Below are 56,332 nucleotides of genomic sequence, written 5' to 3'. Positions count from 1 at the left end.
GCGCATAGGGGCCGAGTTCCGCGCGCGGCACGCCGGCCGAGCGGTCCACGCGGATGATCAGGTCGGTATCGACATTCGCCATCGGCACCGGCGCGGCGGGCCCGGTGAGCACGGTGAAACGTTCCATGGATCAACCTCTCGGATCGACGATGGCGCCGGCCACCGCGGCGCGCGCGGCCATGGCGGGGCTGGCCAGATGCGTGCGCGATCCCGGTCCCTGCCGCCCAGCGAAGTTACGGTTCGAGGTTGAGATGCAGCGCGCGCCCGCCGGCACGAACTCCCCATTCGCGCCGACGCAGAGCGAACAGCCGGGCTCGCGCCATTCAAAGCCGGCGTCACGGAAGATGGCGTCCAGCCCTTCGGCCTCTGCGGCGCGCTTCACGCCCTGCGATCCTGCCACCACCCAGGCCGTCACCCCCGGCGCCACCTTGCCGCCGGCCAGCGCCGTCGCGGCCTCTCGCAGATCGGACAACCGCGCATTGGTGCAGGATCCGATGAAGACCTGATCGACCTTCTGGCCAAGCAGCGCTTCGCCGGGCGTCAGCCCCATATAGTCCAGCGCCGCGGCCCAGGCCTTACCACGCGTCGCATCCGGCGCGGCGGCGGGATCGGGAATGCGTCCGTCGATGGGCATCACATGCTCTGGGCTGGTACCCCAGGTGATCTGCGGTGCAAGACCTGCAACGGGTACGACCACGTCGCGGTCGAACGCCGCATCCTCATCCGTGTGCAGGGTTCGCCAATCCGCCACCGCCGCTTCCCAGAACTCGGGCGAAGGCGCGTGACGCCGGCCGTGTAGCCAAGCGAAGGTGACCTCATCCGGCGCCACCATGCCGATCTTCGCGCCCAGCTCCACCGCCATGTTGCACAGAGTCATGCGGCCCTCCACGCCCAGGGCGCGGATAGCTGGTCCCGCGAACTCGATGGCGTGCCCCACGCCGCCGCCTGCACCGACAATGGCAAGTGCGGCGAGTGCCAGATCTTTCGCCGTGACCCCCGGTGGCGGCGCGCCTTCGAAGCGGATGCGCATGCGCGCAGGCTTGCGCTGCACGATGGTGGAGGTGGCCAGCACATGCGCCACTTCCGAGAAGCCTATCCCCCAGGCCAGTGCGCCGAGCGCGCCATGCGTGCTGGTATGGCTGTCCGGGCAGACGACAAGCATGCCCGGATGCGTCAGTCCCAGCTCGGGCCCCGCGACATGCGCAATGCCCTGGTCCGGATGATCCACATCCAGCAGCATCACGCCGTGACGCGCACAGCCCGCGCGCATTGCCGCCAGATGCTTCGCCGTCCAGGGTGCACCGCCGGCGCGGCCGGGTGCGGAGGAAACGACGTGATCGACCACGCCCACCGTGCGGTGGGGGTCACGCACTTTCAGCCCACGTTCCTCCAGCACGCCGAAGGCGCCGGCACGCATCTCCAGCAGGTAGTGGCGATCGACGTTCAGCAGATCCACCCCGGGTGCCAGCGTGTCGACGACATGCCGGTCCCAAAGCTTGTCCAGCAGTGTTCGGCCCATTCCGTTTCCTCCATTCCCACTTTGCCGTGGGTTCGTCAGTCCTCGCGGAAGCCCGCGCGATCGCCGTCCAGCTCGGCCGTCAGCGCCTCTGCTTCCCGTCGCAACACGGCGACGATGTCGGCGCGATGATTCTCGTCACGGAAGCGCGTGCAGGTGCCGCTGACAGTCAATGCTCCGGCCAGCAACGGGCCGCTGCGGAACACCGGCGCGCTGATCGCGGCGACCTCGGGCGTTCGCTCCCCGAAGGAGCCGTGGATCAGCGGCAGGCCGGGCCGGTAACCGCTCTCGAAAGCGCGCAGCACATGGCCGGCGGCGCCCTGAAGGGGCAGCACCGTGCCCACTGTGACCCAGTCCCGCACTTCCTGCCGCCCCTCGACGCGGGCAAGGCAGAGGCGCCCGTTGCCTTCGCGTACGAAGAAGGAGGCCGCCTCCCGCGTCGCCGCGGCCAGGCGGGTGAGGGAGGGTTCGAGCGCCGCACGGAGATCGAAACCGCTGGAATAGGCATGCCCGAGCTGCAGCAGCACCGGCCCCAGCCGGTAGCGCCCATCCGCCTGGCGCACGGCGTAGCGGCAGCGTTCCAGCGAGGCGAGCAGGCGCAGCAGAGTGCTCTTATAGAGCCCGGTCCGCTTCGACAGATCCGCCAACCCAATCGGTGCTCCGGCCGAGCCGAGCGCGTCCAGCACCGACAACCCGCGTTCAAGCGCGGAGACACCGGCCGAGGCCCAACTCGCGGCCGGCGGCTCAATCGTGCTTTGCACGGGTTGCTTGACGTCCATGACGCAAGACTGCCACCCTCGCCAAAACAGAACAACAGTTCTGCACAGAAGAACGCCAGCGCCGCCGCAGCAGCGCGGGCTTGGGCTTGGGCAGGATGGAGGAACAAGTGATGCACAGCGCCGCGCCCATGCGCCGCCGCGCGACCCTGGCCCTGCCAGGGCTGCTTCTGCTTCCCGCCGCCGCGCGCGCTCAGGACAATTGGCCGGACCGGCCCGTGCGGATCATCGTCAGCTACGCGGCAGGCGGCGCAGCCGATACCATCGCCCGCCTCCTCCAGCCCGGCATGTCCGAGGCGCTGGGCCAGCAGGTCGTGATCGAGAACCGCGCGGGTGCCGGAGGCACGGTCGGCGCCGTCTCGGCCGCGCGCTCGCCCGCCGATGGTTACACCTTGCTGTTCGACGCGGCGGCGCATGTCGTTGCGCCGCTGCTCTTCCGCAATCTGCCGGTCAATTACGAAACGGCCTTCTCCTATATCGGCCGTGCCACCAACCAGCCTTATGCCTGGCTCGTCTCCAGCCGATTCCCCGCCCGTTCCGCGGCGGAGTTCATGTCCGTGGCGCGCTCGCGGCGCGAGCCGGTCAGCTACGGCTCTCCCGGCGCCGGAAGCAGCGGGCACATCCCCGGGGAGGCCTTCGCCCAGGCTGCCGGCCTGCGCTTTGAGCATGTGCCCTATCGCGGCGGGGCGGAGGCGGCGAATGACCTCGCCGCAGGCAATCTGGAGGCGGCCTGCATCACGCTTTCCTCCGCCGCGCCCATCGTGGAAGCGGGGCGGGCCCGGCTTCTGGCGGTCACGAGCGCACAGCGCGCCGCCGCCCATCCCGATGTGCCCACGCTGGCCGAAAGCGGGCTGCCGGGCTTCGATGTTTCCAGCTGGGTTGGCCTGTTCGGCCCCGCCGGCCTGCCGCCCGCCATCGTCCGGAAGGCCAGCGCCGCGCTTGGCGCGGCCGGCCGCGATCCGGCCACGCGCCAGCGCCTTGAGGCCGGCGGCTTCGAGGCTGCCCCGACATCACCCGAGGATTTCGCGGCACAGGTGCGGCGCGATCGCGAAGTTTTCGGCGCTGTTGTCCGCCGCGCAGGCTTGCTGCAGGGCTGACGCAGCTCTGCCATCCGCCACCACTCCAGGGATTACAAGCTGTGACCGACCTGCCCTGCCGCATCTCTACCAGCGGGAAAGGCCCGCGCATTGTCCGCGCGGAGGGAACGGCATGAGCGCTCGCCCGCTGGAGGGGCTGCGCGTCCTCGAATTCAGCCACACCATCATGGGGCCCTGCGCCGGCCTCATCCTGGCGGATCTCGGCGCCGATGTGGTGAAGGTGGAGCCCGCACCCTCGGGTGATCACACGCGCCGCCTGCCTGGCTTTGCCGCGGGCTTCTTCGCCACTTTCAACCGCAACAAGCGTTCTCTCGCCATCGACCTGAAGAGGCCGGAGGGCAGGGAGGCGATCCACCGCCTGGCCGCGCAGGCCGATGTGGTGCTGGAGAATTACGGCCCTGGCACCATGGAGCGCCTGGGTTGCGGCTGGGACGACCTCTCGAAGCTGAATCCGCGCCTCGTCTATCTCGCCCTCAAGGGCTTCCTCGCCGGCCCTTATGAGAACCGCCCGGCATTGGACGAGGTCGTGCAGTTCCAGGCCGGCCTCGCCTACATGACCGGCCCGCCCGGCCAGCCGTTGCGCGCGGGCGCCTCGGTGATCGATATCCTCGGCGCCGTGTTCGGCGTGACCGCCACCCTGGCCGCCTTGCGGGAGCGCGACGCCACCGGGCGCGGCCAACGCGTTGGAAGCGCCCTGTTCGAATCCACAGTCTTCCTGATGGGCTCCCATATGGCCGGCATCGCGGCCACCGGGGAGCCCGTGCCGCCCATGCCCGCCCGGAAGGGCGCCTGGGGCGTCTATGAGCCCTTCACCACCGGCGATGGCGACCAGGTTTTCATCGGCGTGACAAGCGATGCCCAATGGGTGCGCTTTTGCGATGCCTTCGGACTCACGGATCTCGCAGCCGATGAGCGCCTGCGCACCAATGCTGACCGCGCCCGCGCTCGGTCCTGGCTCACCCCGCGCCTGCGTGAGGAGATCGCGAAGCTGCCGCGTGAGACCGTGGTGTCGCGCTGCGAGGCGGCGGCCATCTCCTGGGCGCCAGTGGGCAAGCCCGCTGATCTCTTCACAGACCCGCATCTCCTCGCCAGCAACGGGCTGCTGGCCACGGCCATCTCGGCCCTCGGCGGCGGCCCGGCGGACACGCTGTTGCCGGCGCTACCCCTGGAGATGGGAGAGGGAAGGGAGCGCCCCGGCCTGCGGCGCCAGCCGCCCCGCATGGGTGAGCACAATGCCGAGGTGCTGTCGGAAGCTGGCTTTTTGTCGGCCGAGATCGAAACGCTGGCGCTGCACGGCATCCTTGCCGAGGCAGCCAGCCAAGAAGGCCCTGATAGCGGGCCCACGGCAATCAACGGAGGAGTCCAGGAATCATGCAGCAGGGAAGGCAAAGCCGCCGGGGACTGATCGGGGGCGCCCTGACCGGGGCGGTACTGCTCGCCGCCCGTCCCGTCCGGGCGGCGGAGGAGTTTCCGAAACGCCCCATCACGCTGGTTGTCAGTGGCCCTGCCGGCGGCACCACGGACTATTCCGCGCGGCTGGTCGCACAGCCCCTGTCGGAACGGCTGGGCGTGCCGGTCGTGGTGGAGAACAAGGCCGGCGGCAACGGCCTGATCGCCCTTCAAGCTGTGATCCGGGCCAGGCCGGACGGGTACACGCTGCTGATCGGCTATTCCGGCACCGTCACCGGCAAACCAGCCGTGGAAGGATTCGGCGATTTCGATCCTCGCCGGGATCTGGCCGCAGTGTCGCTGATCCTGCAGGCGCCGCAGGTGATGATGGTACATCCCAGTATCCCCGCACGGACCCTCTCCGAGTTCATCGAATATGTGCGGGCCCGGCCGGGGCAACTGAACTACGCCTCCTCCGGCGCGGGCTCCGTTCAGCATCTGGGGACCGAACTGCTGAAGCAGCGGACCGGAATCGACATGGTGCACGTGCCCTATCGTGGCACGGGCGAGACGGTGAAAGATGTGCTGGCAGGCCGCATCCAGTTCTACATGACGACACCGCCGCCCGTGGCCCCCTTCATCCGCGACGGAAGGCTGCGCGCCCTGGCCATGGCATCGGCGGAGCGCCATCCCGCCCTGCCGGATGTGCCCACGGCCGCCGAGGCCGGCCTGCCCGGCTACGCGGCGGAAAGCTGGTTCGGCCTGCTCGCGCCCAAGACCACGCCGCGCCCGGTGGTGGACCGCCTTTCCCAAGACATGCGGGCCATTCTGGCCGATGAGGGGCTGCGCCGCCGCGCGCTCGAGGCCGGTGGTGTCGTGCATTACGAGGATCCCGCCACGCTGGAACGCCGCGTGTCGGATGAACTGGCGATGTGGACGAAGCTGGTCCAGGAGACAGGCATCCGCCCGGACTGAGGGGCGGGCGATATTGGGGCGAGGGGCTTAGCGTGGATTGGGGATGACAGCCTGGTGCTGGGCGGCAGGCTCGAAAGCCTCAACCTGCAACGGCGTCGGCCCTCCCTCCCGAGGTCCCAGGTCGCCGGGCTGGAACCGGGTCGAGCTGGTCCGCGTCTCCGGCATGAAAACCCAGAACAGCACGGCCCCGATCGCCGCGAAGCCAGCAAGCGTGAGGAAGGCCGCGTGATATCCAGCCATCACCACGATGGAGCCGCCCAGGGCACCGCTGATCACGCCGCCCACGGCATGCACGGTCCCCACCGCACCCTGGGCGGCGTTGAAATGTCCGCTTCCCCGGGTCAGGTCAGCCACAACCACCGGGAACAAGGCCCCGATCAGCCCCGCGCCCACGCCGTCCAGCAACTGGACGGTGATGAGCCAGCCCGGATGGTCCCAAACCGTGTAGAGCACGCCGCGCAAGGCGAGTGCCACGAAGGCCGCAAGCAGCAGCGGCTTCCGGCCCCAGTCATCTGCCCGCCGCGCAGCCAGCATGGCGGCGGGCACCATCACGGATTGGGCCGCGATGGCACAGGCGGCGGTCAGGGCAATGGTCTGGCCGGGGAAGGCCAGCGCCAGCTTCTGCGCCACCAGGCCGAGCATGGAGCCGTTGGCCAGGTGGAAGAAGGCTCCACACACGGCGAAGACGAGCAGCGGCCGGCTGGAGATGAGCGTGCTCCAGAGCGAGGGGCGCGTCAGATGGCCATCGGCATCGGGCAACAAGCCCCGCGCCAGCTCATGGTTGATGGCGGCAGATGGCACTGCCCGGACCGCCAGCACACTGGCAATGGCTGTCAGTCCCATCATCCAGAACACCACCGGCGTGCCCAGGAAGGGCGCGGTGAGCAGGATTACGACGTTGATCGCGCCATTGCCGAGATGGAACAGTGCTTCGTTGCGGCCGGCCCGGTAGGCAAAGCAGCGCGGGCCGACAATGCCAAGCGAGATTGCCGCCAGGGCTGGGCTTATGGTCGTGCCTGCGAGACCACCGATAACCCCCGCCACGGCCACTGACCAGAAATGCGGCGAAAGCGGGATCACGAGGCAGGTCGCAGTAACGATGATGACGGCGAAGCCGAGCAGAGCGCGCTTCCTCTGCACCGCATCCACCATCGCGCCCAAGGGCGTTTGCGACGCCAGCCCGACCAGCCCACCGAAGGACAGGGCGAGACCGATGCTGGCTTCGTCCCAGTGATGCACGGTGAGCAGATAGACGGACAGATAGGCGCCGAGCCCGTAGCGCACGTCAGAGAGAACGAAGCTCAACACGTCCAGGGTGCGCTCTGCTCGGCCCTTTCCAGGCGCGGCGATTGCTACGCCAGGGTCAGCCTCATGCATCACCTATTTTTCTCGGAGCAGGCCGGGCGTGGCATTGACGGGAGCTATCTGAATCCACCGGGGCCTCGCCCCGGCGCCACAGGAGCCGACGCGCCTCAACGCGCAGCCTGCTTCAACGCAGGCCGATCCGGCGTGGCGAGCTCGCCGCGTGCCCATTCCGCGTCGAACAGCCGTTGCTGCTCGCCGAGTTCGGCGGCCAGCGGTCCATCGACGGGCCGCCGGTCTCCGTCGGACCGTAGTTCGAACAAGCCGTTTGGGCAGTAGCGGTCGTCGTCCCAGCCCGGATGCGACAGGACCGGATAAAGGCAGATCCCCTCGATCGGAACGCCCGCACGCATTGCGGCCCGCACCTCCTCGCAGACATAGCGGAGCCAGGGCGCGCGCTCCTCCCCCTCGATGCTTGTCTCGGCCACGAAGAGAGGCCGGCCGTAGCGAGCGTGAACATCACGCAGAAGATCGCGCAGCTGCCGATGTCCGGGGGCGCCGGGCAATACGGCTTCGCGCTCGCCCCCGTGTAGCCACTGGTTGTTCCAGTAGTAGTTCACGCCGACGACATCAAGCATCTCAGGACTGCCGCCCAGCTCCGGGCACAGCCGGCCAGCGAGCATGTCCCATGCCTGGAACTGCTCCTCATTGCGCTCCGCAGCCTCCGCCGGATCCTGGTCGGGGCGGGGCACGATGTTCACGATCGGGTCGATTGCCAGCACGCGTGCGCCAGGCGCCGCCTCCCGGACTGCACGCGTGCCCGCCAGCGCGGCGCGGATAAGCTGCCGCTTCAGCTCATCGGCGCGCTCCCGGTCGCGCAGGCAGGGGTTGATCAGGCCAGCTTCTCCACCAGCCCAGGTGAGAAATGAGATCTCATTGACCGGACAGACCATGGGAGGCTGCCCGGTCTCCTCCAGATGCAGCGCCGCGAAGGCACGCGCATAAGCCGCGAATCGCTCGACGAACTCCACAGAGAACACGTCCAGCCCATCGGGCCAGCCGTAGTGGCAGAGATCCCAGGCCACCTGCGTGCCTTCCGCCTTAGCGGCCCGCAGCATCGGCAGCACCGACGACCAGTCGTATCGCCCCGGCGATGTTTCCACGATATGCCAGCGAACACCGTCACGTGCCGAGCGAATGCCGTGCTCCGAAAGCTGCCTGTAATCCGCGGCCGCCAAGCTGTCATGCCGCGTCGAATGGAGCAGGTCGAGCCGCCGGCCGTCACGCCGGCGATGCGTGGAGCACTCAAAACCGCCAAGGAAGAAGCTTCTGAACAGGCTGGGCCTGAAGAAACGGAGGCTGGTCTCCGCGTGCTGGAGAGGATGGAAATCAGCCGTCATCTGGGTGCCCGCATATCTGTCCTGCCCGAAGCAGAGGGAACGGCTGCCGCCTCATCAGCTCTCTTGCATTAACACAGTTAAACTTCCTGCTGTGATTGAATTTCCCGAAATTTTCTACGGTTCTGTAGGAAACAAACTCCAGAGGCTGGCGCTAGTGCCCTGAGGACCGTTTGGACAGAGGTCCCTTCAGACTGTCGGAGAGACTAGTCCATGAGCAGATTGGAACTTTGGGGCGGCATCGAGTGCACCGTCCTGCGCGCCGGAGGCGAATGGCGCGATCAGTTGCGCGATACAGGCCACCACGACCGCGAAGCAGATCTCGATCTCGTTCGCAACCTTGGTATCCGTAAATTGCGTTACCCCGTGCTTTGGGAGAGAGTGGCGCCGCAGGATCTCGATACACTGGACTGGGATTGGTCGGACAGGCGCCTTACCCGGCTGAGGGAACTGGGAATCGATCCGATCGTTGGCCTCGTGCATCATGGTTCCGGGCCGGCCTATACGAGCCTTCTTGATCCCCTTTTTCCGGAGAAGCTGGCCCGCTATGCCGCCCTCGTCGCGGCGCGCTATCCCTGGGTGCGCGACTGGACTCCGGTCAACGAGCCGCTGACGACCGCGCGCTTCTCCGCGCTTTATGGACACTGGTACCCGCATGCGCGGGATCACAGCAGCTTTCTGATCGCGCTGATGAACGAGTGCCGTGGTGTGGCTCTCGCTATGCGCGCCATCCGCCAGATCCGCCCGGATGCGCGTCTGATCCAGACCGAGGATCTCGGTCGCGTCTTCTCCACCGGCCCGCTCGCCGATCAGGCGGCCTATGAGAATGAGCGGCGCTGGCTCAGCCTGGACCTCCTCTGCGGTCGGGTGGACCGTCACCATCCCTGGTACCAGCGCATGCTCGACGAGGGCGTGCCGGAGGAGCATCTGGCCGAGTTGGCGGCCGAACCCTGCGAGCCCGACATCATCGGCATCAACCACTATGTGACGAGTGACCGCTTCCTGGACCACCGTGTCAACTTCTATCCACCTCAGACAGTGGGCGGCAGCGGCGGGCGGGTCTATGCCGATATCGAGGCGGTTCGCGTGCCCTTACCGCCAGATTTCCACACTGGCCCCGAAGCGCGCCTGCGAGAGGCCTGGGAGCGGTACCGCCTGCCAGTCGCGGTGACTGAGGCCCATCTCGGCTGCAAGGAGCCGGAGGAATGCGTGCGTTGGCTCATGGAGGTCTGGAACGCTGCCAGCCGCCTGCGTCAGCAGGGAGCCGATCTGCGCGCCGTGACGGTCTGGTCGATGTTTGGTGCTGTCGATTGGTGCTCGCTGCTCTGTCGGCGTGAGGGGGCCTACGAGCCGGGCGTCTTCGATGCGCGCCACTATCCGCCGCGGCCGACGCTCCTTGCTCCTGCTGTCCGTGCCCTCGCGACCGAGGGGCGCTACGAGCATCCCTCCGTGGCAGAGCCGGGCTGGTGGCGACGCGAGGACCGGTACGTGGTCGAGCTGCAGGACGCCTGATCCGGCGGTGCCGCGCATCGGCGTGCGGCCACCAGCTCTGTCACGGGAACTTTTGGAAAGGCGCGGGCCCCATGGTCCGCGCCAAAGCACGGCGGCAGCGCCTGCCACAGCCATTATGGCTGCTGCGCAGCAATCAGCAGGGCGATCCACCCCTCGGTAAGCGGTCTGGACGGTGCGTCGCCAGGTGGCATCATGTTGACTGGCGATATGCCTGCTGGCCCGTCTTCGGTCGGCAGAGTGAGCAGTCCTTCAGCCATGTTCGACCGGTTGCACCGGGCCGAGTTCCAAGCCGAATGCTCCGGCAGCAGGGCAGGAAAACTGGATTTCTAGTCTATGGGTGTCCTGGCTGCAGGACCGCAAACAAGACAGTACATGGCCGGATGCGGAACCCGCATCCGGCCATGTATCCGTTCAGACCCGACGCAGCTCCGTCGTGCCAGGCTGGCGTTCCCCGTCCTGGATCAGCGTCTGCATATCCGTCCAGGTCCGATCCCAGGAGGTGGTGGCGAGCATCTGATCCACTCGCGCCAGCCAGGGGGCTTTGGGGCGTGCCATGACGCGCTCAAGCGCATCGACGGCGTCCTCAGCGCTGCGCGAGATCTCCACCAATCCCTCCTCGCCCCAGGGTCGCACCACGTCGGTGATGGCTGTGGAAACGACCGGCACGCCTGCTGCCAGGTATTCCGGTGTCTTGGTGGGGCTGATGAAGCGCGTCGCCTCGTTCAGCGCGAACACCATGAAGCCCGCGTCCCAGTGCGCAAGATAAGCCGGCAGATCGGCATAGGAGCGCCCGCCGAGCCAATGGATGTTCGGGCGGCGGGGCAGGTCCGCCGGATCCACCTTCACCACCGGGCCGATCATCACGAAGGACCAGTCAGGCCGAAGATCCGCACAGGCGGCGAGCAGCTCCAGGTCCATGCGCTCGTCCACCACGCCGAACCAGCCGACCCGCGGATGCGGGATGTTCGCCAGATCGGATGGTTCTGCCAGGCCGGGCGATCGCGCCACGGCGAAGTGCTTCGCATCGATGGAGGAGGGGAAGCAGTGAATCTCGGGATGAAGACCGCGCTTCGCCTCATACAGGCAACGGCCACCGGTAAAGACAAGGTCGGCGCGCCGCAACAGCCGCCGCTCTTCCAGTAGCAGCTGCGGCGAGGCGCCCTTGAATGCGGACAACTCGTCCATGCAGTCATAGACCGTCACGCGCGGCGTCAGATGTCCGGCGATGGCCTGCGCCAGCGGCGTGTAGTACCAGATCACGTCCGGCTGGCCGGTTTCGGTGAGCAGCGTGTCGAGCAGCGGCCGCTGCATGCGCTCCACACTGCCCGGCACGCCATCCCAGTACGGCAGCACCGGCACCACCACCTCGACCCCCGGGGCCACGTCGCGGCGCTCCAGTCGCGGCAGATCGGCGGCGGGCGGCTCGAAGCGCGGTTCCTCAAAATAGAGGACGTGCCAGTCCTGAGCAGCGCGGGTCAGCAGATGTTGTGGTCGCTGCAGGACCAGGTCCCAGCGGAGGTGGGACAGGCAGAGCAGCAGGGGGTTTCTCAAGGTCGAATCACCACGGTCGGGTACAGCATCCCGGTAAGCTATACGACACGAAGTCGCATTAACCGGTGATGCTGTGGTTGCGGAAACAGGAGCATGTCCATGCTCATGCTGAAGTCGAATTTGTGGCCCGATTATGGCCTGTCCGGTCACAGCTTCGTATCCGCCCGGATCGCCCGCCAACGACGATGTGCGGCGTCGGTAGCCAGGCTTGCTCACCGGAGCAGCATGTGAGGTCTGCTCGGTGCTCGCGGCAGGCTCGCCTCCTTTCGGCTAACGCCTCATCATTGACCAACATCAGGACAGCGACACGGCGGCCGCGCTCTCCGCTATTCTGGACAGTGCGCCGACGGTCGCCCCCACGACCAAGAAGCCAGCCACGAGCTGGCGAGTCCGCAATGAGAGGTCGCATCGTGCTTACGGAAGCCGTGTGAATGGACACATGACGTGCTGTCCGAACGGGGGCGGCGTGCTGCCGTTCGGTCGTCATGACGTCAAATGTCACGGTCGTTCAGTCCTCAGATTGGCGAAGCAGCCGATGGCGAGCTGGATGGCGTGCCGTATGGTCCGGGATGGCCGGACCGATCAGGTCGTACGCGGCGCATGATGCGCGACGCGCGGTGTGGCGAACTCCACTAGCTCATCCGGGTTGGGCTCCTCGCCAAGGCTGGATCATGGGGTGGCAAAGCCCGAGGCAGCGCTACCGCCATTTCCTGCGCCAGCGATGTGCGGCGTATCGTTGAAACGCTCGACAGAGATCCTGGGCGGCACGAAACGGGATCACATCACCGCCAGCGCCGGCGAACGTGCAGTGCCGTGAGCGTGGCGCGGCGGTTCTGGCACCGAGTCGGGCAACTCGCTCGCTGGCTGGCGTTTACAGGGTTAGCCCTGGCCGATGTACCCCCAGGCTGACCCGGCCCGCTTGTTCAGCATGCAGGCAAGAGCCTGACGAGCGTATCGGCGCCGCCCGGCCGGGCGCTGCAGGGAAGCGGGGCAGGCTGGGTGAAGAACCCCGGCTCATTGGCCGGCATGCCGGAGGAGGATCAGATGACGACGGAAAAGAAGGCGAACAAGCGAGCAGCTGAGACCGGCTCCGGCCAGGGCAGCGTCAGCAATGCCGACGGTCCGGCTACGGGCGCGGGCAGCGCGCCCTCTGCGGAGCCGCGGCACGACAACCAGCGCACAGACGCCGGCGCCGGCTCGGCCAAGACCGCACATAATCGCCCAGGCCACAAAACTTAGGGCCGACGAACGCGCCGGACCGCTTCCGGTCCGGCGCCCTCCTGACGGCTGCGTGTCCGCAGACAGGAAACAGTGCTGGGCCGCCTCATTTCCCGGCGCTGCTTTCTGCGATTCTGATCCGCTCCAGCGCACGGCGCAGATTGGCGCGGGCGGCTGCCTCCAGCATGTCGTGAAAATGCGCCGTGTTGAACAGGCGGGGGCGGGCAAGCATGTCCCGCAGGAAGGCCGCTCGCCCGTGTTGATAGGCCTTCCGGCCGTGGACCGGTTCGAACTCGGCCGCGATCCCTTGCTCATAGGCGTCGTATGCGTCGGGCGGGGCGCCGAGGATGGAAAGGTCCAGGTCGAGAAAGAGAGCCACGTCCTCGCGCCAGTTATCCGGCAGATCAGGTGGCAGGGTGTGGGTGGCGGTAAGGCGGATCATCTCCATGGCGACGCCAAGCACCTGTGGATGGACGAGGCCGGTCAGGTGGGCGCGGAGCAGGGCGGCGCTGCGTTCCTCGTTGTCCCGCGCGGCAGGGTCATGGACCGCGTCATGGTACCAGATCGCCAGTTCCATCGCGGCCGGATGAAGGAGCGGGCCCGGCAGATCCTGCATCCCCCGCAGCATGGCATCGACATGGGGCTGGCGGTGATAGACGCGGTGCGGCTCCGCGAGGCGGACACGCAAGGCGGCGAGGCGGGATTCGAGGATCGAGAACATGCGGGCGGTCTGGGTCAACCGATGGGCGGCGGCAAGCGGGGCAGCCAGGTGATGACATAGCCCGTCCCGGGGCCGGGAGGGTGCTCGATCGTGGCGTCGATCCCGCGTAGCAGGCTGTCCACGACGGTCATGCCGAGGCCGCGGCGGTGATCCGTCGGCAAACCGGCCCCGTTATCGGTGACGCAGAGGGTGAAGCCGCCCTGCGATCCGTTCGGGCGCAGAGTGATGCGGACTACACCGGGCGCGCGGCCGACAAAGGCGTATTTCATCGCGTTGGTCGCCAGTTCGTTCACGACCAGCGCGATCCTCATTGCCACATCGGCCGGAACCGTCAGCGGATGAAGGTCGGCCTCGACCTGGGCCGCGCTGCCCGCCGAGGCGTCACGGGCCGCCAGCGCGCGGCAGAAGCGGTCAAGCATCTTGTCCAACGGCACATATTGGCCGCCGTCATGCAACAACTCGTAGGTCATCCCGATCGCGACCAGGCGGTCCTGGGCGGCACGTAGCGCCTGGAGCGCCGCATGGTCGGAGATCTGGCGTTCCTGAAGCCGCAGGAAGGAAGCGACCAGGGCGAGATGGTTCCTGATGCGGTGATGCGCCTCCCGCAGCAGCGTGTCGCGCAGCCGCACGGCCTCGTCCCGCGCCACGCGGGTGGCGCCGAGCCGGCGGATGAGGTTTTCCACATCCGAGGGCGCGTGGCCCTCCGGTTCGCTCGGTGGAAGAAGCTCGTCGGCGGATTCGAGGCGGCAGGTCGCGGCTTCCAGCGGACCGACAAGAAAGCGCTGAATCGACCAGAACAGGGCGCCCAGCCCGGCCAGGAGCACGAAGGCGAGGAGCAGCGGCGGCAGCGCCACCTCCAGCGGCGCGCTGGCACGGATGGTCCGCTCCGGCAGGGCGACGACGACGGAGAGGTCGTCCGTCGCGCGCGCCTCGATCAGGAACTGGCCTTTGGATCGGGCGGTTCCCGCATCCGGCGGAAGTGGGGGCATGTAGGAGGCATGGACGATTGCGGGCAGGTCCGGCAGGGGCGAGTCAGGGCCGATCAGGCTCGCGCTCGCCCCCGAGGCGTCCTGGAGCCAGGCGCGCAGGCCCTCGAAATCCGGCCGGCTGCGGGCTGCGGTCTCCCGCAGGGTCTCCACCGCCACAATGGCGACCAGTACGCCCTCATGCCGGCCGTTCGGCCGAAGCGGGTAGGCAACACAGAGCACGTCGCCGAGACCAGGCGCCGAGCTCACCAGGGCGCCAATGACGGGGTGGCCGGTCAGCTCGGTGGTGCGGACCGCCTCCGCCGTCACCTGCCGGCCGATCAGGGAGCCGAGGGTCGAGCAGACGATCCGACCCTCCGCGTCGGCTATCAAGAGGTGGCGGATCACGGCATCCATGGCGAGATGGGCGGCGTTCAACCCCGACTGGCATGCCTCCGGCCCGTGCGCGAGCGGGTTGGTGCTGGCGAGGACAGCGAGGCCCTGGCGAGCCTGGCCCAGCGCGGCGCCGATCCGGTCCGCGATGCGGCCCGTTTCGGTGATGGCGAGATCCTGGTTGCGATCGGATAGGATGGCGGCCTGCCACCAGGTGAAGGCGCCGGCGCCGAGCAGGATGACCAGGGAGACGCATCCATAGACCAGCGCGAGGCGCTGGCTCAGCGTCCATCGGCGTGGCGTGGCAGGTGCCTGCTCGCCGGCCATGCTCGCGGATGGCGAGCTGCCGGGCGGTGGCGCTGTGGTCTGGTTGCCCTCCGGCATGCGTTCCCGCTCTCGACCGTTGCGGTTTTGCAGAGCTGGGCGGGGGGCGTCAAACCTCGATGCTGCCGCCCTTGGCGGCTCGCATCACGCGGTAACCTCCCGGGCGCCGCAGCGCGCGAAACCCGCGGCCATGGCCGGCGGGATGGGGGCGGTCGCAGCCAGGGGCGGGTCGAGGGGCAGGGCGATGGCCCGGGCAAGGAGATGCATTCCGCCCGGTGCCGGCTTCGCGCTTCCATAGAGGATATCCCCGAGGATGGGGCAGCCAAGCAGGGCGCAATGGACCCGGAGCTGGTGGGTTCGGCCCGTGGCAGGGCGCAGTTCCAGCCAGGAGGTGTCCTCCGACCGGCCGAGGAGGCGCCAGATAGTGCGGGCAGGCTGGCCGTCCTTGTGGGCCTCCATGCGCCAGCCGGCCTCCCGCGAGCTGGTCTTGCGGAGCGGCGCATCAAGGGTGCCGCCTTCCCCCGGTGGATGGCCGACGACGATGGCCCAATAGGTCTTCTCCGCCCGGCGTTCGGCAAACAAGGCGTTAAGGGTGGCCAGCGCCGGCTTCGTGCGGCCGAGGACAAGGCATCCCGCCGTATCCCGGTCCAGCCGGTGGGCTGGTTGGGGCAAATGGCGCTTGCCGAGCTGTAGCAGGGGCAGCCAATCGGCCAAGCTGGCGTTGGGTTCCCGGTTCCCTGCCTGGGGGCGGCCCGGATCGAGCGGCAGGCCGGCGGGCTTGTCGATCACCATAACCTCGGGCCGGATGTGCAGGATTCGCGCGGCGAGCCAGCCGGGCAGTGTAGAGGGGTCTCGCATGGCGTCGGAAAGGTCCGGTCAAAAGGCTGGCAAGAAGGCGGTGGTGGTCTGCGTCGGGCAGGTCGTGACGGACCATACCTTCCGCGTGGACGAGGTGGAGTTGCCGCCCTCGAAGACCACCGCGCGGGGATATACGATGAGCGTGGGCGGGATGGCTGCGAATGCGGCCATTGCCGTGGCGCGGCTGGGCGGGGCCGCCGTGTTCTGGGGCCGCGTCGGCAAGGACGAGGCCGGGGAGGAGTTGAAGCACGCGCTCGAGGTGGAGGGCGTCGATGCTTCGGGGCTCGTCATGGCCGAAGGCGCACGGACGCCGCTTTCCGCCGTCATCGTGGACAAGGTGGGGGAGCGGAGCATCGTGACCTACCGGGGGGAGAGGCTGCCCACCGATCCCTCCGGTCTGCCGCTCGATCGGCTGGCGGAGGCCGGGAGCCTCCTTTGCGATCCCCGCTGGCCGGAAGCGGCGGAAGTGGCCTTCCGGGCGGCCCGGGAGCGCGGCCTGCCGAGCGCCATGGATGCGGAGAAGAGCGAGGAACGGGTCCTGCGACAACTTGTGCCTCTGACGGACCACGCGATCTTCGCCAAGACCGGGCTCTCGATTTTTGCGCCGAACGTGCCACCCGAGGAGGGGCTGGCGCGGGCGCTCAAGGTAGGGCCATTGAAAATGGCGGCCGTGACCCTCGGTGAGAGGGGAACCCTGTGGCGGACCCCGGAAATGGAGAGGGCCGAGACGCGCCCGGCCTTTCCAGTGGACGCAACGAACACGACAGGCGCGGGGGACGTGTTCCACGGGGCCTATGCGCTGGCCATCGCGGAAGGGCAGGAGGTGGAGGACGCGCTTCGCTTCGCCTCGGCCGCGGGGGCGCTGCGAGCGCGGGACGGGAAGACGCCGGACCGGAAGATGCTCGAGGAACTGCTGGCGGGGGATACGGACAGGCCGCCCGTTCGGATGCGGCGCAAGGCCTGAAGGCGGCGTTCCCGTCGCGAGTCGTTGGTGGCCGCCGGGTCACGTGCTGCCGTTATCGCGCCGCATGGGTGACGGCCTCAATCTTGTTGCCGTCGGGATCGCGAACGAAGGCGGCGTAGTAATGGGCGTCATAGCTGGGGCGGAGCCCAGGCGCGCCGTCTTCCGTGCCGCCCTGGGCGAGGGCGATCCGGTGGAATTCCTGGACCATGGCGCGGTCCCGCGCGGCGAAGGCGACATGAGCGCCATTGCCAGGCTTGGCGCGGCTTCCATCCACGGGCGTGACGAGACTGAACAGGATCTCGCCCGTGCCGTAATGCACGCCGGCGCTGTCCTGCTTGACGAGGCGCAGCCCGAGAAGGGCCATGAGCGGGTCGTAGAAGGCGCGGGCGCGTTCGGCATCATTCGTGCCGAGGGAAAGATGGTGGATCACGGCTGGGCTCCGATCGGGGGCTCACCGGGGAAGCGGCGGGGGCGGAAGCTGGTTGCGACCCCCGTCCTTGCCCCGGAGGCGAGGCTCAGACCCGGAACTTGTACTCCTTGTCCGGAAGGCGCTCCACATCCGGTGGGAAGTTCGCGTGCTTGTCGGCGTAGTACTGCGCGCGGTGATCGCCGTCCGAGGCGAGGTTGTAGGTGATATAGAGAATGCGCCGTGCCTCCGCCGTCAGGTTCGGCGCGGAGGCATGGGGGACGTAGCTGTCAAAAAAGAGCACGTCGCCCGGCTCGGTCGGCACATCCGTCAGATCGAAGCCGGCCATCTGCTCGGGTGTGAGAGGCTTCCACTCTTCACCGATCAGCCCGGCGAAGCGCGGGGTGTTGGCCATGCGGAGGCAGCCATTCTCCACCGTCGCGCGGTCGATGCAGACAAGGGCGGTGATGAAAAGCGGGGCATAGGCGGACCAGCCAGCCTGCTGGTCCTGATGCGGCTCAAACCCTGCACCGCCTGGCATTTTGAGGTTGATTTTCTCTTTGAAGAGCACGACTGGGCCGCCCATGAGCTGTGCGGCGGCCTGCTCCAGCCGTCCGCCGCGCACTAACTTGTCGAAACCGTCATGGAAGGGACAGAAATTCTCGATGCGCTGGATCACCCGCTCGCCGTCGCGCAGCAGGCTCTTCTCCCGATAAACCCAGTGGCGGCCGGGCACTTCAGGGGCGGCCACCAGCTCATCTGTCCAGCGCCCAATGGTCGCAGCCTCCTCGGCGGTGAAGAGGCGGCGGGCGGCCAGCCAGCCCGTCCGGCTGTAATGCGCAACATCTTCAGGTGAAAGCGGTCCGGTCGAAACCGGCAGGGGAATGCGGAGGGTTTCGTTCATCGCAGGTCGCAGTAGGCCGGTCCGGCACCCTTGCTTCTGGCATCCCTGAGTCTGGCCTTCGCGATCCAGGCAGACATGACCTGCCGCGCCGGGCCCTGCACCCGCTTGGATTCGGGGCGGTCACCCCGTTCCGCCGGACCGGAAGGATGCCATAGCCGACCCAGCGGTGGATGCGTCTGCATCTTGCTCGTCCGGGTGCTCTTTGGCCAGGGTAGTGGGTGTGCAGACCGGCTGAGAGCGCGTGGCGATCAGGGTTCGCCGAGCGGTCCTGTTTGCGTCGAGACCGAGCGGGCCGAGGACTGCGTGTTCAGCCTGGAGGCGTGAATATAGGCCCTGCGCTCAGCGCGAGGTCTCGGAGCGCTCGGTCCGGTCCATCCGGTCCGGGATGATCCCGCGGCCATCCCAGCGGCGGATGCGCTCCAACTCCAGCGCGTTCGGATAGTCGCCGTTCAGGGCCGGGGAGGCAGCGAGGGAGGCTGCGCGGGCAATACTCAGCTCGCGCTCGGCGACCACTTGGCGGTAGCTCTCGCCAGGCTCGATCCGGGTCAGGGCGAACTCCGCCACCTTCAGGCGTAGCAGGGCGCGGGCTCTCTCCCGGAGATCGGCCGTGAGGGCGGCGGAAATGCGGGGGGTGTCGTGGATGATCTCCTCCATGCGGTGGCGGCCGATCACGGCCTGGACGGCGGCCGCCATAAGCGGCTGGAGCAGATCGGTCTTCGCGTCCTGCTTGTTCCGGATATGGGCGAAGCGCCAGCGCAGATCGTCCTCGTCGCCCTCCCGCCAGTAAGCGGTGCCGTAGACAGTGAGGGAATGGCCTTCGGCGGAGAGGGCGGGCATGCCGGCATCGGGCCCGGAGCGGTCCGAGGTGGCGAGGGCCATGTCGTAGACGACGCGCGCCTGGCTCCAGGGATTGATGAAGCCGACCTGGCCGGGGCCGTAAATAGCGGTCACTTGGCCGCCCCGGCTAACGACGACCATCTGCGCGGGGCCGGGGCGGACCATGACCACGCGATCCGCCAGGATGACCAGGACGAGCAGAACCAGCACGCCGAGAATCACGAAAGCGGCCCGCGGGCGCCGGGCCTCGGCCCGCGCGCGGGCCGGGGTGGAGGCGGGCAGATCGTCATCCCTCGGCATCGCTCGTCCGGTGCCTTCCGCAGCGTTCCTCGTTAACACAGGTTGAACGAGGAACGCTGCGGCGGGTTCCTTTGGCGCGCTCAGGCGCTCCTGGGTAGGATTCGCGCGGTTTCCGCGAACTCGAAGTAGAGGCGGCGCGCCTCGGCCGCCAGCGGGCCGGGCTGCATATGATGGTCGCCGTAGCGGGTGCAGGGCTGCACCTTGCCGAAATTGCCGGTCGCGAAGATCTCGTCGGCGGTGTCCAGCATCCCCGTCGTGACCGTGCACTCGCGCACCTCGCGGCCGGCGCGGCGCAGCAGGTCGATGACGCGGGCGCGGGTGATGCCGGCCAGGAAGGTGCCGTTGGGCACCGGGGTCATCACGACCCCGTCCTTCACCATCATCAGGTTTGCGCTGGCAAACTCCGCCACATTGCCTTCCGGGTCCAGCACCACGGCCGCGTCGAAGCCGTGCTCCTGCGCCCAGGACGAGGCACGGGCCGAGTTGGGATAGAGGGCGCTGGCCTTGGCGTCAGTGGGCGCCTGATCCGGGGCTGGGCGGCGGAAGGGGGCGGTGATCGCGGAGAAGCCGGTGGCAGCGGGCAGGGGGGAATCATAGATGGCCAGGACGAACTCGGTGCTGGCCGGATCGGGCTGGGCAGCACCGAGTCCCTTCCGCACGAAGAACATGGGGCGGATATAGAGCTCCGCCTCCGGGCCCATGCGGCGGACGCCCTCGCGGCAGAGCGCCTCGATCTCCTCCGCCGTCATGGTCGGGATCATCCGCATATTCTGGGCGGACCGGACGCAGCGGCGGCAATGCAGGTCGAGGTCGGGAACGGTGCCACGAATGGCACGGGCGCCGTCGAAGATGACCGAGCCCAGCCAGAAGGCGTGGTCCATGGGGCCGAGGACCTTCGGTTCCTCGGTGGACCAGTTGCCGAGGTGCCAGAAGACGCCGGCCATGTCGTTCTCTCCCGTCCCACAAAGGGCGCGAAAGCTGCCATGGCGGAGGTCTCGGGGGAAGGGTGCCGCCAATTCGACCGTCCAGGCAGCAGAAGGCGTCCTGACAGGCAGGTATCCGTGCCGGTTGACACGCCGCGCCCGGTCGCGCCTTTCTGTTGCGTGACCGAACCGGATGCGACATCCTTCGAGCGGCCGGTCGCCGCGGGCGAGATGGCGGCGCGCATCTGGGCCTTCGACTGGGCAGCAACGCCGCTCGGGCCGGTCACGGGCTGGTCGGCCGGACTTCGGTTCGCCGTTCAACTCGCGCTGGGTCTGGCCTTTCCTGCGGCCATTCTCGTCGGCTCTTCGCGCAGGATGATCCACAACGATGCCTGGGCACGGCGTTTCCGCTCTCGGATCCCGGACGCTTTAGGCCGGGATTTCCTCGGCGTCTTCGGCGAGTTTGCGGATTGGGCGGGGCCAGTGGTCGAACGGGTTCTCGCTGGCAGGACAGTCCTGCTGCAGGAGCAATGCTGCCCCGGCCTCGGCGATCCGGCCGGGGACGCTTGGTTCGATCTCAGCGCCAGCCCGCTGCATGATGCGGCGGGCGCGAACATCGGAGCCCTCATTGTCCTGACTGAGGTGACCGGTCGGGTGCGCAGTGTGAATGCACTGCGGCAGCGCGAGGCCGAATTGGCGCGCATCCAGCGAATGGGCGGCATCTGCAGCATCGAAGTCGATGTCACGGGGATGGATGCCAGGAGCGGCATGAGCGGGCTGCGCTCGCCCGAATACCGTGTTCTGCATGGCCTTCCGCCGGGGCTGAAGGTGGAGTCGCATACGGAATGGCGCCGCCGAATCCATCCGGATGACCGCGATCGGGCCGAGCGGGCCCTGTTCGATGCGTTGGCGGGCGGCCGCGCAGCCTATGAAAGCGAGTACCGGATCATTCGTCCGAGCGATGGCCAGATGCGCTGGATTCTCGCCCGTGCGGATGTCCAGCGTGACATGCGGGGGCGGCCGCTACGCCTCGCCGGCATTCATGCCGATATCACGGCCCGGCGACTGGCCGAGGAGGCCCTGCATGAGAGCGAGCACAGGCTCGCGGCCCTGGCAGAGGCCACAGCGGAAGCAATCTTCTGCATGAGTCCCGACTGGACGGAGTTGCGGCAGCTACGTGGCGGTGGCTTCCTGGCAGACTGCATTCAGCCGCGCGGAAACTGGATCCAGGACTACATCCCCTTCGAGGATCGGCCTCGGTTCCTGGCCCGGATTGGTGAGGTCACGTGGACGAAAGGCCGCTTTGAATTCGAGCATCGCGTGCGTCGCGCCGATGGAAGCATCGGCTGGGCAGTATCGCGCGCCGTGCCGCTGCTGAACGCCGCAGGCGGAATCCGGGAGTGGTTCGGAGCGGCAACCGACATCACCGCACGCAAGGAGGCCGAGCTGGCGCTGGCCCGCAGCGAGGAGCGGTTCCGCCGCTTCGGCGAGGCCACGTCCGATGTGCTCTGGATCCGTGATGCCGGAACCCTCCGCTGGGAGTACCTGACGCCCGCCTTCGAGGCGGTCTTCGGAGTGGGCCGGGATGACGCAGTCCGCTGGGAAGATCTGCACGACTGGGTGGAGCTCATCCTGCCGGAGGACAGGACCCTCGCGCTGGAGATGATGGAAGAGGTGCGAGGCGGCGAGCCGGTTACCTTCGAATACCGCATCCGCCGACCCGCCGATGGTGGAATCCGCTGGCTGCGAAGCAGTGACTTCCCGATGCGGGATGACGCTGGGCAGGTTCGGCGCATCGGTGGCATCACAAAGGACGTGACCGAGGAAAAGCGCTTCGCCGAGCGTCAGGCGGTGCTGGTCGCCGAATTGCAGCATCGGAGCCGTAACCTGCTGGCCCTGGTGCGATCCCTGGCCTCCAAGACCCTGCGCAGTGGCGCCCCGCTGGAGACCTTCGAAGATCGCCTCGGCGCGCTGAGCCGTGCGCAGGGCCTGCTGAGCCGCTTCGGGCGGGACACGGTGGAACTTGGCACGCTGGTACGGACGGAGCTGGAGGTGCATGCCGAAGTCGCGCCGCCACGGGTCATCGTCGGCGGGCCCGTCGTCCATCTCACCGCGCAGCAAGTGCAAACTCTTTCCCTCGCGCTGCATGAACTGGCAACCAATGCGGTGAAATACGGGGCCTTGCGGGGCGAGGCGGGGCAGCTCGCGGTATGCTGGCACCTGACGGAGGAGCAAAGCGGCCGCGGCCTCGTGTTGGAATGGACGGAGACTGCTGCCGGACTGTGCCTGAAGGCCGTTACCCGGCGGGGCTATGGCCGCGAACTCATCGAGGAAGCGCTTCCCTATTCTCTGGGAGCGCGGACCACCTACGATCTCACCCCCGATGGCGTACGTTGCCGGATCGAGATGCCGGTTCCGGAAGCCGGGGCTACGGGTGGAAGGGTACGGTAGGCCTCAAATTTTCGGCCTTCAGGCGTTTCCGATCCGCCCGACCGGCCTTCGGCCGCCCCACAGCCGTGGCCGCGGCACCGTGAAACTTCGGTGACTTGACCGCCAGAGACCTCCGGTGTGGATGCGGTGCATGGAACGAGCGCCCCTCCCTCCCGCGCGGCCGCCCCGGCCGCCGGAGCCAGACCGGATCTGCGGGCTCGCCGCCGTACGGGCCGTCTTTACGCGACGGCCGCGCGACGTGCTCCGGCTTTTTCACCTGCCTTCCCGCCGGCGGGAGGCAAATCCTCTTTGCGCCGTGCTGGCCGGGCTGCGGCGTCCCTATCGCGAGGTGGAGGAGGAGGAGTTGGCGCGGGTGGCCGGCACGGTCCACCACGGCGGGATCGTGGCGGTGGTTGCGCGACGCCGAGTGCCGGTGCTGGCGCTGCCCCTCGCGCCGGCTCTGCGGACGGCACCGGTGCTGCCGGTGCTGGACGGGGTATCAAACCCGCATAACCTCGGCGCCATTGCGCGGTCGGCGGCCTTCTTCGGCTGCATCGGCATGGTGGTCTCAGGGGATCCAAGGCAGGCCGGTCTGTCGGACGCGGCCTGGCGGACAAGCGAGGGTGGGCTGGAGGTGCTGAGCCTGTGGTCGGCCCCGGACCTGCCGGCGATGCTGCCACGGCTTGGGGTGCTGACGGCGGCGGCGGTCGCGGCAGGAGGGATCCCGCCACAGGAGGTCATGGCGAAGCTGGCGCCAACGGATTGCGTGGCCCTGGTGCTTGGAAACGAGGAGACCGGCGTCTCCGAGCAAACGGCGGCAGCCTGCGATCTCCGGGTCACCCTGCCGGGGTCAGGACGGGTGGAGAGCCTGAACGTGTCGGTGGCGGCGGCGGTGCTGATCCACGCCTTGTCGGCGCGGCGCTAGAGGGCATCTTCGCCCGGGTCAGCTGCCCAGACCCGCTGATGAAGGGGCTGCTCGCCCTGCTACGGCGAGCCGCTCCGGGCTCACCTGGTCAATCGTCGCGCTTGTGCTTGCCGGCCTGCGGGCCAGTCGGGTGGCCCTCGGCGGACAGGGCCTCCAGCCTGGGCAGGAGCGCGGCGCGGATCGCATTCCGATAGGCCGGGATGCGCTTCCAGGCCTTCTTTTCCGGCTTGGTCATGCCGCAGCCCAGGCACCATCCGGTGTCGTCATCATACCGGCAGATCTTGATGCAGGGGCGATCATTCGGGTCCATGGGGCTCCTGGGGCCGGGCGAGGCTCAGCACTCATATAGGTTCATCCGGCGGTCCGAAGGGGGCTGCGGCCTTGTCCTGGCCATCCGGAAGGCGCGGCGAGCGCCTGCCCGGGCTTCCTGTTCGCGCCGACGGGCTTGTCGGATGGCACGTCTGGGGCGACATGGCGGGCCATAACGCCTCAGGGAGAGCGAAATCATGACCCTTCAACGCCGCGCGCTGCTGGGCGCCGCTGCCGCTTCGCCCCTTCTGGGCGCACTGGCCCGGCCGGCGCTGGCCCAGGGAACCTACCCGACCCGGCCGCCGCGTCTCGTCGTGCCTTATGCCCCGGGTGGCGCCGTGGACATCACGGGCCGGCTGTTGGCGGAGAAGCTGCAGCCCGTGCTCGGCCAGACCGTCGTGGTGGACAACCGCGGCGGCGCTGGCGGCAATATCGGCGCGGACTATGTCGCAAAGGCGGAGAAGGACGGCTACACCATGCTGCTGGGATCGGTGACGGTCCTGACGGCCAACAAATATCTGTACCGCCACTCCATGCCGCTCGATCCGCTGAAGGACCTGGCGCCGGTCACGCGCGTGACGACGGGCACGGTTCTGCTGGTGGTCAATGCGCAGCGGCCCTGGAAGACCTTCGCCGACCTCGTCGCCGCGGCGAAGAAGGATCCGGGCAAGATCACCATGGGCTCCTCGGGCACGGGCACGATCAGCCACATCACCCTGTCCTCCATCAACCGCGCGGCGGGGATGGAGATCACCCACGTGCCCTATCGCGGCGGCGGCCCCGCCATTTCCGACCTGGTCGCGGGCAACATCGACATGATGTTCGACGTGATCCCGGCGCTGATGCCGCATGTGCGCGAGGGCCGCTTCCGGGCCCTGGCGGTGGGCAGCGCGGACCGGGTGACCTATGTGCCGGAGTTGAAGGACGTTCCGGGCATGAGGGAGGTCCTGCCGGGCTCCAACATCGACATGCAGAGCTGGTACGCGGTGAACCTGCCGGCCGGCACGCCGCGCCCGGTGGTCGATCGGCTGCATCAGGCGTTCCTGCAGGTCGTGAAGACTGATGACTTCAAATCGCGGATGCAGCCGATGGGCTTCACCCCGATCTGGGACGAGACGCCGGAAGCCTACGGCGCCTACATGGCGCAGCAGGATGTCCTGTGGAAGCGCCTGGTGGAGGAGTCCGGGGCGACGCTCGACTGAGCGGCCCCTTCCGCGCGCGGCGTGATGTGCCGCGCGCGGATAGGGTGGCGTGGGGGCTCGCCTGCTCAGGACCCGAGAAGCTGGCCCCCATCCACCACGATGCTCTGCCCCGTGACCCAACTCGCCCGCGGGGAGGCAAGGAAGGCGACCACTTCAGCCACTTCCTCCGGACGGCCCATGCGGCCGAAGGGAATCTGGGCGAGGGTGCCATTGTACAGGTCGGGATCACTGGTGCGGCGGCGTTCCCAGCTCCCGCCGGGAAACTCGATGGAGCCGGGGGCGACGCAGTTCGCGCGGATGCCCTTCGCGGCCAGGATGCGGGCCTGGCTGGAGGTGTACTGCATCACGGCGGCCTTCACCGCGGCATAAGGGGCGGAGCGCTTCGTGGCCCGCAGGGCGGAGATCGAGGCGATGTTGATGATGCTCGCCCCCTGCGGAGACCGCGCGCCGGATTCTTCCAGATAGGGCCGCGCAGCATGGCTGGCGCGGACCACGGCCATGACGTCGATGGCCAGCGAAGCGGCCCAGCCAGCCTCGTCATCCGTGCCGCCGAAGCCGGAGGCATTGTTCACCAGGATATCAATGCCGCCCAGGGCCTGGGCCGCCTCGGGGATGAAGCGGCCGATGGCCTCGGCATTCGCCAGGTCGCAGGCGGCGGCGAAGGTCCGAACGCCGTATTCCTCTAGCTCAGCACGGGTCCTCTCCAGCGTCTCGGCGCCACGGGCGCAGATCGCGACCGAGGCGCCTTCCCTGGCAAAGGCATGGGCGATGGACCGGCCGATGCCCCGGCTGCCGCCCATGACGACGGCGCGCTTGCCCTGGAATTCCATGATCGTCCGACTCCCTCGTGCCGGGCGATCATGGAGCAGGCCGGGCGTGCTGTCGCGGCGGTCAGGCGGCGAGCGCGAGGTCGCGGTGCAGGCTGCGCCACTCGGCCGGGGCCAGGGCGGGGCGGGCGATATCCTCCAGGATGCCATGGAAGACCTCGGGCGGGGCGCCGGCCTTGATGACACGCAGCAAGGCGGCGCGGCCCTGCGGCGTGGCAGCCGGGATCATCAGGCGCAGATAATCCGCCATGCGGTCGGGCGAGATGGTCTGGACGATGCGCTGGTCCATTTCCATGAGCGCCTCGTCCGTGAAATGCGCCTGGAGAAGGGGCATGGCCTCCTGTTCCTCATGCGCCATGTGGAGCATGTCCTCGGCGAAGTGGATGGAGAAGGCGAGGTAAAGGGCGTGGCCGGCGCGGGCGCGGCGCTCCTCCGGCGCGGTCTCCACGTCGTCGATCAGGGCTTCGAGCCGGGCGAAGGCCACCTCGTGGTCCTCATGCTCATGATCGAGACCGGCCGCGATCTCCGGGGCGCGCTCCCGCAACGCGGCGTGCAACTCGCCATCCTCGTGCTGCAGATGCTCCTGGCACACGGCAAGGTGGCGGCGGAAATCGGCCAGGACAGCGCCGCGCGCCGCGGGATCCGACCAGTCGGTGCGGCCCAGGCGCTCCAGCAGCCGCGCGGAGCCGAGGCGCAAGCCCTTATGCACGGGGGCGTAGATGTCGAAGCGATCGTTGGACATGGGGTCTCCTTCGCCGGACGTCCTGCGTCCGGTCGTTCCAAGGTTGCGGGGTGGGGAAGGGGGTGGGGCTAGGCCGCGAGCGAGCCTTGCGCCCGGACGGCGGCACGCCAGCCATAGAAACCGGCATGCACCTCATCCCAGGCCGGCCGAGCCTTCATCGTCTCGATCCAGCGCTCGACATGGGGCCAGGGAGAAAGATCGAAGCCGACCATCTCTCCAAGGGTGACGAAACAGGCGCCGAGATAGTCGGCGAGGGTTATGGCAGGGCCGCAAACGAAAGGCCCGCCAGCGGCGAGATGGGCGTCGAGCACCTCGAAGCGCCTTGCGACAGCCTTCATGTGCCAGGCCCGGCGCTCAGCCTCCGCGCTCTCGGAGAGGCGATAGGCCGGAAGGAGGCGCGGATAGATGCAGCCGTAGTTGTAGTCCTTGGAAAAGAGGCCGAGGAACCAGTCCATCCACTGGTTGACCGTCGCGCGCGCCTTGAGATCCTGCGGATAGGCGGGCGCGTCCGTGAGGTCAGCGAGGTATTTCAGGATCGCCGAGCATTCGGAGAGCCGGAAGCCGTCATGTTCCAGAACCGGCACGAAGCGGTTGGGGGAGATGGCAGCGAATTCCGGCCCCAGGTTCTCGCCAGCCATGACGTCGATCTGGATCAGATCCAACGCAATGCCCGCTTCGGTCGCGAACAGCATCACCGGGCGGGAGGTGGTGGTAACGGGATCGTAGTAGAGCCTGAGCATCGCGAGGACCCTTCTTCCGTGGCGCGATGATTAGCCGGGGGCGGCTTCATTTCTCTACGGGAATGCTTGCAGGGGCGTTCTGCGGAAAAGCAGAATGGCCGGATGTATGACTGGGGCGACCTGCACATCTTCCTGACGGTTGCGGCGGAGGGCAGCACCCTGGCCGCGGCGCGGGTGCTGGGCGTGAACCAGACCACCGTGGCGCGGCGCATCGCTTCGCTGGAAGCGGCACTGGGCGTGCGGCTCTTCGACCGGCGGCAGGGCGGCTACCGGCTGAGCGAGGCGGGGCAGGCCTTGCTGCCGCAGGCCGAGCGGGTGCGGGAGGAGGCCGAAACCTTGATGCGGCAGGCGGCCCGGCACCAGCGGATCCTAGCCGGGGTCATCCGCGTGACGACGACGGAAGGCATCGCCAACGCGGTGCTGACGCCCTGGCTGGGCGACTTCGCGGAAATCTACCCGGACATCCGGGTCGAACTGATCCCGGATGAGCGCGCACTCGATCTGGCCCGTGGGGAAGCGGATATCGCGATCCGGGCGACGCGGGCGCCCAGCGGGGCGGGGATCGTCGGCCGCCGGATCGCCGATGCGCCCTGGGCGGTCTATTGCAGCCGGACCTATGCGGCACGGCGCGGGATTCCGGCAGACACCGCGGCGCTGGCAGGGCATCTGCTGATCGGGGCGGAGGGAGCTCTGGCCGCGATCGATCCATTCGCCTGGCTGGCGCGAACCGTTCCGGGTGCGACGATACGAAGCGCCTATGGAAGCATCATGGCCATGGTCTACGCCATTCGTGCCGGGAACGGCGTGGGCGCGCTGCCCTGTGCCATGGCGGCGGCGGAGCCGGAGCTGGTGGAATGCTTTCCCATGCCCGACTTCGGCTACCGCCTGTATCTTCTGACGCGCGAGGATCTGAAGGACGTTCCGCGCATCCGGGCCTTCAATGACTTCATTGTCGGCCGGGCCGCGACCATGCGGCACGTCATTGAGGGGCGGGGCTCTCCCGGTCCCACGGGATAGAAAAGACCTGCAAGCCCCGGAAGCCGCTTGTCCTGCAGCCGTATCATCATATGATCCCGGCAAAATCATATGATGGGAACGTCCATGAGGCCCGGCAGCCTCCATGCGCGGGTAACAGCGTCAATCGGGCGGGCGATCCTGCGTGGCGAGGTGCCGGCCGGTTCCGTCCTGCCAGTGGAGGACGCGCTGGCGGCCGCCCATGGCGTCAGCCGCGCCGTGATCCGGGAGGCGATGAAGTCTCTCGCGGCGAAGGGCATGGTCTCCGTCCGGCCCAGCGCGGGCACGCGCGTGCTGCCGCGCGGGCGCTGGCAGCTTCTTGACCCCGATGTGCTGGATTGGCTGAGCGCGAGCCCGCCTGAGCCGGACTTCGTCACGGAACTTCTGGAATTGCGGCTGATGATCGAGCCGCAGGCGGCCAGGTTGGCGGCGCGGCGCGCGACGGCGGCCGATGTGGCCGCGATGCGCTCGGCGCTTGCGCGGATGGAGGCAATGCTGGACGAAGGCGGCGACTACGTCTCCGCCGACATTTCCTTCCACGAGGCGCTACTGGAAGCGGCGCATAACCGTTTCCTGAACCAGCTCGGTGGCGCGATGGCGCGCCTGCTGCGCTTCAGCACGAATCTATCCTGGCGTTTTCCCGACGCGGCGCGCGGCAGTCTGCCCGTGCATGGCGCGCTGCTGGAAGCCGTGGCGCGCGGCGATGGTGAGGCCGCCGCGTCGCATGTGCTGCACCTGATCGAGCGGCATGAGCGGCATCTGCGCGGGATGCTGGGCGCGAGAGATCACACGGCGCGGGACAGCGCCGGTGAGGAGAAGGAGAGGGAAGATCCATGGCGACAATGATGCTTTCACGACGGGCGACGCTGGGTGCCGCGCTTGGTCTGGCCAGTGGCGGGCTAGCGGCTCCGGCTCTGGCCCAGGAAGGTGCCTGGCGGCCCTCCCGGCCCATGCGCTTCATTGTCCCTTTCGCGCCCGCCGGCTCGGCCGACATGCTGTCGCGAATGGCGGCGGAGGCGATCTCGTCGCGCATGGGACAGCCCGTCATGGTCGAGAACCGCGCCGGCGCCGGCGGCAATATCGGCACGGATGCGCTGGCCAAGGCAGAGCCTGATGGGCATGCGGTCGGGCTCGTGACCGTTGGAACAGGCGCGATCAACTACGCGATGTACCGCAGCATGCCCTACAAGCCACAGGATCTGGCGGCGGTCTCCAACATCTGCACCGTGCCGAATGTCATCATGGTGGCGAACCGCGTGCCCGCGCACAGCTTGAAGGAACTGGTCGAGCTGGTGCGGCGGGAGCCTGGCAAGTTCAACTTCGGTTCCTCTGGCGTCGGAACCAGCCTGCATCTGACAGGCGAGATGCTGAAAGGCGGCTACGGGCTGGACATGACGCATGTGCCCTTCCGCGGTGCGGCGCAAATGCTGCTCGAAGCCGCCGCCGGACGCGTCGAGATCCTGGTGGACAATCTTCCCTCTGGCCTGCCGCAGATCAAGGATGGGCGGGTGCGCGCCCTGGCCATCACGGATACGCGCCGCAGCCCCTCAATGCCCGATGTGCCGACCACGGCGGAGGCGGGCTTCCCGGAGGTCCAGGCGGTGGCCTGGTTTGGCGTTGTGGCGCCCGCACGCACCCCGCGGCCCGCGGTGGAGGCAATTTCCGCGGCGCTGCAGGATGCGGTGCGCGAACCGGGCTTCCGCGCGAAGCTGGCCGAGCAGGGGGCGGAGCCCGTGGGCAACACCCCGGCTGAGTTCGAGACCTTCATCCGAACCGAGATCGGCAGATGGAACGAGGTCGTCCGCAAGGCGGCCGTGGTGGTGGAGTAAGGCGATGATCGATCTGTCTGTGAAGCGCGCAGTGGGGCCGGCGATCCGGCTGCACCCGCGGGACAATGTGGTGGTGGCGCGCATTCCGGTTTCGGCCGGCACCGCCATCCCCGGTGAGAACATCGTGGCCCTCCAGGATGTTCCGGCCGGGCACAAGCTGGCGACGATGGACATCCCGGCCGGCGGCGCGATCCGCAAATACGATGTGGTCATCGGCTTTGCCGGGGAGTTCATCCCGGCCGGTACCTATGTGCACGCGCATAACTGCCTGATGCAGGATTTCCAGCGTGACTACGCCTTCGGCGAGGATTACCGCCCCGTCGCCTATGTGCCGGAGTCAGAGCGTGCGACCTTCCAGGGCATCGTACGGCCGGATGGGCGCGTGGGCACGCGGAACTTCATCGCCATCGCTTCCACCGTGAACTGCTCGGCCACTGCCGTGCGCGGCATCGCCGATTACTTCACGCCGGAGCGGCTGGCGGATTATCCGAATGTCGATGGTGTCGTCGCGCTGAGCCATGCGCTGGGCTGCGGCATGGAGATGACGGGCGAACCCATGGCGCTGCTGCGCCGGACCATCGCGGGCTATGTGCGCCATGCCAATGTCGCGGGGGTGGTGATCGTCGGGCTGGGCTGCGAACGCAACCAGCTCGGCGCGCTGCTGGAAGATCAGAAGCTCGCCGCCGGGCCGCTGCTCTATCCCATGGTCATGCAGGAGGTGGGCGGCACGCGGAAGACGATCGAGGCCGGCATCGCCGCCGTGAAGGCCATGCTGCCCGAGGCCAACCGCGTGGCGCGCCAGACCGTCTCGGCGGAGCATCTGACCGTCGGCCTGCAATGCGGCGGATCCGACGGCTTCTCCTCGATCACCGCAAACCCGTCATTGGGCGCGGCCATGGACATTCTGGTGCGGCATGGCGGTACCGCCATCCTGTCCGAGACGCCGGAGATCAATGGCGTCGAGCACACACTGACCCGCCGCGCCGTTTCGCGAGAGGTGGGTGAAAAGCTGCTGGAGCGGCTGCGCTGGTGGAAGGAGGAGTATGCCGTCGGACGCGACACGCAGATCAACGGCAAGGTCAGCCCCGGCAATCAGGCGGGCGGGCTCGCCAACATCATCGAGAAGTCGCTCGGCTCCTCCATGAAGGGCGGCACCGGGCCGCTGATGGAGGTGTACCGTTACGCCGAGCCGGTGAGGCAGAAGGGCTTCGTTTTCATGGACACGCCGGGCTACGACCCGGTTTCGGCGACCGGGCAGGTGGCAGGCGGCGCGAATCTGATCGCCTTCACCACGGGGCGCGGATCCATGTTCGGCTGCAAGCCCGTGCCCTCGGTTAAGTTGGCGACCAACACGCCGATGTACCGCCGGCTCATGGAGGACATGGACATCAACTGCGGCGTGGTGCTGGACGGCGAGGCGACCATCCAGGAGATGGGCGAGCGGATCTTCCAACTCCTGCTGGACACGGCGAGCGGACGGCGCAGCAAGAGCGAGGAACTGGGTGTCGGGAACAATGAGTTCGTTCCCTGGTCGATCGGCATCACGGGCTAAGGCTGGCCTGGGTTTCGTCTAGCGCTACGGGCAGGCGCTCCGTCATGCTACGGAGCGCCACCCGAATGATCCCCGGATGACGGAGAACCTGATGCTGCGACGCCGATCCCTTCTCGCCACCCTCGCCGTGGCACCGGCTGGCTCCGCCCTGGCCCAACCCGTGGGGGGCGGGCGTCCGGTGCGGGTGGTCGTGCCCTTCCCGCCGGGCGGCGCGATCGACCTGCTCGGGCGGCTGGTGGCGGAGCGGCTGGGGCCAGCGCTCGGGCAGCCCGTCGTGGTGGAGAATCGCGGTGGCGCGGGCGGCATCCTCGGCACGGATGCCGTGGCGAAGGGGCCGAAGGACGGCACTGTCATCGGCGTGATCGGCGGAGTGATCCCGCTGGCCTATCCCTATCTCTACAACCACCTTCCTTTCGATCCCCTGAAGGATCTGCTGCCCCTGACCCAGATCACCACGGGCGCGCTGATCTGCGTGGTGAACGCGGAAGCGGCGGCGCAGCGGGGCTGGACGGACTTCCGGGCGTTGATCGCCTATTCGAAGGCACATCCGGACCAGGTGAAGATGGGCTCCTCCGGGCCCGGTACCTCCTCCCATCTCTGCATCGAGGCGGTGAATTCCATGGCGGGCGCGCGCATCCTGCACGTGCCCTATCGCGGCGGCGGGCCGGCCATCACCGATCTGCTGTCCGGCACCATCGACATGATGTTCGACGTGACGCCGGCGCTGATGCCGCATGTGCAGGCCGGCAAGTTCAAGGCGCTGGCCGTATCGTCCAAGGCGCGGATGGGTGTCGCGCCGGATGTCCCGGGAATGGGCGAATTCGCCGATCTCGGGCTAGGCGACCTCGACCTGTCCCCCTGGAATGCACTGATGCTGCCCGCAGGCACGCCGGAGCCGGTGGTGCAGCGCCTGTTCCAGGCCTGCAAGCAGGTCGCGGCGGACCCCGTCCTTGTCGAGCGGCTGAAGCCCCTCGGCTATGATGTTGTGCTGAGTGAAAGCCCCGCGGCGCTCGCGGCCCAGGTGGCGCGGGAGACGCCGATGTGGAAGCGGCTGGTGGATATGGCCGGGGTGAAGCTGGACTAGCACCCCCGCCACCGGTGCGGTCACGGTTGACAGGCCCCGACTCACCCTGACTTGGTCCCTGCGGGGGAAACCCTGATGCGGGTGTGCCGCTTGGGTCGGGATGGTGTCGGGGGAAATTGATCTTCTGGTGATCGGGGCCGGGGCCGCAGGGATCTCGGCGGCGCGGGAGGCCTTGTCCCTCGGGTTGAGCGTGCGCGTGCTGGAGGCGCGCGGACGAGTCGGCGGGCGGGCCTGCACGGATCATTCGCTCGGGGCGCCCTTCGATTTGGGGGCGACCTGGCTGCATGCCGCCCAGTCCAACCCGCTGGTGCCCCTGGCCGAGGCCGCGGGACTGTCGCTGTTCGACCATGATTCCGTGCGGGATTCGCGGGTCTGGATGGGCGATCGCTGGGCCACCGCGGCCGAGATGGTGGAGTATGAGGCGGCGGAGCGGGGCTGGCATGCGGCCGTAAGACTGGCGGCCGGGCGCCCGGCAACGGAGGTTCGCCGCATGAGCCTGGCCGATGCGGCACCAAGGGGCGGTTTCTGGGATGCGACGCTGACCCATTGGGAAGGGCCGGTGATCGCGGCCGCAGAGGCGCGCGACATCGACCTGAGCGACTACCTGTCGACGCTCCTGACCGGGAAGAATCTGCTTCCGCGGGATGGCTGCGGCCACTTGCTGGGCGTGCTGGCGGCGGGGATGCCGGTGACGCTGCAGGCACCGGTGGAGCGGATCGCCTGGAACGGCCCACGCATCCGGGCCGAGGGACCGTTTGGGACACTGGAAGCGCGGGCGGCCATTGTCACCGTCTCCACCGGGGTGCTGACGGGCGGCGGGATCCGCTTCGACCCGGCGCTGCCGCCGGAGATCATGCAGGCGGCGAATGACCTGCCCATGGGACTGTTGAGCAAGGTGGGGCTGCGCGCCTCCGGGGAGGACCGGCTAGATCTCCCCGCTTTCGGCGGGCTGGAGCGACGCCTGGAACCGGGGGAACGGGCGATGACCTTCGTTGCCTGGCCCTTCGGCCGCGACCACATCCAGGGCTTCGCCGGCGGTTCCCTTGCCTGGGATCTGGCGCGGGAAGGGGAGGCGGCGCTGATCGACCATGCCTTGGCTGAGTTGCGGCGCATCTATGGATCCCGGGCGGACCGGGCGCTGCGGCGGGACGGAGCGGTGGCGTCGCGCTGGGGGAATGACCCCTGGGCGCGCGGGGCCTATGCAATGGCGCGGCCGGGCTGCGGCGGAGCGCGGGGGGCGCTTTCGACACCGATGGGCGGTGGACGGCTGCATTTGGCAGGCGAGGCTTGCCACGCGACCCTGGCGGGAACCCTGGCCGGTGCCTGGCTGAGCGGGGCGCAGGCCGCGCGCGGCGCAGCAGCGGCGCTGCGGGGCAGGCCGGGCTGATGGCGGAAGGACGGAAGCCGCGTGCCCCGGACCGTCGGGACCGGGTGGTTCCGGTCGGGGAAGGGTCTGGGAACCGGCGCGAGGGACGGGCTGAAGCGGCGGCTGAGCGCGTCTCGTCGCCAGGCAGTCCTGCCCTGCCGCCGCCAGACGAGATGGGACCCGGCCGTGCGCCGGACGCTACCCCCATCCCAGGTGGGGCCGTGGAGCCTTCGGCGCCGGCAGGCGATCTGGAACCCGATCCAAAGGTTGAGCGGGACGGGGATGTGCTGCGCTTCGCCGGGCGGCTGACCAGCCTTTCCGCTGGGGGCGTTTGGCGGAAAGCCCTGGACCAGGCGAAGAGCGCGCGTCGCATCGACCTGTCGGGGCTGACAACTCTGGACACGAGCGGGGCCGCGCTGGTGCTGGCGGCCGCCGAGGCCGGCGGGAACCTGGCCATTGAGGGAGCCTCGCGGCCAGTTTCGGCCGTGCTGGAACGGTCGCGGGCCGCTGCGAAGCCGCCGCCCGCGCCCCAGGGGGCGCCCGCGCGAAAGCTGGGGCCGGTGCGGTCGCTCGGCGCCTGGGGCGTCGGGCGGTTCAAGGCTTCCGGCGATGGGGTGGCCTTCCTCGGGGAGACCTCGGCGACGGTGGTGAACGCAGCGCGCCGGCCGCGCGACCTGCGCGTGGCCGATGTGTTGCGCCACCTGGACGAGGTAGGCACGCGGGCCTTCGGGTTGGTGGCTCTGCTTGGCGTTCTGATCGGCGTGATCCTGGCCTTCCAATCCGCCATTCCCATGCGGCAATACGGGGCCGATATCTTCGTGCCCCGGCTGGTCGGCATCTCGCTGTTGCGGGAGTTGGGGCCGCTGCTGGCGGGGGTGATCCTGGCCGGCCGCACTGGCTCGGCCTTTGCTGCCGAGCTTGGGACCATGACGGTGAATGAGGAGATCAGCGCCCTTCGCATCATGGGAATCGACCCCATGGTCTTGCTCGTCCTGCCCCGGCTCGTGGCGGCAACGGTGGCGATGCCCGTGTTGTCGCTGCTGATGGATCTGGCGGGGCTGGTGGGCATGAGCGGGGTGATGATCGCCACCGGCTTCCCGCTGCAGTTGGTACTGAATCAGGTGCATGCCGGCGTGCAGCTGGGCGACCTGCTGGGCGGGTTGGGCAAGGCTGCCGTGTTCGGGCTGGTGATTGCTGGCATCGGATGCCGGGCCGGGCTCGCAGCAGGCAGTGGGCCGCGCGCCGTGGGCGATGCCGCAACCGCCGCCGTGGTGGGAGGGATCGTGGCGCTGGTATTGCTGGATGGGATCTTCGCCGTGCTCTTCTACCGGCTGGGCTGGTGATGGCCGACCTGGCGGAAAAGCAGATTGTGACGCAGCAGGCCGCCTCCGAAGAGGATGCGCCGCGAGAGGCGGTGATCGTGGCTCAGGACGTGGCTATGGGCTTCGGCAGCCGCACCTTGTTCCGGGACGTTAATTTCGAGGTCTCGCGGGGCGAGGTTTTCGTGATCCTGGGCGGCTCGGGCTGCGGCAAGTCCACTCTGCTGAAGCTGATGATCGGGCTTTATCAGCCAGTCGCGGGGCGCGTGACCATTCTCGGGGGCGATCTGGCCTCGGCCTCCGGCGAGGCGCGGCGCAACCTCCTCCGGCAAATTGGTGTCATGTGGCAGTCGGGGGCGCTCTTCGGCTCGATGACGCTGTTGGAGAATGTGATGCTGCCGCTGGAGGCTCATACCGACCTGCCGCGCGAGGCGCGGGAGGCGGTGGCCCGCGTGAAGCTGGGGCTTGTAGGCCTGTCGGACGCAGCCTCCCGGCTACCAGCGGAAATCTCGGGCGGCATGGCCAAGCGCGCGGGCATCGCGCGGGCCATGGCGCTGGATCCGCCGATTCTGTTTTTGGATGAGCCAAGCGCGGGTCTGGACCCCGTGACCTCGGCGGGATTGGATGAATTGATCAAGGATCTGGCGCGCGATCTCGGCACCACCTTCGTCGTGGTGACGCATGAGCTGCAATCCATCCTGGCGATCGGGGATCGCTGTATCATGCTGGACAAGGAGGCGCAGGGCATGATCGCCGAGGGCGATCCACGCCGGCTGCGCGATGACCCGCCGAACGACACGGTGCGGCGCTTCTTCCGGCGGGAGACGGCGTGATGGCGGTTTCCGCCCGCGGCCTCTATCTGCGCGTCGGCATCCTGATCCTGGTTGGGCTGGCCCTCGGCGTCGGCTTCGTCCTGTTCTTCACGGCAGGGAAGCTGGGCCGCAACACCCAGACCTATGAGACCTATATCCGTGAAAGCGTGCAGGGGCTTGAGGTGGGGGCGGCCGTGCGCTTCCGTGGTGTGCAACTCGGGCAGGTGACGGAGATCAGCCTCGTCGCCGTGGCCTACCCACCGCCGTCCGAGGGGCTCTCCACCGCCTACCAGCGCGTGCTCGTGCGCTTCGCGCTCGATCTGACCCGACTGCGGGATGCGCCGGATGTTCCCAAGGCGGTTGCCGCAGGGCTGCGCGTTCGGCTGTCGAGCACGGGCATCACGGGGGTCGGCTATCTGGAATTGGACTTCGTGGATTCCGAGCGCTTCCCGGTCGATGAGGTGCCCTGGAAGCCGGACTATCCCGTGATTCCCGCCATCCCGAGCACGGTAGCGCAGGTGACGACCGTTGCGGAGCAATTGGTGCGGCGCCTGAGCGACCTGCCGCTGGAGCAGATCCTGGGCGACGTGACGGGACTCCTGACGGATTTGCGTCGCCAGGTGAATGACGGCGACGTGGCCCAGGCCTCCCGCGCAGCGACGGAGACGCTGAACACGCTGCAACAAGCGGTGGCGGACCTGAATCTGCCGGCCCTGTCCGCGGAGGCGCGCGGCACCTTGGCCGATCTGCGTGGGCTGGTGAACGGGCCGGAGGTGCGTGGTGTCGTGCAAAACGCCAATGCCTCCATGGTGCGGCTGCAGGCGGGGCTGCAGCGCTTGCCCGGTGCAATAGGGCAGGTGGAGCAGGCGGCCCAGGCGATCAATAATCTCGTGGGCGACGTGAACGGGGATCTGACGCCGACGCTGCGCGATCTCCGGGCGGCCTCGGGCAATCTGCGGGACACGACGGAGGCGCTGCGTCGCGCGCCGGGGGCAGCCGTGCTGGCGCCGCCGCCGCCGGTGCCGGATTGGGCGAGGAGGAGCAGGTGATGCGGCGTCGGGGCATAGTCGGGGCGGTGCTGGCGGCGCCGCTGGTGCTTGGCGCCTGCTCGGTGGTGGACCAGACCTATGTGGAGCCGCGGCGTTACCCGCTCTCCCCGCGCCGCCCGGGCGGCCCGAGTGAGGCCCGGCGGCGTGGCAGGAAGACGCTGCTGATGCGGCTGACGCGTGCGGCGCCCGGTCTGGACAGCCGGCTGCTACGCTCCATCCGGCCGGACGGAACCATCGCGACAGAGTACTACGCTGAATGGACGGCGCCGCCGGCCGAGGCGGCGGAAGAGTCGCTCCGGCGCTGGCTCATGGATTCCGGACTCTTCGCCGCCGTGCTGGCCCCGGGAACGCGGGGGGCTGCGGACCTGATCATGGAGAGCGAACTGGCTGCCTTGCATGTCGACCTCGCTCGCGGCGTGGCGGTCGCGACGATGAGCGTCGTGATGCTGCGGGAAACCAGCCAGTTCGGCACCCGGGCGGTGGCGCAGCACACGGAAACCGCGACGGCGCCGGTTCCAGCGGAGCGGCCGCTGAGCCCGGATGCTCAGGCCGCCGGCATGGTGGCGGCCCTCGCGGGGGTGCTGGCGCGGCTCGAGGGTGATCTCGCCCGGCTGGCCTGATCGTCTCATGCGGCGAGACGTTAGCGGGGCGTTAATAGTATCGCGACAGTTTCAACCTAGAGACATGGCGCCAGGATCGCGCTGTCCCCGGAATAGATGGGACGGACGCGATGGATGCGCGACGGCATACGCAGCTGTGGGAGGAAGTCTGGGCGGAGTATGACGCGCGGCAGATACAGCGCGCGCCAGACCGCGGCGCCTCAACAGGAAAGTTCCGCCGAGCGTGGCCGAAGCCTTCCACGCGCAGAGCTGGTTCGGCAGCAAGGCTGGCTAATCACACTTGGCACCTGCTGCGGATAATGGCGGCTGGGGGCGCTGCCGTCATCCTGACTGCGGCGTGGCTCATACTTTCCGGGCTGCTGGCCTTACAACCGAGTGCGTCCATCCGGCAGCAGGATGCGCCAGCGCTGCTCCGGCAGTTTGATGGACCTGCGGCCGCCGCCAGCCTGCAGGCGGCACTGATGGCGGAACTTCCTTCAGGGAACAGCCAAGTGGGCGGAGACGGGGCGCGCCGGTTCCTGGCCGGCATGGCCGACCGGATGGCAGATTCCTGGAAAAGGCCGGAGGCTGTGACTGCCTGGCTTGCGCTTCGTGCCCGCGGCGGCGTGGTGGAGGGGGGCCGATCGGACTTTCGCGGCTGCGCTCGGCGCGGCCGCTAGTGCTGGCCTCCTTTCAACCGGAATATGGCGCCGCCGATGGCGCCGAAGGTGGGGTGGCCTTTGACCTGGCCCTGCAGCCGGGCGGGTTCCGGGTGACAGGGCTGCACTTCTTGGAAGGGCCGGCTGCGCCTTGGTCGGAAGGGCGCATTATGCGGGGGGCGGTTCCCCGGAGCCGTGCCGTGCTGGTGATGCGGTGACAAGCCGCGAAACGGCCGCTGATCAGCAGCGGACAGCCGACACACGGCCCGGGAGCATGGCAACGAGTCTTTCTGATCTTATGTTGCGACGGCTCCCGGAGAGGCGGAGCAACCCGGACTGCGCCTGTCGGGATAGTGCAAGCGGAGGCACGGGCCTGCCAAACAGGCCTCCCAGGAGGGTCCGGCGGCGCACCACCAGATCTGCGCCGTCCCGCAGGGCGGCGAGCACCTCATACGCCCAGCGCGGCCTTACCGGCCGGGCCACATCTGTCAATAAAACGGGTGCGCCTGTCGCGCCCAATATGCGAGCCCAGAGCGTCGCGCAGTGGATCGCGTCAATGATGTCCTTCAGGCCTGCGCAAACCCGGAGGGGGAAAGGACAATCCAATGCCACGGTCTCGAGCGCGGTAAGACCTTCCGCGTCTTCCACCGTAATCAGCACAGCGAGCGTCTTGGGAGCGATTGGCACATGGCCCGCGCCGCGCGACTGAGCCAGCGACCGGAGAAAAGGGGGCAGTAGGTGGATTTGCCGCGGTGCCACCGACACGACGACCACCGCCACTGGTGACACCGTCCGCCTCACTCCACGCCGCGGGAGTGCCGTACGGGAGACAGCGATCCGAGCGATGTCTTCCAACATAACAGGACACCCGTAACGAAGTGAAAATCATTTCCAAAAAGGTTGGAAGCGGCTCTGCGTCTATAACAAAGGACAAAAAGTATGAGAGCTTCGGATAAGACGCCCGAAGAAAGAATTTGCCGGCCTAAGTAGAATTTCCGAGAAGTTTGCACGCAGTGATTGATTGGTTTTCGTCAATCTTCGCGGAAGCCGCTTCTTTGGGGGTGGGCAGGTCCAATTCTCTTGCGGTTCTGGCCTGAATGCAGATCGTTATCAGTCCCGAGGAAGGGGCCGCATTTCAATAAGCATGACCGCCGCCGGACTGATTGGGCGGGTGATGTCGGCCGTCGACGGGGTGCGGTCATTTGAGCCAAGCGGGCAGACGATCATTCCATCGTCTCCGGCATGAAAAGTAGGCCTCGCGCGGGAAGCGCGCTCCGGTTTGAAGCAGGCCGCCTCCTCGCCTGCGACCGAATCAACCGCGCCCAATTGCAGATCGCTGCAGGGCGAACTCACCCTGCAGCGTAACTCGTTCCTTCAGACAAATGGCCGGAGTATCTGAACTCGGCGCAAGTGGACGGAGAAAGTCTAGGCAGCGCGGGCCAGTTCCAGCGCCTTCCAGACCGTCTCCGGCGTAGCTGGCATGTCCATATGAGTGACGCCATCCGGGGAAAGGGCATCGACCAGCGCGTTCATGACGGCCGGCGGCGAACCGACCGCCCCGGCCTCGCCCGCACCCTTCACGCCGAGCGGGTTGGTCAGGCAGGGGACGGAAACGAAGTCCACCTCCACCGGCGGCAGGTCGCTGGCACGCGGAAGCGCGTAGTCCATGAAGGATGCGGAAAGAAGCTGGCCGCTGTCAGGGTCGTAGGCCGTGCGCTCCAGCATCGCCTGGCCGATGCCCTGGGCCACACCGCCATGCACCTGCCCACGTACGATCAGCGGGTTCAGCGCGTGGCCGACATCATCCACCACGATGTAGCGAACGACCGTGACCAAGCCCGTGTCCGGATCGACCTCCACCTCGGCCATGTGGCAGCCATTCGGGAAAGTGTGGGTCGGGATAGCAGCAATCTCGGCGGCATCGAGCAGAGTGACGGATTCGCCGCGCGCCGCGCGGGCCTGCTGCGTCTGGGCCAGTTCCAGGATGCCGATCGCGCGGTCCGTGCCGGCAATGGTGAAGCGGCCGCCCGCGAAGTCGATATCGGCCGGTGAGGCCTCCAGCGCCTCGGAGGCGGCCTGCTTGCCCTTCTCGATCACCGTCGCCGTGGTGGCGAGAAGGGCCGTGCCCTCGGAATAGAGGGAACGCGCTCCCCCGGTGCCGCCGCCCGTCGGGATCTCGTCCGAATCGCCCTGGATGACGCGGATCTTCTCGACCGGGATGCCTAGTTCATTGGCGGTGATCATCACATAGGCCGTCTCGTGGCCCTGGCCGGTGGATTGTGTTCCGACCAGCACCTCGACCATGCCGTCCCTAGCGAATCGTACCTCCGCGCGCTCGCTGTCCGAGCCGCCGGTGGCTTCGAGGTAATAGGCAAGGCCGATACCCCGGCGCTTGCCGCGCGCGGTGGCTTCGGCGCGCCGTGCGGGGAAGCCGGCCCAGTCGATCTGCTTCAGCGCGTGATCCAGCACCTGCTCGAACTCGCCGGAGTCATAGGTCTGCCCGACCGGCGTGGTGTGCGGCATGGCGGAAGAGGGAACCATGTTCCGACGGCGCAACTCGACGCGGTCGATTCCCGTCTCGCGCGCGGCGGCGTCGATCAGCCGCTCGACCAGATAGTTCGCCTCCGGCCGGCCGGCGCCGCGATAGGCATCCACGGGCGTGGTGTTGGTGAGCACGCCGATGACATGCGCGTGGATGGCCTTGAAGCCATAAACGCTGGCGAGGACCTTCGTGCCGGCCAGTGTCGGGATGAAGGGCCCGTAATTCGAGAGATACGCGCCCATATTGGCGATGTTCTTCGTGCGCATCGCCAGGAACTTGCCGTCCTTGTCGAGGGCAAGCTCACCCGTGGTGATGTTGTCCCGGCCATGGGTATCGGAGAGGAAGGCCTCCGTGCGCTCGCTGGTCCAGCGGACCGGACGCTTCAGCCGCCGCGCCGCCATCATGCAGAGCGCATATTCGGGATAGGTGAAGAGCTTCATGCCGAAGCCGCCGCCCACGTCATGGGTGACGACGCGCAACTTCTCCTCGGGGATGTTGAACACGCCGGCAAGCATGCTCTTCACCGACCAGCTTCCCTGGGTGCCGGCATGGAGGGTGAAGCGCTCCGTCTCCGCGTCATATTCGGCCAGGGCCGCGCGGGCCTCCATGGAGGAAACGACGATGCGGTTGTTGACGATCGTCAGGCGCGTGACATGCGCCGCGCTTTCGAAAAGCCGCTCCGTCTCTACGCGGTTCCCGGTCTCCCAGTCGAAGACCGTGTTGTTCGCGACCCCCGGCCAGACCTGGGGCCGGCCAGGTTCGGTAGCCGTGGCAAGGTCGGTGACAGAGGGCAGCATCTCATAGTCCACCATGATCGCCTCGGCGGCGTCGCGCGCGGCCTGATGGCTTTCGGCGACGATGAAGGCGACGGGATCGCCGACATGGCGGACGAAGTCCTGGGCAAGCGCCCCGCGCGGGGTTTCCCCGCGAGGCGTGCCATCGCGATTCTTCAGCGGGACGGAGCAGGGAATCTCGTTCAGGCCCTCTGCCTTCCAGTCGGCGCCGGTGAGGATGGCCAGCACCCCGGGTATCGCGGCCGCGGCGCTCGTGTCTATGGACAGGATGCGCGCATGGGCATGCGGGGAGCGGAGGATGGTGCCGAAGGCGGCGTTCGCCGCGACGCCACTGGGCACGAGGTCATCGGTGTAGCGGCCGCCGCCCTTGAGAAGGCGGGGATCCTCAACCCGGCGCAGGGGCTGGCTGAGACCGAACTTCGCCATGGTGCTCTCCCTCAGGTTCGCGGGGCATGATCATGGAGAGATGGAGCGGCCGCGGGAAGGGGGCTTTCCGCCCTGTTACAGCCTGGCCCTGACGCGACGGATCGCGACGGTGCAAGAGGCGACATCCAGGGGCACGCGGTCGGGGCGAGAATGGAGGACGGCACTCTGCCATGGAACTCGGCCGCGTCGGCGCGGAAGTTTGCACCAAGGCGGACGATGGGCGGCCTGGCCTGCTGGCGAGCCTCCGCCAGGGTGGGAGCGAAAGGCTCGCTATAAAAAACGGGGCAGGTGACCTCAGGTCACCTGCCCCGCGCGGTTCAGTGCGCCGAGTGCGGCGTGGCCGAGGGCGTTTCCGGCGGCTTGTGGCCGAACCAGCCCTTCACCCGCTCACGCACCGATTGGAACACCACATAGAGCATCGGGATCATGAAGATGCCGATGATCGAGGCCGCGAGCATGCCGCCGAAGACCGGCGTGCCCACCGCCCGGCGGGAAACTGCCGCCGCACCCTCCGCCGTGACCAGCGGCACCAGGCCGAGGATGAAGGCGATGGAGGTCATCATCACCGCGCGGAACCGCAGCCGTGCCCCCTCGGCGGCAGCCTCGCGGATACCCATGCCGCGCTCCCGCGCCTCCTTGGCGAACTCGATGATCAGAATGCCGTTCTTCGCGGCCAGGGCGATCAGCACGACCAGCCCGATCTGGGCATAGATATCGAGGCTGAGCTTGCCCAGCAGAATAGCCACGAAAGAGCCAAGCACGCCCACCGCGATAGAGAGCAGAACCGGAATGGGGATGGTCCAGCTCTCATAAAGCGCGACCAGGAACAGGTAGGCGAAGAGGACGGCCAGGGCGAGAATATAGGCCGTCTGTCCCGTCGCCAGCTTCTCCTGATAGGCCGTTCCGGTCCAGGCATAGCCATAGCCATTGGGCAGCACCCGGTCGGAAAGCTGCTCCATCGCGGCCAGCGCCTGGCCGGAGGAGACGCCCGGCCTAGGGGCGCCATTAATCGAGATGGCGCGATAGTTGTTGTAGCGGAAGATGGTCTGCGGGCCGACCACCGTGCGGACATCGGCGAAGGCGCGCAGCGGCACCATCTCGCCGCTGTTGCTGCGGACCTGGATGCGCCAGATGTCGTCAACGTCGTTGCGGTCGGCGGCCTCCGCCTGGATGTTCACCTGCCAGACGCGGCCATAGAGGTTGAAGTCGTTGACGTAGAAGCCGCCCAGCGCCGCCTGCAGGGTCGTGAAGATGCTGCTGATGGGAACGCCCAGCGCCTGGGCCTTGTCGCGGTCCACCTCCAGGAAGATCGAGGGATTGTTGGAGGCGAAAGTCGAGAAGACGGCGGTCAGGTTCGGGTCCTGATTCGCGGGCACGATCAGGCCGAGCATTGTGGCGGCGAGGGCATTGATATCGCGGCCCTCATAATCCTGCAGGATGTATTCGAAGCCGCCGCCCGTGCCGAGGCCCACGATAGGCGGCAGGTTGAAGGCGAAGACATTCGCGGTACGGATACCCTGCGTCGTGCCGAAGACCCGGCCAATGGCGGCCTGGACGCTGTCGGCGACCCCCGTACGGTCCGCAAAGGGCTTCATCCGGACGACCATGAAGGCCGAGTTGGACTGGGCGCCACCATCGATGAGGGAGAAGCCAACGATGCCCAGCGTGCCCTGCACGGAGGGAATCGGGCGGACAATCTCTTCAAGCTGGCGCACCACCTCGCGCGTGCGGGCGACGCTGGCACCCGGGGGAAGCTGGGCCTGGACGAAGAATGCGCCCTGGTCCTCCTGCGGCAGGAAGCCCGTCGGCGTTACCTTGCTGATCGTCCAGATGCCGAACCCAAACCCCGCCGTGAGGAGGAGGGAGAGGACGGAGACGCGCACCAGGCGGCGTACGCCGCCGGCATAGCGGTCCCGGGTCCAGTCGATGCTGCGAAGGACGTAGCCGATCGGGCCGCGGCGTGGCCCGTGATGGGGCTTGAGGATGATCGCGCAGAGGGCGGGGGAGAGGGTCAGGGCGTTGATGGCCGAGATGACCATTGAGGCCGAGATCGTCACCGCGAACTGCCGGAACAACTCGCCCGAGAGGCCGGGAATAAAGGCAATCGGAACGAAGACGGAGAGAAGGACCAGGGTGATGGCGATGATCGGCGCCGTGATTTCCTGCATCGCCTTCTTGGTGGCGTCCGCGGTGGAGAGCTCCGGATGCTCCTCCATGACGCGTTCGACGTTCTCCACCACCACGATGGCATCATCCACCACGATGCCGATGGCCAGCACCATGGCTAGCAGGGAGACCGTGTTGGCGGAGTAGCCAAGGCCGAGCAGGATGATGAAGGCGCCGACCAGGCTGACTGGGACGGCGATGGTGGGAATGATGGTCGCCCGCCAGCTGCCGAGGAAGAGGTAGACGACAATGACGACGAGGGCGAAGGCTTCCAGCAGGGTCTTGATGACCTCGTGGATCGTCTCGTTCACGAAGTCGGAGCTGTCGTAGAAAACCTCGGTGTCCAGGCCCTGAGGAAAGCGGGCGCTCAGTTCCTGCAGGCGCTGCTTCACGGCGCCCGAGACCTGCACGGCGTTAGCGCCCGGGGCCAGGTAGATGCCGAAGGCGATAGCCGGCTGGCCGTTAAAGCGGTTTTCCGTGTCCATATTGGCGGCGCCGATCTCGACCCGCGCCACGTCACGCACACGTAGGACCGAGCCGTCCTGGTTTGCGCGGACGACGATGTTGCCGAATTCCTCGGGCGTCTGGAGTCGGCCGCGGGTCTCCAGATTGATCTGGAATGACTGGTCATCACCGATCGGGCGGCCGCCGAGGCGCCCGACCGCAGCCTGAACGTTCTGGCCCTGGATCGCCGTGATGACGTCCTGTGGCGTCATGTTCAGGGAGTTGAGCCGGTCCACCTCGAACCAGATGCGCATGGAATAATCCTGCGCACCAAAGACGTTCACCTGGCCGACGCCGGCGACGCGGGCCAGGTCGTCCATCATGTTGATGGTGAAGTAGTTTGACAGGAAGAGCGGGTCGAGCCCGCCCTGCTTCGCGTAGAGGAAGGCGAACATCAGCACGGCGGAGGACTGCTTGCGGACGGTAACGCCGCTGCGCTGCACCTCCTGCGGCAGCCGGGCCATGGCGGCCTGGACGCGGTTGTTGACGTTCACTGTCGCCAGGTCAGGGTCGGTGCCGAGCTGGAAGGAGACGTTCAGGGAGTAGGTGCCGTCGTTCGCGGAGTTGGAGCGCATGTAGATCATGCGGTCCACGCCGTTGATCTGGCCTTCCAGCACCTGGCCGATGGTCTGCTCCACCACCGCGGCCGAGGCGCCGGGGTAGCGGGCGGAAACCGAGACCTGTGGCGGCACGATGTCCGGAAACTGGGAGACCGGAATGCGGATAAGGGAGATCGAGCCCGCGATGAGCGTGAGCAGCGCGATGACGATCGCCAGCCGGGGGCGATCGACGAAGGTTCCGGAGATCATGCCTGCCTGCTCGCCTTAACGCGGCGTGGTGGACTGGTTGGCGGGGGGGGAGGCTGCGCTGGGCTGGGCGGTGCCGGGACTGCCGGTGCTGGGTGCGGCCGGGGCGCCCGGGGGCGATGCGCCGGCGCCGCCGGGCGCACCCTGGGCGGTGCCCTGGTTAGGTTGGCCGGCTGCGGAGCTGGCAGGGGAATTCCCCGTGCCGGCATTGCCGGTCGTGGCACTGCCGGAATTGGCACCACCACCGGGTGCAGCCGGCGCGCCGGTGTTGCCGGAGGCGGCGCTGCCGCCCTGGGCCGCGTTGCTGTTCGGGGTGTTGTTGGAGCCCTGCGCCGTGGTGGCGCCCTGCGCACCGCCGCCGCCGGGGGCAGCGGCCACGGGCGCGGCATTCACCTCCTGGCCCGGGCGAACACGCTGAATGCCCTCGACGATCACCTTGTCGCCTGGGTTCAGCCCCTCCTCCACCACCGCGATCTGCGGGGTGTTGCGGCCCAGACGGAGGTTGCGGCGCTGGGCCTTGCCCTCATTGTCCACGATGAAAGCGTAGTTGCCCTGCTGGTCCTGAAGAACGGCCGACCTGGGAATGGTGATGGCCAGCACCGGCTCCACCCCCTCGACGAGCACCGTGACGAACTGGCCGTCGATCAGGGCGCGGCTGCCGATCTCCGGCCGGCGCGGGTTGGGAACCCGGGCGCGCACGAGAATGGTGTCGGTGGCGCGGTTGATCTGGTTGTCGATGAACTCGATCCGGCCGATGTCGGGATAGAGCTTGCCGTCGACGGTCCGGAACCGGACCTGCACCGCCTCCACCCCGCCGCGGCTGGCATAACGGTCGCGCATCTCCAGCGCCTGACGCTGGGAGACGGGGAAGGAGACCCGCATCGGATCCTGGCTGACGATGGTGGCCAGGGCGCCGGCGGTCGGGCCGACGACATTGCCGATGGTCACGTTGGTGCGGCCGATCTTGCCGTCGATGGGCGAGGTGATCTCCGTATAGCCGAGATTGATCTCGGCGGCGCGGGCGGCGGCACGGGCGGCGACGAGCTGCGCGTTGGCAGTCCGTTCCTGGGCGACCGCATTGTCGAGGGCAACCCGGGTGCCGGCACCGGTGCGGGTCAGCTCCTGAGCCCGGGAGAGGGTGACGCGGGCATTGGCGACCTCCGCCTCGGCGGAGGCGATCTGGGCCTGTGCGCGGGCAAGCTCGGCCTCAAAGGAGGATCGCTCGATTCGGTAAAGCGGATCGCCCTTCTTCACCTCCTGGCCTTCCTCGAAGAGGCGCTCCTGTAGGAAGCCGGTCACGCGGGCAATGATGTCCACACGCTCCACCGCCTCCACGCGGCCGACGAAGTCGGTGCTTTCGGTGACCGGGTGGCGAGCCGCTTCCTGGACGCCGACGGCCGGCGGGCCCTGAGGGCCGAACTGGGCAAGAGCAGGACTGCTGCCGATCAGGGGAGCGGCCGCGAGGAGGGCAAGGGCTACGGCGCGGCTGGCGCGGGCCACCGGGCGGTTCGTGCGGCGCATCATGGGGCGGCATGTGGCTGAACGATCGTTCACGTGCAAGTGCTCTGAACCGTCTAGTTCAGCTTGAGCCTCCGCTGTCATGCCGCTGGCGGAAATAACATTGACGTTGACAATCTTTCGCAACTGAGTGTGTTCTGTTCCATCAGACGGCATTAATCCCTTTCCGCGTTAACATGGGATGGTCGATAGTCCGTCGCGGCCATCTGTGCGGCGGGGTCTGTGCTGGCCCCGCCGCACAGATGGCCGGAGAGGGCGGCAGAGTAGCCGCCAATGTTGGCGCGCGAGCGCCGGACGGGAGATCAGCCATGGAACCTATCGTCCTGACCTCCGACGACGCCGCGATCCGCTCGGAGCTGCCGGACGGTCAGGTGCCAGGGAGTGTAACGCAGCGCGCCCCGGGGGAAGCTGCCCCGTCGCGGGGGCGCCTGCTGTCGCCGCCTTCTACCGCCTCCGGCGTGGCGGCGGTCGGGCGGGCAATGACCGTGCTGGGCGCCTTCCGCCCAGGCGACACCTCGCTGCCGCTGCGAGTGCTCGCCGCGCGAACCGGACTGTATAAGAGCACGATCCTGCGGCTGCTGGCCTCGTTGGAACGGCATTGCTGCGTGAAGCGCAATCTCGACGGGTCCTGGTCGCCCGGTCCGATGCTGCTGCACTGGGGCTCTCTCTTCTCTCGCAGCCTGGGGCTCGAGGCACTGGTTCCGCCGGTGCTGGAGTCGCTCACGGAGGCAACAGGGCAGGGCGCGACCTTCTGGGTGAAGGTGGATGACGAGCGGCGGGTCTGCCTCTACCGCGCTGCACCGCCGCGCACGCTGCGGGTGGCGGTGCAAGCGGGCGACCTGATGCCGCTCGGGGGCGCCGCGACGGGGCGGGTCTTCGCAATCTGGGATCCGGCTCCTGGCGAGGCGGCGGAGCCGATTCCGGAGGGGCCGCTCCCCGTGGTGGCCACGCCTGGGAGCCGGGACCTCGACGCGGCGGCGATTTCCGCGCCGGTGCTCCAGCCGGGCAATGTGCTTTGCGGCGTGCTGACGCTCTCCGGCTCGCATGAACGGCTCTGGCCTGAGGTCGAGCGGATCAAGCCGCTGGTGGCCGAGGCAGCGGCAGGGCTGACGCGGGCGCTGGCGGGGTAGGCGGCGCCTGACATCAGCAGGCCGCGCCGCCGCAAGATCCGCGGATGGTTCGGCCGCGCTGGCCGGGTGAATCCAGGGTAATCTTCGCCGTTCGAGGAGGATTCGCCCATGGCGGTGTCCGGCAGCATCATCGTCTTTGCCGTCATTCTCATCCTGGCCGTGGTAACGGCAGCCAAGGGCATCCGCACCGTGCCCCAGGGCGAGGTATGGACGGTGGAGCGCTTCGGGCGCTTCACCCATCTGCTTCAGCCCGGGCTGAATTTCGTGATCCCCTATGTGGACGCGATCGGGCGGCGGATGAATGTGCAGGAGGTGGTGCTCGACATTCCCGAGCAATCGGTCATCACGCGGGACAACGCGACCGTCACAGTGGACGGCATTGTCTATTACCGGGTGATGGACCCCGCCAAGGCGGCCTATCAGGTGCAGGACCTGCAGGCAGCGCTGACCGCACTGGCCATGACCAATATCCGCGCCGTGATCGGCGAGATGGACCTGGACCAGACCCTGTCTTCCCGTGAGCGGATCAACTCGGCGCTGCTGGTCACGCTGGACGGGGCGACCGATCCCTGGGGTGTGAAGGTGAACCGGGTGGAGATCCGCAAGATCGAACCCCCGGAGAACCTGATCCGCGCGATGAACCTGCAGATGACAGCGGAGCGCGAGCGGCGAGCGACCGTGGTGCGGGCCGAGGGCGCGAAATCGGCCCTGGTGCTGGAGGCGGAGGGGCGGCGCGAGGCCGCCTTCCGCGACGCCGAGGCACGGGAGCGCATGGCCCAGGCCGAGGCAGCGGCGACGAGGATGGTGGCCGATGCCGCCTCCGGCGCAGGCGGCGATGCGCTGCGCTACTTCGTGGCCGAGAAATATGTGGCGGCCTTCCAGGCGATGGCGGCGAACCCGTCCTCCCGCCTTGTCATTGTGCCGATGGAAGCGGCAGGGCTCGCGGGCGGGGTGACCGCGGCGCTGGAGCTTCTGCGCGCAGGATCGGGCGGCGGCACGTCGCCCTCGGCCGCCTCCCTGGTCCGGACCGCGCCCACGACTCCGATGGGCTATGCCGCGCCACCCGCTCCGCCTGTCCCGCCGCCTCCGGCACCGACGGCCCAGGCCGCATCGGTTCCGCGCACAGGGGGTGGCCCTTGGAATCCTGGCTGATCTGGGTCCTGGCCGGGCTGGTGCTGCTCGGCGCGGAATTGCTTCTTCCTGGGGCTTTCCTGCTCTGGGCCGGCATCGCGGCTCTCGGCACGGGGCTGGTCCTTCTCGCCGCGGGGATCAGCTTCGCCTGGCAGGTGGTGGTTTTTGTCATCCTGCTGGCCGCAGGTGTGGCCCTGGCGCTGCGGCACCGCCGGGCCGCGGGACCCGCCACGCTGAACACGCCCGAGGCGGGGCTGGTGGGGCGTGAGGGGGTGGTGCTGTCATCGGCCGGGCCGGGGCTACGGGTGCGGCTCGGGGACAGCGACTGGCCCGCGCGAGGCGTGGTCGGCGCCGTCTATGCTCCCGGCGAGACGGTGCGGGTGGAGGGGGTTGAGGGAAACGTGCTGCGGGTGCGCCGCCCGCCAGGCTGACCTTGAACCTGGCCGGTGCTCAAGCCTGGCGCTTATCAAGCGCCAGGAAGAGCAGTGTTCCAACCACAAGCAGGGCCGCGAAGAACAGGAGCCCCGCCCCGATCCCCGCCCATAGCACCACAGGGCCAGAAGCTGCCTGCAGCACGGCGGCGCCGGCGAAATAGGACAGGTTCACGGCCGACATCGCCTTGCCCACCTGCTCCGGCGGCACCACCGCCCGGGTCAGGGTGAAGGTCAGTGGCTGCACGGAGATGAAAAGACCGAAGGCCAGGAGCGTCATCGCATCCCAGGCCGGCGGCAACGCGCCGAAGGGACCGCCGGGCCCGCCCAGTGCGACCAGGGCGAGGCTGATTGCGGCCAGGAGATGGCCGCCCAGGAGGATCAGTCGGCGATGGCCGAAGCGCCGGTCCACCACCCCCCAGAACGCCGGACCGAAGACGAGGGCGGTGGTGGCGAGGAGAAGGATGTTTCCGGCCTCGATCCTGGGGAAGCCCTTGCCCTGCATCAGCCAGGGACCGCCCCAGAGGCCGCGTACGCTGATCACGGCCGCAAAGGAGGTGAAGGCGATGGCCATGACCCCGCGCAGCCGGCGCGCGATGGTCAGCCGCAATACCTCGCGTGCGTCGCGGGCAAGGCTGGCATGAGGGCCGGGCGGCGGTGCGTCCCGCACCAGCAGCGCGACCAGAAGAAGGGCGGTAAGGCCGAAGACGGTGGCCGCACCATAGCCCGCGCGCCAGCCCGTGGTCTCGACCAGGAAGGCGAGGGGGCTGGCGGAGAGGAGCATACCGCTGTTGCCGAAGGCCTGGATGAGGCCGGACCAGAGGCCGAAGCGCGTGGCGTCGAGCCGCTTCGCCGCAAAGGTGATGGGGCAGATCATCATCCCCGCGCAGCCCGTGCCAAGGACGAGCTGGGCGAGGAGGAAACCCGCCGGGCCGCCGGCAAGGGTGGCGATCGCCGCGCCGGCCGTGGTGATCCAGAACAAGGTGAGCGACACGCGGCGCACGCCGAAGCGGTCCAACGCCACGCCGATCGGCACTTGGGCCAGGGCAAAGGAGAAGTTGAAGGCGCCTGTCAGGGAAGCGAGTCCCTGCGGCGTGACGCCGAGATCATGACCCAGCACATCCGCCGCGATGGCCGGGAGGGTGCGGACGGCATTGGACAGCACATGGCCGAGGGTAAGGACGAGGATAGGGAAGGCGAGGCCGCCCAGGGAAGTCAGGGCGGCAGGCGCCGGGGCGGGCGCGGATGGCGGGGCGGGTGGCAGGACAGGCATGGTGTCCCGCGCGTCATCGGGCATGGGTGACGGTTTCCTCCGCGCCCCGGCCCTTCATGGGGCCGGGGTCGCCGTGATCCCTTGGTGTGGCTAAGGCTAGTTCAGAAAGATCTTGCCGGGGTTGAGGATGCCCTTGGGGTCGAGCGCCACCTTGATGCTGCGCATCACGGCCAGCGCCTCCGGCCCGTGCTCTGTCTCCAGGAATTCGCGCTTGCCCAGGCCTACGCCATGCTCGCCCGAGCAGGTGCCGCCCAGCGCAAGGCCGCGGGCGACGATCTTGCGGTCGAGCGCCCAGGCGCGCTCCAGCGCCGTGGGGTCGTTCTGGTCCACGAGGATGACGGTGTGGAAGTTGCCGTCGCCGACATGGCCGACCATGGGGGCGGACAGGCCGGACGCCAGGATATCCTCCTTGGCCCCCAGGATCGCCTCCGCCAGCCGGGAAATCGGGACGCAGACATCCGTGGTCACGCCGCGGGAATTCGGCTGGCTGGCGATCGCCGCGTAATAGGCGTTGTGCCGTGCGGTCCAGAGCTTGTTACGGGTCTCCTGATCGGCCGCCCAGGCAAATCCGAGGCCGCCCATCTCCGTCGCGATGGCCTCCACCGCTTCCGCCTGCTCCCTTACCCCGGCCTCGGTGCCGTGGAACTCCAGGAACAGCGTCGGAAGCACCTGGAGGCTGTCGAGCTTGGAATAGGCGATGCAGGCGGCGATCTGCACCTCATCCAGCAACTCGATGCGGGCTACGGGCACGCCGAGCTGCATCACCTGGATCACCGATTCGACGCAGCCCTTCATGTCCGGAAACTGGACGACGGCCGCTGAGGTGGCCTCGGGGATGCCATGCAGGCGCAGGCGGATCTTGGTGATGACGCCGAGCGTGCCCTCGCTGCCGATGACCAGGCGCGTCAGGTCATAGCCGTTGGCGGCCTTGCGGACCCTGCCGCCGGTATTGATCACGCGGCCATCGGCCAGCACGACTTCCAGGCCCAGCACATTCTCGCGGATCGTGCCGTAGCGCACGGCATTGGTTCCGCTGGCGCGGGTCGCGCACATGCCGCCGATGGTGGAAACGCTGCCGGGATCGACGGGAAAGAACAGTCCCTGGTCGCGCAGATGGTCGTTGAGCTGGTGGCGGGTCACGCCGGGCTCGATGAGGCAGTCCATGTCCTCCTGGCTGACATCCAGGATAGCGTTCATGTGGGAGAGGTCGAGGCTGATGCCCGCCCGGACCGGGGTGACATGGCCCTCCAGGCTCGTCCCGGCCCCGAAGGGCACCACCGGCACGTTGTGGCGGTGGCAGAGGGCGAGGATCTGCGAGACCTCCTCGGTCGTCTCGGCGAAGGCGACGGCGTCGGGCTGGACTGGGGTGGTGGTGTCCTCGCCGTGCGAATGCTGGTCCCGGATCGCGGCGTTGGTGGTGATGCGGTCGCCCATGAAGGCGCGGCAGGCGGCAATCACGTGGTCGACGGGGCGGGTTTCGGCAGTCATGGCTTGGTTCCGGGTCAGTCGTCGCGCCGCAGGGGGCAGGTCAGGCAGTGGGGACCGCCGCCGCCGGCGGTGAAGAGGGAAAGGGCGGGGTCCAGCACCTCCAGCCCCTCGGCGCGAAGGGCGGCGTTCAGGGCCGTGCTCTCCCGTGCCGATACCACGCGGCCATGGCCGAGGGCGAGGATGTTGCAGCCAAGATTCATGGCGGCGCGGTAGGGGACGGGGATCCAGCGGATTCCATGGGCCCGCAGCCAGCTCAGGAAACCGGGGTCCAGCACGTCCTCGCAGGCCACCGCCAGGCCAGGCGCGGCCATGCAGAAGAGGACGTCGAGATGCAGGAAATGCTCGTCAAAGTCCTCGACGTGCACCTCCCAGCCTTCCTCGCGCAGCCAACCGGCGAGTTGTTCCGCGCCGGCCCTGTCCGTGCGGCCGCCCGAGGCGCCGATGGCGGCCAGGCCGGGCCGGATGATGTGGATGTCGCCGCCCTCCAGCGTCCCGGCACTGGACTTGCGCCAGAACGCGCTGCCATGGGCGGCATGGTAATCGATCAGGGGCGCGTATTCGCCGCGGCGCTGCGGGCGCTCCAACTGGCAGAGGACCGGGCCGCGATGCGTGACCACCACGCTGTCGCGCGTATAGGCCATGTAGGGGAGATGAGCTTCGGGCGCGATCCGCCGGACCATCGCGCCGCCCTGTTCCATGGCGTGGACGAGCTCGGCGTGCTGGGCCTGGAGATGGGCCACGGCAGGCGCCTGGTTCGCGCCGGCCAGCGTGCGGCGGGCGATGCTGTTGGTGGGAAGCCAGCGGTAATGATCAGGCGGGCAGACCAGAACTTCCCGCAGCGGGGCGGTTTCCGAAGTGATGCGCCAGGCGGCGCCGGCCGAGGAGGCGGACTGAGGCTCGGGCATGAAGGTACCCTAACGGCCAGGGGCAGCTTTGCCCATGGAGCCCGGATCGGAAGGCCTTCGCCTCACTTCATGCCCGGCAGTTCGGTCACCACCAGCGACAGGCCGATCAGCTCCCCACTCTCGTCCCGTACCGGCGCCACGGTAAGCAGGCCGGTGCGGCTGTCCGCCGGCAGTTGCCAGAGGCGGGGCGGGATGGCCTCCTCACGGATCGCCCGTTCCATGTCCGCCTGCGCGAAGGCCTTGGCATGGGGATCAAGCTCCGAGACCGGGCGGCCGAGCAGCGCCTTCACCTCCGCGCCCATCATCGCCGCAAATCGCCGGTTGGCGTTCAGGATCCGCAGCCCGCGATCGACGAAGCACAGGCCGATGGGGGCGGCCGCATAGACGGCTTCCAACTGCGCCAGGCGTTGGTTGGTCGAGAGGTCGCGCGGTGCCACGTCATGCTCCGCCTCGCCCCGGGTCCGCAGGAGCTTCGGCACCTCCGCCGCCGGGACGGGGTGGCCAAACAGCCAGCCCTGGCCGAAATCGCATCCCAGGCGCTTCAGCATCTCGGCCTGCCCGGCTGTCTCCACGCCCTCGGCCACGACTGGCATGCCGAGGCTCTGGCCCAGGCCAATCACGGCCCCCACGATCTTCCGGCTATCGCGTGATTCCTCCATGGACCGCACGAAGCTGGCATCCATTTTGATCTTGTCGAAGGGCAGGGCCTGGAGGCGGGTCAGGCTGGAATAGCCTGTCCCGAAATCATCCAGGGCGATCCGGACCCCCCGTTCGCGCAGCATGTGGATCGTGTCGCGAGCCTCATCGATGTCGCCGATCAGGGCCGTTTCGGTGATCTCGATCTGGGTGCGGGCAAGGGGATAGCCCGCGGCCCGCACGGCATCCTCTAGCAGCCCGGGCATCTCGCCATCCCGGAAATGCAGCGGCGAGATATTGAAGGCGAGGCCGAAATCACCCCCCCATTCCCGCGCGGCCTCGCAGGCGGTTTCGATGATATGGGAGGTGAGGGGCGCGATAAGGCCCCGCTTCTCGAAAATCGGAATGAAATGGACGGGCGAGATCGGGCCGAGATCGTCATCTGTCCAGCGCGCGAGGACTTCGAAACTGTCGATCCCGCCGCTATCCAGGCGCACGATCGGCTGGAAGACAGGCGTGATCGCCCTGCGCTCGAGGGCCCGCTCCAACGCACCGGCGATCCGCGCCTCGTACTCGGAGTTAGCCGCTTCAGGGGTCATGCAAGCTCCGTCCAGGCACGGCTGGGCCGTGACACAGATATAACGCCTTCTCGCCCGGGTCATGGCAACAACATGCAGCGCAAGCGGGGACGCCTGGTTCCTGGCCGGTTGCCATTGCGCCCGCCGGGGGGACGAGGAAGGATGTGGAACCTGCCGCGCATGGCTCCGGCCGTGTCGGCACGATCAAAGGGATAGGGAGCGCGGCGTGGCGAACAAGCTTAAGGATGCCTGGAAGGGCGGCAGCAAGACGGTAAATGGCTGGTTGGCCATTCCCTCCGCTTTCTCGGCCGAAGTCATGGCGCAGATCGGCTTCGACAGCCTGACCGTCGATCTTCAGCACGGGGTGCAGGACTACATGTCCGCGGTCGCCTGCTTCCAGGGCATGCAGGGGCACGGGCCGACGCCGCTGGCCCGCGTGCCTTGGAATGAGCCGGGGATCATCGGCAAGCTGCTGGATGCGGGTGCGCAGGGCCTGATCTGCCCGATGGTGAACACGCGCGAGCAGGCCGAGGCCTTCGTCGCGGCCTGCCGCTATCCGCCGCTCGGCACCCGGTCCAACGGGCCGGTGCGCGCCGGCATCTATGGCGAGCCCGGGCGCTATTTCTACAACGCCAATGACGAGGTTCTGTGCCTGCCAATGGTCGAGACGAAGGAGGCGCTGGACAATCTCGACGCCATTCTCGACGTGCCGGGCGTGGACGGGATCTATATCGGGCCGACGGATCTCGGCATCTCGCTCGGCATCCTGCCACCGGTGATGGACCGGGAAGAGCCGGAGATGCTGCGGATCTATGAGCAGCTTGTGCGCGCCTGCGCGGATCGGGGGAAGTTTATTGGCATCCACTGCACGACCGGCGCCTATGTGAAGCGTATGCACGCGATGGGCTTCACCTTCGGCACCATGGGAAGCGATGTGACGAACATGGTGCTCGGGGCGCGGGCCCAGTTGGCGGCGCTGAAGGGATAGGCCCCGAAGTTGCGGAGCCGTCTTGGAAACGGCGGGCCATCGTATCGGAAGTGAAGGCTCTTGGACGGAAGATCGGCCTGAGGCGGAGCCTCAGCCGGTCTGAGTAGTCGGCCCTGAATAACCAGCAACTCGTTGAACTGAGGCAGGAAAGTTCGGGATTCGGGGTGCTGGAATTGCAAGGTTTGCTTGGAACTGGCGGCAAAGCCTGCGATTCTGGCGGGCATGAAGCA

The 56,332-nt window shown here is 68.1% G+C and carries 49 protein-coding genes (1 of these 49 cut by a window edge); 25 read left to right on the top strand and 24 right to left on the bottom strand.

Annotated features, from left to right (window positions below; genetic code table 11):
- The 3 genes in view from leuD to ACO1BU_RS14680 are tightly spaced (at most 35 nt apart) and all read right to left on the bottom strand, a layout consistent with a single transcriptional unit that may run on beyond the window.
- On the bottom strand, positions 1-127 hold the beginning of the coding sequence (gene leuD, locus ACO1BU_RS14690; protein ID WP_424136710.1) for a 3-isopropylmalate dehydratase small subunit. The gene continues 479 nt to the left of window position 1, outside the view; the window shows 127 of its 606 coding nt (coding positions 1-127); the start codon lies at positions 125-127; the stop codon falls past the left edge of the window.
- Positions 128-130: 3 nt separating this feature from the next.
- Complete coding sequence (gene leuC / locus ACO1BU_RS14685) at positions 131-1,519, bottom strand: 3-isopropylmalate dehydratase large subunit (RefSeq protein WP_424136709.1); 1,389 nt, start codon at positions 1,517-1,519, stop codon at positions 131-133.
- Positions 1,520-1,554: 35 nt separating this feature from the next.
- A complete protein-coding gene (locus tag ACO1BU_RS14680) occupies positions 1,555-2,295 on the bottom strand; it encodes an IclR family transcriptional regulator (RefSeq protein WP_424136708.1) in 741 nt (246 codons plus the stop codon).
- 110 nt (positions 2,296-2,405) lie between these two features.
- On the opposite strand from ACO1BU_RS14680, the gene ACO1BU_RS14675 reads away from it, so the two are divergent.
- The 3 genes from ACO1BU_RS14675 to ACO1BU_RS14665 all read left to right on the top strand — a co-directional run bounded on the left by ACO1BU_RS14675 (position 2,406) and on the right by ACO1BU_RS14665 (position 5,753).
- A complete protein-coding gene (locus ACO1BU_RS14675; protein WP_424136707.1) occupies positions 2,406-3,389 on the top strand; it encodes a Bug family tripartite tricarboxylate transporter substrate binding protein in 984 nt (327 codons plus the stop codon).
- A gap of 112 nt (positions 3,390-3,501) precedes the next feature.
- Complete coding sequence (locus ACO1BU_RS14670) at positions 3,502-4,794, top strand: CaiB/BaiF CoA transferase family protein (RefSeq protein WP_424136706.1); 1,293 nt, start codon at positions 3,502-3,504, stop codon at positions 4,792-4,794.
- The gene (locus tag ACO1BU_RS14665) at positions 4,761-5,753 is read left to right on the top strand and encodes a Bug family tripartite tricarboxylate transporter substrate binding protein (RefSeq protein ID WP_424136705.1); all 993 of its coding nucleotides are present in this window, start codon (positions 4,761-4,763) and stop codon (positions 5,751-5,753) included. Before ACO1BU_RS14670 ends, ACO1BU_RS14665 begins: the two co-directional genes overlap by 34 nt.
- Before the next feature lie 27 nt (positions 5,754-5,780).
- Here ACO1BU_RS14665 and ACO1BU_RS14660 read toward each other — a convergent pair whose 3' ends face one another.
- A complete protein-coding gene (locus ACO1BU_RS14660) occupies positions 5,781-7,130 on the bottom strand; it encodes an MFS transporter (RefSeq protein ID WP_424136704.1) in 1,350 nt (449 codons plus the stop codon).
- 95 nt (positions 7,131-7,225) lie between these two features.
- Complete coding sequence (locus ACO1BU_RS14655) at positions 7,226-8,218, bottom strand: glycoside hydrolase family 1 protein (RefSeq protein ID WP_424136703.1); 993 nt, start codon at positions 8,216-8,218, stop codon at positions 7,226-7,228.
- 93 nt (positions 8,219-8,311) lie between these two features.
- Here ACO1BU_RS14655 and ACO1BU_RS14650 point away from each other — a divergent pair, with 93 nt between their 5' ends.
- Complete coding sequence (locus ACO1BU_RS14650; RefSeq protein ID WP_424136702.1) at positions 8,312-8,527, top strand: hypothetical protein; 216 nt, start codon at positions 8,312-8,314, stop codon at positions 8,525-8,527.
- 138 nt (positions 8,528-8,665) lie between these two features.
- Complete coding sequence (locus ACO1BU_RS14645; protein ID WP_424136701.1) at positions 8,666-9,964, top strand: family 1 glycosylhydrolase; 1,299 nt, start codon at positions 8,666-8,668, stop codon at positions 9,962-9,964.
- Positions 9,965-10,375: 411 nt separating this feature from the next.
- On the opposite strand, the gene ACO1BU_RS14640 is transcribed toward ACO1BU_RS14645, so the two are convergent.
- Positions 10,376-11,515 (bottom strand): glycosyltransferase, encoded by a 1,140-nt coding sequence (locus ACO1BU_RS14640; RefSeq protein ID WP_424136700.1) that lies wholly within the window; start codon positions 11,513-11,515, stop codon positions 10,376-10,378.
- Between the two features lie 1,044 nt (positions 11,516-12,559).
- Between ACO1BU_RS14640 and ACO1BU_RS14635 the strand changes: the two genes are divergently transcribed.
- The gene (locus ACO1BU_RS14635) at positions 12,560-12,754 is read left to right on the top strand and encodes a hypothetical protein (protein ID WP_424136699.1); all 195 of its coding nucleotides are present in this window, start codon (positions 12,560-12,562) and stop codon (positions 12,752-12,754) included.
- An 85-nt stretch (positions 12,755-12,839) separates the two neighbouring features.
- Here ACO1BU_RS14635 and ACO1BU_RS14630 read toward each other — a convergent pair whose 3' ends face one another.
- The 3 genes from ACO1BU_RS14630 to ACO1BU_RS14620 form a co-directional block, all read right to left on the bottom strand.
- Positions 12,840-13,454: an HD domain-containing protein gene (locus ACO1BU_RS14630; RefSeq protein WP_424136698.1), complete on the bottom strand. Its 615-nt coding sequence runs from the start codon at positions 13,452-13,454 to the stop codon at positions 12,840-12,842.
- Positions 13,455-13,468: 14 nt separating this feature from the next.
- Positions 13,469-15,139: a sensor histidine kinase gene (locus tag ACO1BU_RS14625; RefSeq protein ID WP_424136697.1), complete on the bottom strand. Its 1,671-nt coding sequence runs from the start codon at positions 15,137-15,139 to the stop codon at positions 13,469-13,471.
- 141 nt (positions 15,140-15,280) lie between these two features.
- A complete protein-coding gene (locus tag ACO1BU_RS14620) occupies positions 15,281-15,994 on the bottom strand; it encodes an RluA family pseudouridine synthase (protein ID WP_424136696.1) in 714 nt (237 codons plus the stop codon).
- Here ACO1BU_RS14620 and ACO1BU_RS14615 point away from each other — a divergent pair.
- On the top strand, positions 15,993-16,958 hold the full coding sequence (locus ACO1BU_RS14615) for a PfkB family carbohydrate kinase (RefSeq protein WP_424136695.1): 966 nt from the start codon (positions 15,993-15,995) through the stop codon (positions 16,956-16,958). The genes ACO1BU_RS14620 and ACO1BU_RS14615 overlap by 2 nt on opposite strands.
- Positions 16,959-17,010: 52 nt before the next feature.
- Here ACO1BU_RS14615 and ACO1BU_RS14610 read toward each other — a convergent pair whose 3' ends face one another.
- From ACO1BU_RS14610 to ACO1BU_RS14595, 4 genes are all read right to left on the bottom strand, one after another.
- Positions 17,011-17,388 (bottom strand): VOC family protein, encoded by a 378-nt coding sequence (locus tag ACO1BU_RS14610; RefSeq protein WP_424136694.1) that lies wholly within the window; start codon positions 17,386-17,388, stop codon positions 17,011-17,013.
- A gap of 85 nt (positions 17,389-17,473) precedes the next feature.
- Positions 17,474-18,268, bottom strand: coding sequence for a phytanoyl-CoA dioxygenase family protein (locus tag ACO1BU_RS14605; protein WP_424136693.1), 795 nt, complete (start codon positions 18,266-18,268; stop codon positions 17,474-17,476).
- Between the two features lie 339 nt (positions 18,269-18,607).
- Complete coding sequence (locus ACO1BU_RS14600) at positions 18,608-19,405, bottom strand: SPFH domain-containing protein (protein ID WP_424136692.1); 798 nt, start codon at positions 19,403-19,405, stop codon at positions 18,608-18,610.
- Positions 19,406-19,485: 80 nt separating this feature from the next.
- Positions 19,486-20,349 (bottom strand): branched-chain amino acid aminotransferase, encoded by an 864-nt coding sequence (locus ACO1BU_RS14595; protein WP_424136691.1) that lies wholly within the window; start codon positions 20,347-20,349, stop codon positions 19,486-19,488.
- A gap of 159 nt (positions 20,350-20,508) precedes the next feature.
- Here ACO1BU_RS14595 and ACO1BU_RS14590 point away from each other — a divergent pair, with 159 nt between their 5' ends.
- Together ACO1BU_RS14590 and ACO1BU_RS14585 are read left to right on the top strand one after the other, a co-directional pair.
- Complete coding sequence (locus ACO1BU_RS14590) at positions 20,509-22,779, top strand: PAS domain-containing protein (protein WP_424136690.1); 2,271 nt, start codon at positions 20,509-20,511, stop codon at positions 22,777-22,779.
- 130 nt (positions 22,780-22,909) lie between these two features.
- Positions 22,910-23,683, top strand: a complete 774-nt coding sequence (locus tag ACO1BU_RS14585; RefSeq protein ID WP_424136689.1) for a TrmH family RNA methyltransferase — start codon at positions 22,910-22,912, stop codon at positions 23,681-23,683.
- Positions 23,684-23,771: 88 nt separating this feature from the next.
- Here the strand turns inward: ACO1BU_RS14585 and ACO1BU_RS14580 are convergent, their stop codons facing one another.
- Positions 23,772-23,993 (bottom strand): DUF1289 domain-containing protein, encoded by a 222-nt coding sequence (locus ACO1BU_RS14580; RefSeq protein WP_424136688.1) that lies wholly within the window; start codon positions 23,991-23,993, stop codon positions 23,772-23,774.
- Between the two features lie 196 nt (positions 23,994-24,189).
- Between ACO1BU_RS14580 and ACO1BU_RS14575 the strand changes: the two genes are divergently transcribed.
- A complete protein-coding gene (locus ACO1BU_RS14575; protein ID WP_424136687.1) occupies positions 24,190-25,194 on the top strand; it encodes a Bug family tripartite tricarboxylate transporter substrate binding protein in 1,005 nt (334 codons plus the stop codon).
- Between the two features lie 65 nt (positions 25,195-25,259).
- Here the strand turns inward: ACO1BU_RS14575 and ACO1BU_RS14570 are convergent, their stop codons facing one another.
- The 3 genes from ACO1BU_RS14570 to ACO1BU_RS14560 form a co-directional block, all read right to left on the bottom strand.
- Positions 25,260-26,024, bottom strand: a complete 765-nt coding sequence (locus ACO1BU_RS14570) for an SDR family NAD(P)-dependent oxidoreductase (protein WP_424136686.1) — start codon at positions 26,022-26,024, stop codon at positions 25,260-25,262.
- 61 nt (positions 26,025-26,085) lie between these two features.
- Positions 26,086-26,763, bottom strand: a complete 678-nt coding sequence (locus tag ACO1BU_RS14565; RefSeq protein WP_424136685.1) for a hemerythrin domain-containing protein — start codon at positions 26,761-26,763, stop codon at positions 26,086-26,088.
- A 68-nt stretch (positions 26,764-26,831) separates the two neighbouring features.
- Positions 26,832-27,503 (bottom strand): glutathione S-transferase family protein, encoded by a 672-nt coding sequence (locus ACO1BU_RS14560; RefSeq protein WP_424136684.1) that lies wholly within the window; start codon positions 27,501-27,503, stop codon positions 26,832-26,834.
- A gap of 102 nt (positions 27,504-27,605) precedes the next feature.
- On the opposite strand from ACO1BU_RS14560, the gene ACO1BU_RS14555 reads away from it, so the two are divergent.
- From ACO1BU_RS14555 to ACO1BU_RS14505, 11 genes are all read left to right on the top strand, one after another.
- On the top strand, positions 27,606-28,520 hold the full coding sequence (locus ACO1BU_RS14555) for a LysR family transcriptional regulator (RefSeq protein WP_424136683.1): 915 nt from the start codon (positions 27,606-27,608) through the stop codon (positions 28,518-28,520).
- Between the two features lie 84 nt (positions 28,521-28,604).
- On the top strand, positions 28,605-29,363 hold the full coding sequence (locus ACO1BU_RS14550) for a FadR/GntR family transcriptional regulator (protein ID WP_424136682.1): 759 nt from the start codon (positions 28,605-28,607) through the stop codon (positions 29,361-29,363).
- On the top strand, positions 29,351-30,346 hold the full coding sequence (locus ACO1BU_RS14545; RefSeq protein WP_424136681.1) for a Bug family tripartite tricarboxylate transporter substrate binding protein: 996 nt from the start codon (positions 29,351-29,353) through the stop codon (positions 30,344-30,346). Before ACO1BU_RS14550 ends, ACO1BU_RS14545 begins: the two co-directional genes overlap by 13 nt.
- A gap of 4 nt (positions 30,347-30,350) precedes the next feature.
- Positions 30,351-31,898 carry a UxaA family hydrolase gene (locus ACO1BU_RS14540; protein ID WP_424136680.1) on the top strand — a complete coding sequence of 516 codons (1,548 nt, stop codon included), beginning with the start codon at positions 30,351-30,353 and terminating at the stop codon, positions 31,896-31,898.
- Between the two features lie 91 nt (positions 31,899-31,989).
- Positions 31,990-32,982: a Bug family tripartite tricarboxylate transporter substrate binding protein gene (locus ACO1BU_RS14535; protein WP_424136679.1), complete on the top strand. Its 993-nt coding sequence runs from the start codon at positions 31,990-31,992 to the stop codon at positions 32,980-32,982.
- 100 nt (positions 32,983-33,082) lie between these two features.
- Positions 33,083-34,369 (top strand): flavin monoamine oxidase family protein, encoded by a 1,287-nt coding sequence (locus ACO1BU_RS14530; RefSeq protein WP_424136678.1) that lies wholly within the window; start codon positions 33,083-33,085, stop codon positions 34,367-34,369.
- Positions 34,369-35,691, top strand: a complete 1,323-nt coding sequence (locus ACO1BU_RS14525) for an ABC transporter permease (protein WP_424136677.1) — start codon at positions 34,369-34,371, stop codon at positions 35,689-35,691. The genes ACO1BU_RS14530 and ACO1BU_RS14525 overlap by 1 nt, the downstream gene beginning before the upstream one ends.
- Positions 35,691-36,500, top strand: coding sequence for an ABC transporter ATP-binding protein (locus ACO1BU_RS14520; protein WP_424136775.1), 810 nt, complete (start codon positions 35,691-35,693; stop codon positions 36,498-36,500). The genes ACO1BU_RS14525 and ACO1BU_RS14520 overlap by 1 nt, the downstream gene beginning before the upstream one ends.
- Positions 36,500-37,528 (top strand): MlaD family protein, encoded by a 1,029-nt coding sequence (locus ACO1BU_RS14515; RefSeq protein WP_424136676.1) that lies wholly within the window; start codon positions 36,500-36,502, stop codon positions 37,526-37,528. The genes ACO1BU_RS14520 and ACO1BU_RS14515 overlap by 1 nt, the downstream gene beginning before the upstream one ends.
- Entirely contained in the window at positions 37,528-38,148 is a 621-nt protein-coding gene (locus ACO1BU_RS14510; protein ID WP_424136675.1) for an ABC-type transport auxiliary lipoprotein family protein, read from the top strand. The genes ACO1BU_RS14515 and ACO1BU_RS14510 overlap by 1 nt, the downstream gene beginning before the upstream one ends.
- A 658-nt stretch (positions 38,149-38,806) precedes the next feature.
- A complete protein-coding gene (locus tag ACO1BU_RS14505) occupies positions 38,807-39,004 on the top strand; it encodes a hypothetical protein (RefSeq protein ID WP_424136674.1) in 198 nt (65 codons plus the stop codon).
- A 1,207-nt stretch (positions 39,005-40,211) separates the two neighbouring features.
- On the opposite strand, the gene ACO1BU_RS14500 is transcribed toward ACO1BU_RS14505, so the two are convergent.
- From ACO1BU_RS14500 to ACO1BU_RS14490, 3 genes are all read right to left on the bottom strand, one after another.
- Complete coding sequence (locus ACO1BU_RS14500; protein WP_424136673.1) at positions 40,212-42,548, bottom strand: xanthine dehydrogenase family protein molybdopterin-binding subunit; 2,337 nt, start codon at positions 42,546-42,548, stop codon at positions 40,212-40,214.
- 317 nt (positions 42,549-42,865) lie between these two features.
- Entirely contained in the window at positions 42,866-46,027 is a 3,162-nt protein-coding gene (locus ACO1BU_RS14495) for an efflux RND transporter permease subunit (RefSeq protein WP_424136672.1), read from the bottom strand.
- Between the two features lie 15 nt (positions 46,028-46,042).
- On the bottom strand, positions 46,043-47,548 hold the full coding sequence (locus ACO1BU_RS14490) for an efflux RND transporter periplasmic adaptor subunit (protein ID WP_424136671.1): 1,506 nt from the start codon (positions 47,546-47,548) through the stop codon (positions 46,043-46,045).
- Between the two features lie 302 nt (positions 47,549-47,850).
- Between ACO1BU_RS14490 and ACO1BU_RS14485 the strand changes: the two genes are divergently transcribed.
- The 3 genes from ACO1BU_RS14485 (at position 47,851) to ACO1BU_RS14475 (ending at position 50,234) form a co-directional block, all read left to right on the top strand.
- On the top strand, positions 47,851-48,672 hold the full coding sequence (locus tag ACO1BU_RS14485; protein ID WP_424136670.1) for an IclR family transcriptional regulator: 822 nt from the start codon (positions 47,851-47,853) through the stop codon (positions 48,670-48,672).
- Between the two features lie 108 nt (positions 48,673-48,780).
- Entirely contained in the window at positions 48,781-49,824 is a 1,044-nt protein-coding gene (locus tag ACO1BU_RS14480) for an SPFH domain-containing protein (RefSeq protein ID WP_424136669.1), read from the top strand.
- Positions 49,809-50,234: an NfeD family protein gene (locus ACO1BU_RS14475; RefSeq protein ID WP_424136668.1), complete on the top strand. Its 426-nt coding sequence runs from the start codon at positions 49,809-49,811 to the stop codon at positions 50,232-50,234. Before ACO1BU_RS14480 ends, ACO1BU_RS14475 begins: the two co-directional genes overlap by 16 nt.
- Before the next feature lie 19 nt (positions 50,235-50,253).
- On the opposite strand, the gene ACO1BU_RS14470 is transcribed toward ACO1BU_RS14475, so the two are convergent.
- The 4 genes from ACO1BU_RS14470 to ACO1BU_RS14455 all read right to left on the bottom strand — a co-directional run bounded on the left by ACO1BU_RS14470 (position 50,254) and on the right by ACO1BU_RS14455 (position 55,135).
- Positions 50,254-51,531 carry an MFS transporter gene (locus ACO1BU_RS14470; protein WP_424136667.1) on the bottom strand — a complete coding sequence of 426 codons (1,278 nt, stop codon included), beginning with the start codon at positions 51,529-51,531 and terminating at the stop codon, positions 50,254-50,256.
- A gap of 72 nt (positions 51,532-51,603) precedes the next feature.
- Positions 51,604-52,995, bottom strand: a complete 1,392-nt coding sequence (locus tag ACO1BU_RS14465; protein WP_424136666.1) for an FAD-binding oxidoreductase — start codon at positions 52,993-52,995, stop codon at positions 51,604-51,606.
- A gap of 14 nt (positions 52,996-53,009) precedes the next feature.
- Positions 53,010-53,900: a dimethylarginine dimethylaminohydrolase family protein gene (locus ACO1BU_RS14460; protein WP_424136665.1), complete on the bottom strand. Its 891-nt coding sequence runs from the start codon at positions 53,898-53,900 to the stop codon at positions 53,010-53,012.
- 62 nt (positions 53,901-53,962) lie between these two features.
- The gene (locus ACO1BU_RS14455; protein ID WP_424136664.1) at positions 53,963-55,135 is read right to left on the bottom strand and encodes an EAL domain-containing protein; all 1,173 of its coding nucleotides are present in this window, start codon (positions 55,133-55,135) and stop codon (positions 53,963-53,965) included.
- 205 nt (positions 55,136-55,340) lie between these two features.
- On the opposite strand from ACO1BU_RS14455, the gene ACO1BU_RS14450 reads away from it, so the two are divergent.
- Positions 55,341-56,102: an HpcH/HpaI aldolase family protein gene (locus ACO1BU_RS14450; RefSeq protein WP_424136663.1), complete on the top strand. Its 762-nt coding sequence runs from the start codon at positions 55,341-55,343 to the stop codon at positions 56,100-56,102.
- The last annotated feature ends 230 nt before the right edge of the window (positions 56,103-56,332 follow it).

Origin of the sequence: Roseomonas chloroacetimidivorans, assembly GCF_049629625.1 — a bacterium.
GTDB classification, from domain to species: Bacteria; Pseudomonadota; Alphaproteobacteria; order Acetobacterales; family Acetobacteraceae; genus Roseomonas; species Roseomonas chloroacetimidivorans.
Note: the sequence above shows the minus strand (reverse complement) of the source record. Positions and strands in the feature narration are given on the sequence as shown.

Bases quoted from the DNA above. Each gene is read 5' to 3' on its own strand.
- leuC (WP_424136709.1), bottom strand. From the start codon at position 1,519: ATGGGCCGAACACTGCTGGACAAGCTTTGGGACCGGCATGTCGTCGAC.
- ACO1BU_RS14680 (WP_424136708.1), bottom strand. From the start codon at position 2,295: ATGGACGTCAAGCAACCCGTGCAAAGCACGATTGAGCCGCCGGCCGCG.
- ACO1BU_RS14675 (WP_424136707.1), top strand. From the start codon at position 2,406: ATGCACAGCGCCGCGCCCATGCGCCGCCGCGCGACCCTGGCCCTGCCA.
- ACO1BU_RS14670 (WP_424136706.1), top strand. From the start codon at position 3,502: ATGAGCGCTCGCCCGCTGGAGGGGCTGCGCGTCCTCGAATTCAGCCAC.
- ACO1BU_RS14665 (WP_424136705.1), top strand. From the start codon at position 4,761: ATGCAGCAGGGAAGGCAAAGCCGCCGGGGACTGATCGGGGGCGCCCTG.
- ACO1BU_RS14660 (WP_424136704.1), bottom strand. From the start codon at position 7,130: ATGCATGAGGCTGACCCTGGCGTAGCAATCGCCGCGCCTGGAAAGGGC.
- ACO1BU_RS14650 (WP_424136702.1), top strand. From the start codon at position 8,312: ATGGAGCAGGTCGAGCCGCCGGCCGTCACGCCGGCGATGCGTGGAGCA.
- ACO1BU_RS14645 (WP_424136701.1), top strand. From the start codon at position 8,666: ATGAGCAGATTGGAACTTTGGGGCGGCATCGAGTGCACCGTCCTGCGC.
- ACO1BU_RS14635 (WP_424136699.1), top strand. From the start codon at position 12,560: ATGACGACGGAAAAGAAGGCGAACAAGCGAGCAGCTGAGACCGGCTCC.
- ACO1BU_RS14630 (WP_424136698.1), bottom strand. From the start codon at position 13,454: ATGTTCTCGATCCTCGAATCCCGCCTCGCCGCCTTGCGTGTCCGCCTC.
- ACO1BU_RS14625 (WP_424136697.1), bottom strand. From the start codon at position 15,139: ATGGCCGGCGAGCAGGCACCTGCCACGCCACGCCGATGGACGCTGAGC.
- ACO1BU_RS14615 (WP_424136695.1), top strand. From the start codon at position 15,993: ATGGCGTCGGAAAGGTCCGGTCAAAAGGCTGGCAAGAAGGCGGTGGTG.
- ACO1BU_RS14620 (WP_424136696.1), bottom strand. From the start codon at position 15,994: ATGCGAGACCCCTCTACACTGCCCGGCTGGCTCGCCGCGCGAATCCTG.
- ACO1BU_RS14605 (WP_424136693.1), bottom strand. From the start codon at position 18,268: ATGAACGAAACCCTCCGCATTCCCCTGCCGGTTTCGACCGGACCGCTT.
- ACO1BU_RS14600 (WP_424136692.1), bottom strand. From the start codon at position 19,405: ATGCCGAGGGATGACGATCTGCCCGCCTCCACCCCGGCCCGCGCGCGG.
- ACO1BU_RS14595 (WP_424136691.1), bottom strand. From the start codon at position 20,349: ATGGCCGGCGTCTTCTGGCACCTCGGCAACTGGTCCACCGAGGAACCG.
- ACO1BU_RS14585 (WP_424136689.1), top strand. From the start codon at position 22,910: ATGGAACGAGCGCCCCTCCCTCCCGCGCGGCCGCCCCGGCCGCCGGAG.
- ACO1BU_RS14580 (WP_424136688.1), bottom strand. From the start codon at position 23,993: ATGGACCCGAATGATCGCCCCTGCATCAAGATCTGCCGGTATGATGAC.
- ACO1BU_RS14575 (WP_424136687.1), top strand. From the start codon at position 24,190: ATGACCCTTCAACGCCGCGCGCTGCTGGGCGCCGCTGCCGCTTCGCCC.
- ACO1BU_RS14570 (WP_424136686.1), bottom strand. From the start codon at position 26,024: ATGGAATTCCAGGGCAAGCGCGCCGTCGTCATGGGCGGCAGCCGGGGC.
- ACO1BU_RS14565 (WP_424136685.1), bottom strand. From the start codon at position 26,763: ATGTCCAACGATCGCTTCGACATCTACGCCCCCGTGCATAAGGGCTTG.
- ACO1BU_RS14560 (WP_424136684.1), bottom strand. From the start codon at position 27,503: ATGCTCAGGCTCTACTACGATCCCGTTACCACCACCTCCCGCCCGGTG.
- ACO1BU_RS14555 (WP_424136683.1), top strand. From the start codon at position 27,606: ATGTATGACTGGGGCGACCTGCACATCTTCCTGACGGTTGCGGCGGAG.
- ACO1BU_RS14550 (WP_424136682.1), top strand. From the start codon at position 28,605: ATGAGGCCCGGCAGCCTCCATGCGCGGGTAACAGCGTCAATCGGGCGG.
- ACO1BU_RS14545 (WP_424136681.1), top strand. From the start codon at position 29,351: ATGGCGACAATGATGCTTTCACGACGGGCGACGCTGGGTGCCGCGCTT.
- ACO1BU_RS14540 (WP_424136680.1), top strand. From the start codon at position 30,351: ATGATCGATCTGTCTGTGAAGCGCGCAGTGGGGCCGGCGATCCGGCTG.
- ACO1BU_RS14535 (WP_424136679.1), top strand. From the start codon at position 31,990: ATGCTGCGACGCCGATCCCTTCTCGCCACCCTCGCCGTGGCACCGGCT.
- ACO1BU_RS14530 (WP_424136678.1), top strand. From the start codon at position 33,083: ATGGTGTCGGGGGAAATTGATCTTCTGGTGATCGGGGCCGGGGCCGCA.
- ACO1BU_RS14525 (WP_424136677.1), top strand. From the start codon at position 34,369: ATGGCGGAAGGACGGAAGCCGCGTGCCCCGGACCGTCGGGACCGGGTG.
- ACO1BU_RS14520 (WP_424136775.1), top strand. From the start codon at position 35,691: ATGGCCGACCTGGCGGAAAAGCAGATTGTGACGCAGCAGGCCGCCTCC.
- ACO1BU_RS14515 (WP_424136676.1), top strand. From the start codon at position 36,500: ATGGCGGTTTCCGCCCGCGGCCTCTATCTGCGCGTCGGCATCCTGATC.
- ACO1BU_RS14510 (WP_424136675.1), top strand. From the start codon at position 37,528: ATGCGGCGTCGGGGCATAGTCGGGGCGGTGCTGGCGGCGCCGCTGGTG.
- ACO1BU_RS14500 (WP_424136673.1), bottom strand. From the start codon at position 42,548: ATGGCGAAGTTCGGTCTCAGCCAGCCCCTGCGCCGGGTTGAGGATCCC.
- ACO1BU_RS14495 (WP_424136672.1), bottom strand. From the start codon at position 46,027: ATGATCTCCGGAACCTTCGTCGATCGCCCCCGGCTGGCGATCGTCATC.
- ACO1BU_RS14490 (WP_424136671.1), bottom strand. From the start codon at position 47,548: ATGATGCGCCGCACGAACCGCCCGGTGGCCCGCGCCAGCCGCGCCGTA.
- ACO1BU_RS14485 (WP_424136670.1), top strand. From the start codon at position 47,851: ATGGAACCTATCGTCCTGACCTCCGACGACGCCGCGATCCGCTCGGAG.
- ACO1BU_RS14480 (WP_424136669.1), top strand. From the start codon at position 48,781: ATGGCGGTGTCCGGCAGCATCATCGTCTTTGCCGTCATTCTCATCCTG.
- ACO1BU_RS14470 (WP_424136667.1), bottom strand. From the start codon at position 51,531: ATGCCCGATGACGCGCGGGACACCATGCCTGTCCTGCCACCCGCCCCG.
- ACO1BU_RS14465 (WP_424136666.1), bottom strand. From the start codon at position 52,995: ATGACTGCCGAAACCCGCCCCGTCGACCACGTGATTGCCGCCTGCCGC.
- ACO1BU_RS14460 (WP_424136665.1), bottom strand. From the start codon at position 53,900: ATGCCCGAGCCTCAGTCCGCCTCCTCGGCCGGCGCCGCCTGGCGCATC.
- ACO1BU_RS14455 (WP_424136664.1), bottom strand. From the start codon at position 55,135: ATGACCCCTGAAGCGGCTAACTCCGAGTACGAGGCGCGGATCGCCGGT.